This window comes from Devosia sp. 2618, from assembly GCF_040546815.1.
Taxonomy (GTDB): Bacteria; Pseudomonadota; Alphaproteobacteria; order Rhizobiales; family Devosiaceae; genus Devosia.
On the sequence record NZ_JBEPOO010000001.1, the window covers coordinates 623636 to 679377 of the forward strand.

The 55742-nt window shown below is 61.5% G+C and carries 56 protein-coding genes (2 of these 56 running past the window's edge); 16 read left to right on the plus strand and 40 right to left on the minus strand.

Features of this window, described 5'->3' with window-relative positions; all coding sequences use genetic code 11:
* A protein-coding gene (locus ABIE28_RS02950; protein WP_354059974.1) for an ABC transporter ATP-binding protein crosses the window boundary here: on the minus strand, window positions 1-34 show its beginning. 710 nt of this gene lie to the left of the window's left edge; the window shows 34 of its 744 coding nt (coding positions 1-34); the start codon lies at window positions 32-34; its stop codon lies beyond the left edge, outside the window.
* A gap of 240 nt (window positions 35-274) precedes the next feature.
* Here ABIE28_RS02950 and ABIE28_RS02955 point away from each other — a divergent pair, with 240 nt between their 5' ends.
* Window positions 275-1495 (plus strand): MFS transporter, encoded by a 1221-nt coding sequence (locus tag ABIE28_RS02955; protein WP_354059976.1) that lies wholly within the window; start codon window positions 275-277, stop codon window positions 1493-1495.
* 37 nt (window positions 1496-1532) lie between these two features.
* Here ABIE28_RS02955 and ABIE28_RS02960 read toward each other — a convergent pair whose 3' ends face one another.
* The gene (locus ABIE28_RS02960; protein WP_354059978.1) at window positions 1533-1970 is read right to left on the minus strand and encodes an organic hydroperoxide resistance protein; all 438 of its coding nucleotides are present in this window, start codon (window positions 1968-1970) and stop codon (window positions 1533-1535) included.
* A gap of 144 nt (window positions 1971-2114) precedes the next feature.
* On the opposite strand from ABIE28_RS02960, the gene ABIE28_RS02965 reads away from it, so the two are divergent.
* The gene (locus tag ABIE28_RS02965; RefSeq protein WP_502913423.1) at window positions 2115-2528 is read left to right on the plus strand and encodes a MarR family winged helix-turn-helix transcriptional regulator; all 414 of its coding nucleotides are present in this window, start codon (window positions 2115-2117) and stop codon (window positions 2526-2528) included.
* Here ABIE28_RS02965 and ABIE28_RS02970 read toward each other — a convergent pair.
* The gene (locus ABIE28_RS02970) at window positions 2525-3508 is read right to left on the minus strand and encodes a ribonuclease T2 family protein (protein ID WP_354059981.1); all 984 of its coding nucleotides are present in this window, start codon (window positions 3506-3508) and stop codon (window positions 2525-2527) included. The two genes, ABIE28_RS02965 and ABIE28_RS02970, sit on opposite strands and share 4 nt — an antisense overlap.
* 67 nt (window positions 3509-3575) lie before the next feature.
* Window positions 3576-5552: a bifunctional 2',3'-cyclic-nucleotide 2'-phosphodiesterase/3'-nucleotidase gene (locus ABIE28_RS02975; protein WP_354059983.1), complete on the minus strand. Its 1977-nt coding sequence runs from the start codon at window positions 5550-5552 to the stop codon at window positions 3576-3578.
* A gap of 784 nt (window positions 5553-6336) precedes the next feature.
* Here ABIE28_RS02975 and ypfJ point away from each other — a divergent pair.
* Entirely contained in the window at window positions 6337-7275 is a 939-nt protein-coding gene (ypfJ, locus tag ABIE28_RS02980) for a KPN_02809 family neutral zinc metallopeptidase (protein WP_354059984.1), read from the plus strand.
* A 139-nt stretch (window positions 7276-7414) separates the two neighbouring features.
* Here the strand turns inward: ypfJ and carA are convergent, their stop codons facing one another.
* On the minus strand, window positions 7415-8623 hold the full coding sequence (gene carA / locus ABIE28_RS02985; RefSeq protein ID WP_354059986.1) for a glutamine-hydrolyzing carbamoyl-phosphate synthase small subunit: 1209 nt from the start codon (window positions 8621-8623) through the stop codon (window positions 7415-7417).
* Between the two features lie 194 nt (window positions 8624-8817).
* Between carA and ABIE28_RS02990 the strand changes: the two genes are divergently transcribed.
* Window positions 8818-9270 carry a GatB/YqeY domain-containing protein gene (locus tag ABIE28_RS02990; RefSeq protein WP_354059988.1) on the plus strand — a complete coding sequence of 151 codons (453 nt, stop codon included), beginning with the start codon at window positions 8818-8820 and terminating at the stop codon, window positions 9268-9270.
* Here ABIE28_RS02990 and ABIE28_RS02995 read toward each other — a convergent pair whose 3' ends face one another.
* Both ABIE28_RS02995 and ABIE28_RS03000 read right to left on the minus strand, forming a co-directional pair.
* The gene (locus ABIE28_RS02995) at window positions 9271-10416 is read right to left on the minus strand and encodes a GGDEF domain-containing protein (RefSeq protein ID WP_354059990.1); all 1146 of its coding nucleotides are present in this window, start codon (window positions 10414-10416) and stop codon (window positions 9271-9273) included.
* Between the two features lie 125 nt (window positions 10417-10541).
* Entirely contained in the window at window positions 10542-11720 is a 1179-nt protein-coding gene (locus ABIE28_RS03000) for an MFS transporter (protein WP_354059992.1), read from the minus strand.
* Between the two features lie 184 nt (window positions 11721-11904).
* Between ABIE28_RS03000 and ABIE28_RS03005 the strand changes: the two genes are divergently transcribed.
* A complete protein-coding gene (locus ABIE28_RS03005) occupies window positions 11905-12468 on the plus strand; it encodes an HdeD family acid-resistance protein (protein ID WP_354059994.1) in 564 nt (187 codons plus the stop codon).
* Here the strand turns inward: ABIE28_RS03005 and ABIE28_RS03010 are convergent.
* On the minus strand, window positions 12465-13358 hold the full coding sequence (locus tag ABIE28_RS03010) for a YihY/virulence factor BrkB family protein (protein ID WP_354059996.1): 894 nt from the start codon (window positions 13356-13358) through the stop codon (window positions 12465-12467). The two genes, ABIE28_RS03005 and ABIE28_RS03010, sit on opposite strands and share 4 nt — an antisense overlap.
* Before the next feature lie 34 nt (window positions 13359-13392).
* Window positions 13393-13788 carry a hypothetical protein gene (locus tag ABIE28_RS03015; RefSeq protein ID WP_354059998.1) on the minus strand — a complete coding sequence of 132 codons (396 nt, stop codon included), beginning with the start codon at window positions 13786-13788 and terminating at the stop codon, window positions 13393-13395.
* 71 nt (window positions 13789-13859) lie between these two features.
* Here ABIE28_RS03015 and dnaG point away from each other — a divergent pair, with 71 nt between their 5' ends.
* From dnaG to ABIE28_RS03040, 5 genes are all read left to right on the plus strand, one after another.
* Window positions 13860-15794 carry a DNA primase gene (gene dnaG / locus ABIE28_RS03020; RefSeq protein WP_354060000.1) on the plus strand — a complete coding sequence of 645 codons (1935 nt, stop codon included), beginning with the start codon at window positions 13860-13862 and terminating at the stop codon, window positions 15792-15794.
* Between the two features lie 188 nt (window positions 15795-15982).
* Window positions 15983-18049: an RNA polymerase sigma factor RpoD gene (gene rpoD, locus ABIE28_RS03025; RefSeq protein WP_354060002.1), complete on the plus strand. Its 2067-nt coding sequence runs from the start codon at window positions 15983-15985 to the stop codon at window positions 18047-18049.
* 89 nt (window positions 18050-18138) lie between these two features.
* Entirely contained in the window at window positions 18139-18423 is a 285-nt protein-coding gene (locus ABIE28_RS03030) for a DUF2442 domain-containing protein (RefSeq protein WP_354060004.1), read from the plus strand.
* A gap of 24 nt (window positions 18424-18447) precedes the next feature.
* Complete coding sequence (locus ABIE28_RS03035; protein WP_354060006.1) at window positions 18448-18738, plus strand: HlyU family transcriptional regulator; 291 nt, start codon at window positions 18448-18450, stop codon at window positions 18736-18738.
* Window positions 18739-18821: 83 nt separating this feature from the next.
* A complete protein-coding gene (locus ABIE28_RS03040; protein WP_354060008.1) occupies window positions 18822-19043 on the plus strand; it encodes a hypothetical protein in 222 nt (73 codons plus the stop codon).
* A gap of 118 nt (window positions 19044-19161) precedes the next feature.
* Here ABIE28_RS03040 and ABIE28_RS03045 read toward each other — a convergent pair whose 3' ends face one another.
* The 5 genes from ABIE28_RS03045 to ABIE28_RS03065 form a co-directional block, all read right to left on the minus strand.
* Window positions 19162-20205, minus strand: coding sequence for an LLM class flavin-dependent oxidoreductase (locus ABIE28_RS03045; RefSeq protein WP_354060010.1), 1044 nt, complete (start codon window positions 20203-20205; stop codon window positions 19162-19164).
* Window positions 20206-20313: 108 nt separating this feature from the next.
* The gene (locus tag ABIE28_RS03050) at window positions 20314-21003 is read right to left on the minus strand and encodes a tellurite resistance TerB family protein (RefSeq protein ID WP_354060012.1); all 690 of its coding nucleotides are present in this window, start codon (window positions 21001-21003) and stop codon (window positions 20314-20316) included.
* A 140-nt stretch (window positions 21004-21143) separates the two neighbouring features.
* Window positions 21144-21506, minus strand: a complete 363-nt coding sequence (locus ABIE28_RS03055; RefSeq protein ID WP_354060014.1) for a hypothetical protein — start codon at window positions 21504-21506, stop codon at window positions 21144-21146.
* 169 nt (window positions 21507-21675) lie between these two features.
* Window positions 21676-22191 (minus strand): TIGR00645 family protein, encoded by a 516-nt coding sequence (locus ABIE28_RS03060; protein ID WP_354060016.1) that lies wholly within the window; start codon window positions 22189-22191, stop codon window positions 21676-21678.
* Window positions 22192-22325: 134 nt separating this feature from the next.
* A complete protein-coding gene (locus tag ABIE28_RS03065; RefSeq protein WP_354060018.1) occupies window positions 22326-24752 on the minus strand; it encodes an OmpA family protein in 2427 nt (808 codons plus the stop codon).
* 251 nt (window positions 24753-25003) lie between these two features.
* Here ABIE28_RS03065 and ABIE28_RS03070 point away from each other — a divergent pair, with 251 nt between their 5' ends.
* Both ABIE28_RS03070 and ABIE28_RS03075 read left to right on the plus strand, forming a co-directional pair.
* On the plus strand, window positions 25004-25426 hold the full coding sequence (locus tag ABIE28_RS03070) for a secondary thiamine-phosphate synthase enzyme YjbQ (protein ID WP_354066391.1): 423 nt from the start codon (window positions 25004-25006) through the stop codon (window positions 25424-25426).
* Window positions 25426-26256 carry a sulfite exporter TauE/SafE family protein gene (locus ABIE28_RS03075; protein WP_354060020.1) on the plus strand — a complete coding sequence of 277 codons (831 nt, stop codon included), beginning with the start codon at window positions 25426-25428 and terminating at the stop codon, window positions 26254-26256. Before ABIE28_RS03070 ends, ABIE28_RS03075 begins: the two co-directional genes overlap by 1 nt.
* A 117-nt stretch (window positions 26257-26373) precedes the next feature.
* On the opposite strand, the gene ABIE28_RS03080 is transcribed toward ABIE28_RS03075, so the two are convergent.
* Window positions 26374-27093: an SIMPL domain-containing protein gene (locus ABIE28_RS03080; protein WP_354060022.1), complete on the minus strand. Its 720-nt coding sequence runs from the start codon at window positions 27091-27093 to the stop codon at window positions 26374-26376.
* 182 nt (window positions 27094-27275) lie between these two features.
* Here ABIE28_RS03080 and ABIE28_RS03085 point away from each other — a divergent pair, with 182 nt between their 5' ends.
* Complete coding sequence (locus tag ABIE28_RS03085) at window positions 27276-28427, plus strand: fumarylacetoacetate hydrolase family protein (protein WP_354060024.1); 1152 nt, start codon at window positions 27276-27278, stop codon at window positions 28425-28427.
* A 25-nt stretch (window positions 28428-28452) separates the two neighbouring features.
* Complete coding sequence (locus ABIE28_RS03090) at window positions 28453-29892, plus strand: aldehyde dehydrogenase family protein (protein ID WP_354060026.1); 1440 nt, start codon at window positions 28453-28455, stop codon at window positions 29890-29892.
* Between the two features lie 61 nt (window positions 29893-29953).
* On the opposite strand, the gene ABIE28_RS03095 is transcribed toward ABIE28_RS03090, so the two are convergent.
* From ABIE28_RS03095 to ABIE28_RS03135, 9 genes are all read right to left on the minus strand, one after another.
* Window positions 29954-30376: a DMT family transporter gene (locus tag ABIE28_RS03095; RefSeq protein ID WP_354060028.1), complete on the minus strand. Its 423-nt coding sequence runs from the start codon at window positions 30374-30376 to the stop codon at window positions 29954-29956.
* Window positions 30373-30861, minus strand: coding sequence for a DMT family transporter (locus ABIE28_RS03100; RefSeq protein ID WP_354060030.1), 489 nt, complete (start codon window positions 30859-30861; stop codon window positions 30373-30375). The genes ABIE28_RS03095 and ABIE28_RS03100 overlap by 4 nt, the downstream gene beginning before the upstream one ends.
* Before the next feature lie 129 nt (window positions 30862-30990).
* Complete coding sequence (gene phoB, locus ABIE28_RS03105) at window positions 30991-31692, minus strand: phosphate regulon transcriptional regulator PhoB (protein ID WP_354060032.1); 702 nt, start codon at window positions 31690-31692, stop codon at window positions 30991-30993.
* Between the two features lie 161 nt (window positions 31693-31853).
* Window positions 31854-32564, minus strand: a complete 711-nt coding sequence (gene phoU, locus ABIE28_RS03110; RefSeq protein WP_354060034.1) for a phosphate signaling complex protein PhoU — start codon at window positions 32562-32564, stop codon at window positions 31854-31856.
* Between the two features lie 78 nt (window positions 32565-32642).
* Window positions 32643-33425 carry a phosphate ABC transporter ATP-binding protein PstB gene (gene pstB / locus ABIE28_RS03115; RefSeq protein WP_354066392.1) on the minus strand — a complete coding sequence of 261 codons (783 nt, stop codon included), beginning with the start codon at window positions 33423-33425 and terminating at the stop codon, window positions 32643-32645.
* A gap of 69 nt (window positions 33426-33494) precedes the next feature.
* Window positions 33495-34859, minus strand: a complete 1365-nt coding sequence (gene pstA, locus ABIE28_RS03120; RefSeq protein WP_354060036.1) for a phosphate ABC transporter permease PstA — start codon at window positions 34857-34859, stop codon at window positions 33495-33497.
* Window positions 34860-34861: 2 nt separating this feature from the next.
* On the minus strand, window positions 34862-36241 hold the full coding sequence (gene pstC, locus ABIE28_RS03125; protein WP_354060038.1) for a phosphate ABC transporter permease subunit PstC: 1380 nt from the start codon (window positions 36239-36241) through the stop codon (window positions 34862-34864).
* Window positions 36242-36304: 63 nt separating this feature from the next.
* Entirely contained in the window at window positions 36305-37318 is a 1014-nt protein-coding gene (locus ABIE28_RS03130; protein WP_354060040.1) for a substrate-binding domain-containing protein, read from the minus strand.
* 317 nt (window positions 37319-37635) lie between these two features.
* Entirely contained in the window at window positions 37636-38391 is a 756-nt protein-coding gene (locus ABIE28_RS03135; protein ID WP_354060042.1) for an IclR family transcriptional regulator domain-containing protein, read from the minus strand.
* Between the two features lie 134 nt (window positions 38392-38525).
* Here ABIE28_RS03135 and ABIE28_RS03140 point away from each other — a divergent pair, with 134 nt between their 5' ends.
* Window positions 38526-39131 (plus strand): zinc metalloprotease, encoded by a 606-nt coding sequence (locus ABIE28_RS03140; RefSeq protein ID WP_354060044.1) that lies wholly within the window; start codon window positions 38526-38528, stop codon window positions 39129-39131.
* Between the two features lies 1 nt (window position 39132).
* Here the strand turns inward: ABIE28_RS03140 and ABIE28_RS03145 are convergent, their stop codons facing one another.
* The 15 genes from ABIE28_RS03145 to ABIE28_RS03215 all read right to left on the minus strand — a co-directional run bounded on the left by ABIE28_RS03145 (window position 39133) and on the right by ABIE28_RS03215 (window position 54810).
* Window positions 39133-39954, minus strand: a complete 822-nt coding sequence (locus ABIE28_RS03145) for a substrate-binding periplasmic protein (RefSeq protein ID WP_354060046.1) — start codon at window positions 39952-39954, stop codon at window positions 39133-39135.
* Between the two features lie 58 nt (window positions 39955-40012).
* Complete coding sequence (locus ABIE28_RS03150) at window positions 40013-41773, minus strand: pyrroloquinoline quinone-dependent dehydrogenase (protein ID WP_354060048.1); 1761 nt, start codon at window positions 41771-41773, stop codon at window positions 40013-40015.
* 48 nt (window positions 41774-41821) lie between these two features.
* Window positions 41822-42448: a c-type cytochrome gene (locus ABIE28_RS03155; protein ID WP_354060049.1), complete on the minus strand. Its 627-nt coding sequence runs from the start codon at window positions 42446-42448 to the stop codon at window positions 41822-41824.
* A 198-nt stretch (window positions 42449-42646) separates the two neighbouring features.
* Window positions 42647-43456 carry a substrate-binding periplasmic protein gene (locus ABIE28_RS03160; RefSeq protein ID WP_354060051.1) on the minus strand — a complete coding sequence of 270 codons (810 nt, stop codon included), beginning with the start codon at window positions 43454-43456 and terminating at the stop codon, window positions 42647-42649.
* Window positions 43453-44265, minus strand: a complete 813-nt coding sequence (locus tag ABIE28_RS03165; RefSeq protein ID WP_354060053.1) for an ABC transporter permease — start codon at window positions 44263-44265, stop codon at window positions 43453-43455. Before ABIE28_RS03165 ends, ABIE28_RS03160 begins: the two co-directional genes overlap by 4 nt.
* The gene (locus ABIE28_RS03170; protein ID WP_354060054.1) at window positions 44262-45236 is read right to left on the minus strand and encodes an ABC transporter ATP-binding protein; all 975 of its coding nucleotides are present in this window, start codon (window positions 45234-45236) and stop codon (window positions 44262-44264) included. Before ABIE28_RS03170 ends, ABIE28_RS03165 begins: the two co-directional genes overlap by 4 nt.
* Before the next feature lie 323 nt (window positions 45237-45559).
* Entirely contained in the window at window positions 45560-46165 is a 606-nt protein-coding gene (locus ABIE28_RS03175; RefSeq protein WP_354060056.1) for an alkylhydroperoxidase domain protein, read from the minus strand.
* 10 nt (window positions 46166-46175) lie between these two features.
* The gene (locus ABIE28_RS03180; RefSeq protein ID WP_354060058.1) at window positions 46176-46832 is read right to left on the minus strand and encodes a CMD domain protein; all 657 of its coding nucleotides are present in this window, start codon (window positions 46830-46832) and stop codon (window positions 46176-46178) included.
* A 24-nt stretch (window positions 46833-46856) separates the two neighbouring features.
* Window positions 46857-47891: a putative FMN-dependent luciferase-like monooxygenase gene (locus tag ABIE28_RS03185; protein WP_354060060.1), complete on the minus strand. Its 1035-nt coding sequence runs from the start codon at window positions 47889-47891 to the stop codon at window positions 46857-46859.
* A complete protein-coding gene (locus tag ABIE28_RS03190; protein WP_354060062.1) occupies window positions 47888-49540 on the minus strand; it encodes a dipeptide ABC transporter ATP-binding protein in 1653 nt (550 codons plus the stop codon). The genes ABIE28_RS03185 and ABIE28_RS03190 overlap by 4 nt, the downstream gene beginning before the upstream one ends.
* A complete protein-coding gene (locus ABIE28_RS03195) occupies window positions 49537-50385 on the minus strand; it encodes an ABC transporter permease (RefSeq protein WP_354060064.1) in 849 nt (282 codons plus the stop codon). Before ABIE28_RS03195 ends, ABIE28_RS03190 begins: the two co-directional genes overlap by 4 nt.
* Window positions 50382-51326, minus strand: coding sequence for an ABC transporter permease (locus tag ABIE28_RS03200; protein WP_354060066.1), 945 nt, complete (start codon window positions 51324-51326; stop codon window positions 50382-50384). The genes ABIE28_RS03195 and ABIE28_RS03200 overlap by 4 nt, the downstream gene beginning before the upstream one ends.
* Window positions 51327-51399: 73 nt before the next feature.
* Entirely contained in the window at window positions 51400-53040 is a 1641-nt protein-coding gene (locus ABIE28_RS03205) for a TIGR04028 family ABC transporter substrate-binding protein (RefSeq protein ID WP_502913354.1), read from the minus strand.
* 253 nt (window positions 53041-53293) lie between these two features.
* On the minus strand, window positions 53294-54100 hold the full coding sequence (locus tag ABIE28_RS03210; RefSeq protein WP_354060067.1) for a pentapeptide repeat-containing protein: 807 nt from the start codon (window positions 54098-54100) through the stop codon (window positions 53294-53296).
* Window positions 54100-54810 carry a hypothetical protein gene (locus ABIE28_RS03215; RefSeq protein WP_354060069.1) on the minus strand — a complete coding sequence of 237 codons (711 nt, stop codon included), beginning with the start codon at window positions 54808-54810 and terminating at the stop codon, window positions 54100-54102. The genes ABIE28_RS03210 and ABIE28_RS03215 overlap by 1 nt, the downstream gene beginning before the upstream one ends.
* A gap of 56 nt (window positions 54811-54866) precedes the next feature.
* Here ABIE28_RS03215 and ABIE28_RS03220 point away from each other — a divergent pair, with 56 nt between their 5' ends.
* On the plus strand, window positions 54867-55382 hold the full coding sequence (locus tag ABIE28_RS03220) for a thermonuclease family protein (protein WP_354060071.1): 516 nt from the start codon (window positions 54867-54869) through the stop codon (window positions 55380-55382).
* A gap of 48 nt (window positions 55383-55430) precedes the next feature.
* Here the strand turns inward: ABIE28_RS03220 and ABIE28_RS03225 are convergent, their stop codons facing one another.
* On the minus strand, window positions 55431-55742 hold the 3' end of the coding sequence (locus tag ABIE28_RS03225; RefSeq protein ID WP_354060073.1) for a pyrroloquinoline quinone-dependent dehydrogenase. 1491 nt of this gene lie beyond the right edge of the window; the window shows 312 of its 1803 coding nt (coding positions 1492-1803); the start codon falls outside the window, past its right edge — the gene reads right to left on this strand; it ends in the stop codon at window positions 55431-55433.

Below are 55742 nucleotides of genomic sequence, written 5' to 3' on the forward strand. Positions count from 1 at the left end.
TCAGATTGGAAATGGCGAGGGCAGGGACGGTCATGCAGACGCTCCGGCAAATGGTCGTCGCACCCTACTGTAGCGGCCTTTCCCAGCGGTGAATCTGCAGCGTTAAGATTTTGGTATGACGCCATTTTTGCAGGTCGGCCCTGCATAAAGTGTGATTGCGGGCGAAGCGCTAACATTTTAGCTTATCGGGATACTTTCAATCTCGGGATTGTTGTCCCAACGCTGCGGCCGCCAATGTTCTGGCAGGAGCCGCGCGTGCGCCTTGGAGCCATCCATGACAGCCGCCAGTTTTCCTGTCCTCGGTCTGGGTGACCGAAACACCAAGCTCGCCGTTTTGGCGATGGCGATTGGCTCGTTTGGCATTGGCACCGGCGAGTTCGCCATCATGGGTCTGTTGCCCAATCTGGCCGCCGATATGGTCATTTCTGAGCCAGAAGCGGGCCATGTGATCAGCGCCTATGCGCTGGGCGTGGTCGTCGGCGCGCCGCTGTTTGCCGTGCTGTTTGCCAAGGCCCCGCGCAAGCCTTTGATGCTGTGGCTGATGGCCCTGTTCGCGCTGGGCAATTTCGGCAGCGCCGTTGCCCCTGACTACTTGTCGCTGATCGGCCTGCGCTTCCTCGCCGGCCTGCCGCATGGCGCCTATTTCGGCATTGCTGCGCTGATCGCCGCCTCGATGGTTGATGTCGGCTACCGCGCCCGCGCTGTTGGCCGGGTGATGCTGGGCCTTACCCTTGCCACCCTGATCGGCATGCCGCTGGCCACCTGGCTCGGCCAATATATGGGCTGGCGGCCGACTTTTGCCGGCGTTGGCCTGATCGGCGTTCTGGCGCTGCTGATGATCGTCCGTTTCGTGCCACAGATCCAGATTGCCGAGGGCGCGAGCCCGCTGCGCGAACTGGGTGCCCTCAAGCGCCCGCAGGTCTGGCTGACGTTGGGCATCGCGGCTGTGGGCTGCGGCGGCATGTTCTCGGTCTTCACCTATGTCGTGCCGCTGCTGACCGAAGTCGCGCAGGTGCCGATGGTCTGGGTGCCCCTGATCCTGGCGCTGTTTGGCGTCGGCATGACGCTGGGCAATATTCTGGGCGCAGCCATGGCCGACAAGGCGCTGATGCCGACCATTGGCGGCATGCTGGTGTTTAACGTCATCAGCCTTGCGGTCATTCCATGGACGGCGCAGTTCTGGCTGTCGGCCTCGATCAGCGTGCTGCTGGTTGGCTTCACCGTCGCCATCGGCACGGCTTTGCAGACCCGGCTGATGGATGTGGCGGAGGACGGCCAGACGCTGGCCGCGACGCTCAATCACGCCGCGTTCAATATCGGCAATGCGCTGGGTGCTTTGTTTGGTGGTTTGTCGATCGCGGCCGGTTTCGGCTGGGCGTCGACGGGTCCGGTGGGCGCTGTTCTGGCGCTTGGCGGCCTGATACTGTTCATCATCTCGGTGCTGCTCGACAAGCGCTGGCAGCCACTCGATATCGCTCCGCAGCCTGCGGAATAGAAAAGAGGCGGGCGCCGCAACGCCCGCCTTTTTTGCTTTAGGCGACAGTCAGCTTGACGTCGACATTGCCGCGTGTGGCGTTCGAGTAGGGGCAGACTTCGTGGGCCTTGTGCACCAGATCTTCGGCCTGCGCCTTTTCGAAGCCGGGCAGGTTCACCTTGAGCTCGACGGCGATATTGAAGCCCTTGGCGCCTTCATTGGCGTTTTCGCCGAATGAGACGGATGCGTCGATGCTGGCATCGTCTGGAATCTTGACCTTTTCGCCGCGGGCGACGGCCTTCAGCGCGCCCAGGAAGCAGGCCGAGTAACCGGCTGCGAACAGCTGCTCTGGATTGGTGCCTGCGCCGCCATTGCCGCCCATTTCCTTTGGCGTATCGAGCGTTACCGACAGGCGACCGTCATCGGTCGCGCTGGTGCCGGTGCGGCCGCCAGTGGTGTGGGCGTGAGCGGTATAAACTGCTGCTTTGATCGACATGGTAAGCTCCTTGGTTACGCAGGTTCGAGCGATTTAGTAGCGCGCAATTCAATTGCGCACAATTGAAAAATGAATCATAATCGGTTCAACGATTTTTCCCGGAGGCTCGCGGTGAGCAAGGCTGATCCTCTCAAGCTCGATTCCATGCTGTGCTTTGCCGTCTATGCGGCGGGGCATGCCTTTACGCGCTTTTACAAGCCGCGCCTCGACGCGCTGGGCCTGACCTATCCGCAATACCTAGCGTTTCTCGTGCTCTGGGAAGCGGACGGTCTTACGGTTAAGGCGCTGGGCGAGAAATTGTTCCTCGATTCCGGCACGATTACGCCCCTGATCAAACGCCTCGAAGCCCGCAGCCTGGTCCGCCGCCAGCGCGATGAGCAGGATGAACGGCTGGTGCGGATCTTTCTGACCGAGGAAGGTCAGGCCATGCGCGCCAAAGCGCTCGCCGTGCCCCTGGCTGTCGGGTCCGCCCTCGGCGTCGGCATGGATGAAGCAGCCGTCCTCCGCGAAAGCCTGCACCAGCTGCGCGAACGGCTGGATGCCAGCTCAGCGCTTTAGCGCAGCCCCACCGCATCAACCAGCCCCGAGCTACACCCGCTATTGACCGGATCAGCCGCCAGGATCAGCGCGTCGAAATCATCGGGGCTGCGAATATCCCCGGTAATGCCGATGCTCAGTTCCGTGATGATGATGCGGTTGCCGTCCGGCGCGCAGTCCATGCTGACGCGGTCGCCAGCGCCCCTGCCAAAACTGTCGTCAAACGCCTGCCGCACCTGACGCAGGGTGATCTTGCGACCGATATTGGAGGCGAACAGTTCTGCCACCCGCGAGTCGTTGAGCGCGGTCATCAGCAACATGGCGTCGGTATAATACGTTTCGGGCGAGGCGCTGTAGCAGGTGCCATGCTTGGTCCATTCGTGGCGGTCCAGCCCAGACAGGCTGCCAGGCATCACCATATCGACTTCGGCGCGCAATTCGCGGCTGAGGCCGAGATCAGGCAGGTCGAACCAGTTGCCGCCTTCGCTGGCCATGCGTTCACGCGCCGTCACGCCGCAGAACTGGTTGTTGCGCGGCTGCGGCCACAGGCCATGCAGGGTAAAATTGGTGGCTTCAAAGTCGTCGGCCTGCTGGTTGCGGCACTCGCGCTTGCGCGGGCTGAGTTCGCAAAAGGCCGGCTGCCAGTTGACTGCCAGAATATACTGCGTGCCGCGATAGGCCGGGGCAGGGGCGGGCTGTTTGGTGGGCGTGACCACCGCGCTGCCAGCGGTGTCGCGCCCGCAATCGACCGCCACCCAGCGCTGATCCGGGCTGGCGCCGGGAATGACCAGCTGGAAATGGGTCGGCTCGGCCTTGTTAGCCGCAATCAGCCGATAGCTCTCGCCCGGTTTGAGCGTCACATTGCCCGGATTGGTCTGGCGGTTGATCGACTGGAAGGCCGGGCACGCCTTGTCGGCAACAAAGCTGCTCGACATCGGCACCTGCGCGCTGGCGGGAACCGCCAAGAATGCCAGAACGAGCAAAGCCAGAAGGTGCCGCATGCCAGTCTCCCTACAAACAATAAGGGAGCCATAGCGGCCCCCTTATCAAATTGGAATGTCTCAGAGGTCAGAGCGTGATGCGATAGAGCCCAAAACCGTCCGCGTCGGTATCGCCGGTGGTTTCGATCTTGATGGCGGTCACATCGGCGACGTGCGCGGCGGCCTTTGGCCCGGTGGCGAACAGCACGGTGGTGTCGCCAATCGGGGCGAGCGACCAATTGCTGTCGGCCGTCGGGTTGATGGTGCCGTTTTCAACGATATAGCGCACGATGATGTCGCGGTTGGTGTCGGGGCCGATAAAGACAATGTGGTCCGCCCCGGTGCCGGGGAACGAGCCGCCGCCGCCAGCGCGATAGTTGTTGGAGGCGATGACAAACTTGGCCGCCGGATCGATCGGTGCGCCGTCATAGGCGAGATCGACGATGCGGTTGGCGTCGGGATTGGTCACTTCCTTGCCGTCGCTCGAAAACTTCGAGGGCTGGGTCAGGTCGATCTTGTAGGTCACCCCGTCGATGATGTCGAAATTGTAGGACGGGAAATCCAGATTGATCAGCGCGGCGTCGGTTGCGCCCTTTTCGATCTGGTTGAAAATGCCCGCCGAGCGTTCCAGCCAATCCTTGACCTCGGCTCCTGTTACCACCAGCGCCTGAATGGTGTTGGGATAGAGATAGAGATCGGCGACGTTCTTGATCGCCACAGGGCCGACCGGCACGTCGGTATAGTAGTCTGGACCGCCGCGGCCGCCGGACTTGAAGGGCGCTGCCGCCGACAGGATCGGCAGGGCTTCCCATTCGGTGCCCTTCATCATCTGCTCGATATACCAGGTCTGGGCCTGGCTCACGATCTGCACCGATGGGTCATCGGCGACGAGCGCAAAGTAGGAATAAAGCGGCGCCGAGGTTTCCCCGACCGGGCGGCGGATATAGTCGAGCGTTGCCTCGTGGTCGGCTTCGGCAGCGGCGGTGACTTCGGCGTCGCTCTCGACCAGTGCCGAGACCTTGCCATCGACGCGTTCCGAGATGGGGCGGGCTTCGGATGTGTGCGAAACAACGCTCCATTTGCCGTCCGCGTCCTGTTCCAGCAGCAGGTCGATCAGGCCCATATGGCTGCCCCAGAACCCTGCCATCACGGCAGGCTTGCCGGCCAGCGTGCCCGCGTCGATATCGGCGCCGGCGACGTCCTTATAGTCGGGGCCGGGGAAAACCAGATGCTGGTGGCCGGTGACGATCACGTCGATGCCGTCAACGCCCGCCAGCTGCAGCGAGGCGTTTTCGGCGCCCGTCGTCTGGTCGGCAGCAATGCCGGAATGGGAGAGGGCCAAAATGATATCAGCGCCCTCTTTGCGCATCTTGGGCACATAGGCATTGGCGGTTTCGACGATATCGCGGGTGTTGACCTTGCCGGTCAGGTGCGCGGCGTCCCAGGTCATGATCTGGGGCGGCAGGAAGCCGATAATGCCGATCTTGATGGTGCGGCTGGTGCCGGAACCGTCGGTCAGTTCCTTTTCGACGATCAGATAAGGCTGGATATAGGTCTCGTCGCTCAGCGGATCGGCGGCGAGATCGCCCTTGACCAGATTGGCCGAAACGAAGGGGAATTGCGCGCCATCGAGCGCCTTGTCGAGATAGTCGAGCCCGTAGTTGAACTCGTGATTGCCCAGCGTTGCCGCTTCATAGCCTAGCGTGTTCATCGCCGCGATAATGGGGTGAACGTTGCCATCGAGGCCCTTTTCATAGGCGATGTAGTCGCCCATCGGATTGCCCTGGATGATGTCGCCATTGTCGACCAGCATGGCATTGCCCGCTTCGGCGCGGATCGATTCAATGATCGAGGCGGTGCGGGCCAGCCCCATCGTGTCGTTTGGCGCGTCGGCATAGTAATCATAGGGGAAGACGGCGACGTGCAGATCCGTCGTTTCAATGATGCGCAGATGCGCCTGATTGGACTGCGCCAATGCAGCAAAGGGGTGCATGGCGGCCATGGCTCCAACACTCGCCGAACCGGCGAGAAAAGTCCGTCGAGAAATCTTGGGCAGAAAATTCATTGTCGTCTCCCAGAGGTGTTCATATCGCTGAACATTGGCTCGGGGGCGCCGCGCTCCCGGGCAGTGGGCCTCAATGGCCCCGCGAGGCGCTCAACCGAGCGCACATGCTCTTGCCGCCAGCAAATGACGCTGGGATGACGGCGGCGCGGTGAAGCTATGAACTTTTGACCGATCGGTCAAATTGGGGGCACGCCGGACGGGTCCCCTCTCCCCTGAGGGGAGAGGGTTAGGGTGAGGGGTTCAGCGGTGGTGCGAGCTCTCTGTGCCCAAGCCGACCATTGAACCCCTCACCCGGCGCTACGCGCCGACCTCTCCCCTCAGGGGCGAGGTGAAGAAAGAGCACCATCTCGCCCACGCACCGGCCAGATTCCTCCCCCTTTTCAGGGGGAGGCTAGGTGGGGGTATTCTTTCTTATGCCCCTCGCCAAAATCTGCTGCACAATCCCCCCCATCTCTCCGAGATACGAGCGGCGCTGCAGCGACCGGCGGTCGGAGGGACAGCCGGGGAAGGGGAGGTCGCGCTTCCTTTCGGGTTGAGCGGACGCGACAATCGGGCGGGGTGCTACGGCTATCCGCTGGGGTCCCGATCTCGCCTGCCGAGTAAAGTCCCGGCGCCCCGAGGCGGTCTGCGTCTCATTTTTCAAATTCTTAGAGGCGAAGCTCGCCTCGGGGCTCCGCTCGTTTTATGACAACCGCAGCACAGGCGGGGCTTTCGCATGTCTCGCGGAACCGATTGCATCGGTATGGCTTGTTGGTAGTCTGGGGCTAATCGGAGAATTGCATAGATGAAGTGGCGCGGGCGCGAGCAAAGCTCGAATATCGATGATCGGCGTGGCCAGAGCGGCGGGTCTCGCGGCGGTTTTGGCGGTAGTCCATTTGGGCGCGGCGGCGGTGGTATTCGTCTGCCCACCGGTGGCGGCGGTGGCTCGCGCGGCGGCATTGGTGGCCTGATCGGTATCGTCGTGGTGCTGGGCATCATCTGGGTTGCGACGGGCCAGAACCCGCTCGATATCCTGACCAATGGCGGCACGACCTCGACGCAGACCTCCAGCTCGTCGTCCAGCCAGGTGCCGACGACCGGCGATCAGGCCGATCTGCGCAGCTTTGTCGGCGTTGTGGTCAAGGAAACCGAAGACCTCTGGACCGAGGTGTTCGCCCAGCAGAACCAGGATTATCCCGAGCCAAAGGTCGTGCTGTTCACCAATGCGGTCAACACCGCCTGCGGCGCCGCAGATGCGAGCACTGGGCCATTCTACTGCCCCGGCGACCGCCAGGTTTACATCGACCTCAGCTTTTACGACCAGCTGCGCGACGAATTCGGCGCGCCCGGCGATTTCGCGCAGGCCTATGTGCTGGCCCACGAAATCGGCCACCACGTACAAAACATCACCGGCGTGCTGCCCGAGTTCAATCGCCGTCGCCAGTCGATGAGCACGGAACAGGCCAATGCCTATTCGGTGCGCGTCGAGCTACAGGCCGATTGCTATGCGGGTGTGTGGGCCAATTATGCCGGTCAGGAAGATCTGCTCGACAACGGCGATATCGAAGAAGCGCTGAACGCGGCCGAACAGATCGGCGACGATACGCTGCAAAAGCGCATGCAGGGCTTTGCCGTGCCAAAGACCTTCAATCACGGCACGTCCGCCCAGCGCAAAACCTGGTTCGAACGTGGCTACGCCAACGGCAACCCCGGCGACTGCGACACGTTCTCGGGCAATGTTTGAGTTTTCTCACCTCTCCCCACAAGCACAGTGCTGCCCTCGGACTTGATCCGAGGGCCTCTGTCAGGCTTGCGCATTTGGAGAGTGGTCCTCGGATCAAGTCCGAGGACAGCGTAGCGGGTGGGAACTATCCCAGAACCAATCAGGCCGCAGTCGGTGCGACGTATTCCGGCTTCTGCTCAAGGCCCTTCTGGGCGCGGACGTGGTTCATGAACCGCGTGAACAGGTAGTGGCTGTCGCGTGGGCCGGGGCTGGCTTCGGGGTGGTACTGCACCGAGAAGATCGGCTTGCCGTCAACGCTGAGGCCGGCATTGGAATTGTCGAACAGCGAGATGTGGGTCTCGGTGACGCCGGCAGGCAGGCTGGCCTTGTCCACGGCAAAGCCGTGGTTCATCGAGGTGATTTCCACCTTGCCGGTGGTCAGGTCCTTGACCGGATGGTTGGCGCCGTGATGGCCCTGATGCATCTTGGACGTGGTGCCGCCCAGCGCCAGGCCGAGCAACTGGTGACCAAGGCAGATGCCGAACACGGGCTTGCCGGTGTTCATCAGCTTCTGGATGGTCGGCACGGCATATTTGCCGGTCGCGGCTGGATCGCCGGGGCCGTTGGAGAGGAAAATGCCGTCCGGATTGTGCGACAGCACATCTTCAGCGGTCGCCGTTGCCGGAACCACGGTCACCTTGGCGCCCTGATCGGCGAGGCACCGCAGGATGTTGCGCTTGGCGCCGTAGTCGATTGCGACGATGTGGAATTCTGGCTTGTCGAGCGTGCCGTAGCCTTCGTTCCACACCCAGCCGGTCTGGTCCCAGTGGTAGGTCTGGGCAGTGGTGACTTCCTTGGCGAGGTCGAGACCCTCAAGGCCGGGGAAGGCATTGAGTTCGGCCTTGATCGAGGCTTCGTCGAACTGGCCGGTTGGCTCATGGGCGACGACGCCGTTGGGCATGCCGTTCTCGCGGATCAGCGCGGTCAGGGCGCGGGTGTCAACGCCGGCAATGCCGACAATGTTGCGCTTCTTGAGCCAGGCGTCGAGCTTCTCGATCGAGCGATAGTTCGATGGGTTGGTGATGTCGGCCTTGAGCACGACGCCGCGCACGCCAGACAGAGCGGCCATGTTGACCGTCTCGATGTCTTCGTCATTGGCGCCGACATTGCCGATATGGGGGAAGGTGAAGGTGATGATCTGGCCCGCATAGGAGGGGTCGGTCAGCACTTCCTGGTAGCCGGTCATGGCGGTGTTGAAGCACACTTCGCCAGCGGCATGACCCACTGCGCCGATACCGCGGCCTTCCAGGCGCGTACCGTCTGCCAGAATCAGAACTGCGGTCGCGGGGGATTGCTGCCAGCCGGTCACGGTGGGCCTCCAAAGTTGGTTTCAGGTGCTCGCGCGGTCAGACCGGCAAAGTCTTGCAACTTTTCCTCGGGCTTCTCGCTGCGATGTCGATTGAGGCCTCTCCTTAGAAGCCTGAGCGTGGCAGCGCAAGTGGCGCGAGCCGCTTATTGCGCCTATATGGGGCCAAGAAAACGCATAGCAAGAGGACAAAACCCATGCGCGAACAGTTTAGCGAAGAGCTCAAAACGGCTCTCAAAGCCCGCGATCAGCGGCGTACTGCGACGCTGCGTGCCATTACCGCGGCCGTCAAAGACAAGGATATCGCGATCCGTCAGGAGAATCGCGGGCCAGCGACCAATGAGGAAATCCTCGCCATCGTGCAGAAGATGGTCAAGCAGCGCGAAGAGAGCTTTGCCATCTATGCGCAGGCCGGTCGCGCCGACCTCGCCACGGTGGAAAAGGAAGAAATCGACATCCTCAACGAGTTCCTGCCCAAGGGATTGTCGGACGAAGAAGTCGATGCCGCGATTGCTGCCGCCATCGTTTCGAGCGGTGCCGAAGGCCCCAAGGACATGGGCAAGGTCATTGCCCAGCTCAAGATCGACTACCCGGGCCGGATCGATTTCGGCAAGGCAAGCGGCAAGGTGCGCGCGGCGCTGGCCGGTTGATCAGGCGATAAGACGCATGGGGGTAGCGGCAACGCGATTGCGGCCGCTGCCCTTGGCCTTGTAGAGGCCATCATCGGCGCGATTGAGCACCGATGAGAACGACTCACCAGCGCCGCTGGTGGCGACGCCCACGCTGACGGTGGCCAGAATGATCTGCGATGCGGTGACGGCCGGGGATGCCTCAAGATCGGCGCGTACGCTTTCGGCGACCGATTTGGCATAGTCGATATTGGCCGCTGGCAGGATGGCGCAGAACTCCTCGCCGCCGATACGGGCAACGATATCCTCAGGGCGCAGATTCTGCAGTAGGATCAGGGCGAAATGACGGATCACAGCGTCACCGCCGGCGTGGCCCTGACGGTCGTTGATCTGCTTAAAGTGATCGATATCAAACATCAGCACGGCAATACCCGAAGATAACTCGTTGCCATCGAAGCGATCGAACAAGGCGCGGCGGTTCAGCAGGCCGGTCATGGAATCGGTCAGGGCTTCATCGCGGTGGCGACGGGTAGCGCGCGATTGGCCCATCGTAATGGAGAGGGCGCCTAGACAGGTGACGCCGATAATGGCCATGATGGAATTGACCTGCTCGGCCCAGTTGCTGGGTGGCTCGGTCAAAACGAGGTGCCCCTCGATCAATAGGACAATGCAGCAGGCGAAAAAGGACAGGCTGGTAAGCACGAAAATGGCAGAGCCGAGAATAAGCGGCAGCGGCGCTTCTTTACGCCCCAGCCAGTACTCGCGGCCCGACAGCAGCATGAAGATGCCGCACCACAGGTTCAGCGTCATCGTGCCGATGCCGGAATAGCCAAAGATCAGCGGAATGGCGACGCTGGCCACTGACGCTGTGCCAAGGCCCAAAGACCAGCCAGTCGAAATTATGCCGGTGCGGAACTGGCAGGTGCCGACGTAAATCAGCGCCATGCCGGCGACCAGCATGCTGAATGTGGAGAGTTGAACGATTGTATCGTAGCGGTCGCCCAGCATGCCGAAGGCAGCCAGATAGACGATGACGAGGGCCATGCCGGCGGCCCAGCTGCGCAGATAGCTATCCTGACGCGCGTTTAGCCAGCTGATGAACAGCGTAAGCATCATCGCGGCCGTGGCGAATGCCAGAGCAAAAACCAAGGATGCGTTGTCGATCATTGCCCAGCCCGCTTCATCCCGCTTTTGCCAGTAGTTTGCAGCAAAACTCGAAAAGAAAAGTTTCCTAGCGGTAATGAGACCCTGAAAGGTGACTAAACGGTTAGTTTTGGCGCTTGTACCACGCGCTATTGTGCAGGACGCGGCAGCGGCGCGGGCGAGCGCAGCTCCTGCCAATAGGACCAGATCGCGACGAAAACCGCGATAATCAGCGCGGCGGTGCCGATGAGGGGCAGTTCGCGGTAGCCGAAGCCGTTCTCAAGCAGGTTGGCGCCCAACACAGCGCCGATGGCGATGCCGACGTTAAAGCCTGTGGGTATCAAAGCCGAGGCCAGATTGGGCGCATCGCCCGCCCATGCCAGCACACGTGATTGTACCGGAGAACCGAAAGCGAAGTTCACGCCGCCCCAGAAGACGACAACCACGGCCATAATCATGGGGTATGGGCTGGCCAGATAGAGGAGGGCGAAGGCGACGGCCTGCGTCGTCAGAATGACGATCAGCGACGGCATCAGCTTCCAGTCGGCGAGGCGGCCGCCGATGAAGACACCGATGGTGGAGCCGACGCCGTAGAGCAGCAGCACCCACGGCACGATATTGGTATCGAGCAGGGTCACTTCACGCAGCAGGGGGGCGATATAGGTAAAGAGGCTGTACTGCCCGATCATCACCAGAATGACGATGATCAGGGAGGTCACGATCTGCTGGCGGCCGAGCGCCTTGAATTCGCGCAGGAAGCTGCCGCCCGTGCTGGATTGCCCCGTCTTGGCCGGCAGAAACAAAGCGATTGCGAGCGTCGCGACCAGACCCAATGCGCCGACGGCCCAGAAGGTGGCGCGCCAGCCAAAGGCATTGCCGATAGCAGTGCCGCCGGGAACGCCCAGAATATTGGAGACGGTAAGGCCGGAAAGGATCAGCGCTACAGCAAAGCCGCGCTTGTCGGCGGGAACGAGGTTGACCGCAACGATAGCCGCAATGCCGAAATAGGTGCCGTGCACCACCGACACTAGCACACGGGCCCACATCAACAGCTCAAAGCTTGGTGCCAGTGCGCACAGTGCCTGTCCGAAGGTAAAGACGCCGCCCAGCAGCAGGATCAGCGTCTTGCGCGTCAGCTTCTTGGTCGCCACCGCCAAAAGGGGACCACCAATCGCGATGCCGATGGCATAGCCCGTGATCAGGTAACCCGCGACGGGGATGGTCACGCCGAGGCCGTCAGCGACCTCGGGCAGCACGCCGGCAATGACAAATTCAGCTGTGCCAAAAGCAAAGGCAGCAAGGAACAAAGCGAGCAGGGGGAGCGACATGAAACAAACCGCAGACGCGGGCCTCGATTAAAGCGGTCTCAAACCACGTGCCCGGCTCGACCGCAACCAACAAAATAACCAGCCGATATAGATAAACTGAACCCAAGTTGCCGCTTGGCAGTTTCGTCGCCTGCGCTAATGTATCCGAATAGACCGGCGGGTCTTGCCGCCCTGGAGAGTGAACATGACTGTATCTGCTGAGACGAAGCAACGCGTTGCGCTGGCCACGGCGTTGCGTGGGGTGCTGATGCTGCTGGCCGGGATCTACGCGATCATCTGGCCGGCCGAGGCGCTCACCGTTCTGGTGCTGGCCGGTGGCATCCTGCTGATCGTCGACGGTGCACTGGGCCTGTGGAGTCTGACCTTTGGCGGCGGCAAGAGCGGCAATTACTGGTTCGACGTTGTCTCCAACGCGCTGTCGCTGATTCTGGGCATTCTAATCCTGATCAGCCCGTTACTCGCGACCATCTTCACCGTCGCCTTCATGGCCAGCCTTGTCGGTATCGCGGCGCTGGTTGTCGGTGTGATGCAAATCGTGGTGATCACTCGCGAGCGTGAGCACTATGCCCGAATCTGGCCGGTGGTGCTGTCGGGCGTCTCCTACATCCTGCTCGGTCTCGTCTTCCTGTTCTTCCCACTGCTCAGCGCCACCATCGCCGTAATCATGGGCGGCGTGCTGCTGGTGTTCTTCTCGTTCGGCCTGTTCGGCTGGGCCTGGCGTCTCTATCAGCGCAGCAAGGTCGCTTAAGCGGCTGCGGCGCGTTCAGCCAGGGTCTCGCGTTCCAGCTCGGCGTTGATCGTGGCGCCGAGCACGACAATCAGCGCAGAGTTGTACATCCAGAGCAGCAGCACGATGGCAGTGGCCAGCGAGCCGAAGGTGGCTTCGAAATTGCCCAAGCTCTCGACGTAAAACGAAAAGATGGCGCAGGTGGCGAGCCAGAGCAGGCTTGCCACCATGGCGCCGGGCCAGATCCAACGGGCGCGCTTGGCCTTGCGGTCTGGCGCGAAGCGATAAAAGGCGGCGATGCCGAGCACGCCAAGGATCAGCAGCAGCGGCCAGCGCAGCAGCAGGATCGGGACCTGGCTGGCGCCCAGCCAGGGTAGGCTGGCAAAATAGGCTGGGATCAAAGCCACCAGGGTCAGCACCACGATCATGCCGAGGCCCGCAACCAGCGTCGTGACGATGGATACGCCGACAGCGGCGACAATGCCGCGTTTCTCCGGCTCGGCACGGGTCTGGGAGGTGGCGAAGATCAGCGCCGCCACGCCGCGCGATCCGCTCCAGACCGCGATGACAAAGGACAACAGCAGACCAAAACCCAGCCCGGCGCGGGGCTGGTTGATCAGAGCCGACATCTGCCCGGCCAACAATTCAAGCGCCGGCTGTGGGATCAGGCCTTCAAGGCGGTCGACGATATCGGCGAGAAACCCCGCATTGGCGAACAGGCCAAACAGCAGCACGATGGTCGCGACGGCCGGGAACAGCGACAGAAAGCCAAAATAAGCGACCCCGGCGCAGCGCATGGACGTATCCATCCGGGCCATCGCCTTGGTGGTGCGCCAGACGACACGCCGCCAACGCCGACGAAGGCTTCGTGGCGATGACTGGGTGAGGGGCGGCGCTAAAGTATCGGTCATGTTGGTCAACGTCGCTGACGCGGTCGAGTTGCCGCTAGTGATAGATCACGTTGATTCCCGCCACGCTGTCGTCCTTGCGATAGACGGTACCCTCTGCTGGCGCCTGCAATTCGATATTGCCGAAGCCGTCCCAGCGCGGGTCAAGGTCCGCAGCGACGCCGACCGAGAAAAAGCTCGTGGCATCGTCTGGCAGCTCGTCGCGGGCCGGAACGAGGGCGGCCTGGGTGTTGGCGCCGGTGGTTGCGCCGCAATCGCGGGAAAAGACTACAAGGTCGAACTTATCATCGAGCGAGGTCAGTCGGCTATGCTGTTCTGTGACACAAGGCGGGATCAGGCTGCCGAGATACCAGAGGCCGCCGCCGATCAGCAGGGCGGGGACGGCGGTGAACAGGACAAACAGGCGGAGTGAAAATCTGGCTCTGTTTGTCACCGGTAAAAACCCCGCTGTGGAAAAACTGGCGGCTCGTGACTCGGACGCCGATAGTGCATACTTAGCATCTCATGCGCTTTTCAGATCAGTTTCTCGACGAGATCCGTCAACGCCTGCCGATAACGCAGGTGGTGGGCGAGCACGTGCTTTGGGACAAGCGCAAGAGCCAGCCTGCCAAGGGCGACATGTGGGCCTGCTGCCCGTTTCACGGCGAGAAGAGCCCGAGCTTTCACGCCGATGACCGGCGCGGCATCTATCACTGCTTTGGCTGTGGTGTGTCCGGCGATCACTTCCGGTTTTTGACAGAAAAGGCAGGGATGAGCTTTCCCGAGGCCGTCGAAAAACTGGCCGGCATGGCTGGGGTGCCGATGCCGGCACGCGACGAGCGGCAGGAAAAGCGCGAGGCCGAACGCAAGAGCCTGATCGACGTCATGGAACTGGCGACGAAGTATTTCGAGGCAGCCCTGCAGCACAATATCGGGGCGCGGGCGCGCGGCTATCTGCTCGAGCGCGGCGTGTCCTCGCAGAGCCAGACGCGATTCCGCATCGGCTTTGCTCCCGATAGCCGCAATGGGCTCAAGGAGCATCTGGCGCAAAACGGCGTGTCGGCGCAGGACATGATCGACACAGGTCTGGTCGCGAGCCGCGAAGGGGATGCGCTGACCTATGATCGGTTCCGCAACCGCGTGATGTTCCCGATCACCGATTTCCGTGGCCGGGTCATCGCCTTTGGCGGCCGGGCTATGTCTGCAGACGTGCCGGCGAAATATCTCAACTCGCCCGAGACTGAACTCTTTCACAAACGGCAGACGCTCTATAATGGCCAGACCGCCCGGCAGGCTGCGCGCGATGGCAGCACTGTCGTCGTGGTGGAAGGCTATCTCGACGTGATCGCTGCGGTCAGCGCTGGCTTTGAGGGTACGGTTGCGCCGCTGGGCACGGCACTGACCGAGGAACATCTGCAGCTGCTGTGGCGCATGTCGCCGGACCCGGTGCTATGCTTTGACGGCGACAAGGCCGGGATCAAGGCGGCTGAGCGGACAGCGGACATCGTAATGCCGCACCTCAAGCCCGGCTTTACGGTGCGGATCGCGACCCTGCCCGAGGGGCAGGACCCTGACGATCTGATCAAGGCGCAGGGCAGGGGCGCCTTTGCCGATGTCATCGACCGGGCGCGCAGTTTGTCGGATGTGATCTGGAGCATGGAAACCGGCGGATTGGTGCCGGAAACGCCGGAAGCGCGTGCGGCTTTGCAGGCGCGGCTCCGCGAGCGGGCCAATTCGATCCAGGATAGCTCGGTGCGATTCCACTATTCGCAGGCGTTCGACGAAAAGCTGCGGGCATTCCTTGCGCCCGTGCGACAGAATCGCTTCGAGCCACGCGGCGGACAGCCGCGCTATGGCCAGAGCGGGGCCTATGGCTATCCCTCTCGGGGCACTCCACGTCTCGTCGTTTCCGACACGTTGCGCAATTCGCGGCTGTTGAAGCCGGGCACGATGGCGGACGCTACCCCGCGTGAGGCGACGATCATCACCAGCTTGGTGAATCACCCGGCGCTGGTTGACGACAAGTTCGAGTTGTTGGCCGCTCTGGACTTTGAAACGCCAGCGGCGCAAAAAGTGATGAGCGAAATTTTGAGCCTTGTCGTGCGCCATCACGACATCTCTGCCAATGACCTCAAATCGGCTCTGGGCATCCGCGGACACGGGCCTGCGCTGGAGCGGATGAGTGATTTGCTCAACCGTCAGGGCGTCTGGCAGATCGGCGCCGAGATCGCCCTTGTTGATGCCGAGACCGGATTGAGTCACGCGCTGGCCTTGCATAACAAGAAAGTTCAGCTAAATAAGGAACTCAAGGCAGCCGAAGCGGCGCTGGGCGAAGACCCGAGCGAAGAAACCTTTGAAAGGCTGCGGGACATCAAGAACCAGATTACCACTGTCGATGGCACCGAGGCATTGATCGAAGGATTTGGTTCGTTATCTGGACGCGCGACTCGCAGTTTTTAGGGATTTTTCCCTAAGGTCTGTGCGTACGCGCGATTTTGCGTATGACGATATGCGAAACTTTCCAGCCGACGAACCGATAGCAGCTTCAGGCGTTAACACCTGAGTTACCGTTCCTTTACCTTGCTTTGAGGTGTCACCACTTAAAGCCTTATTCGGGCCCGGGCGCACGGGAACCGACGGAGTACCAGATGGCCACCAAGGCAGCTGCAAAGACCAATACCAAGGATAACGAGAAGCCGGAAGCCGGCGCCCCCGAGGCGACGAACGATAGCCCGCTTCTCGATATCAACGATGCCGCCGTAAAAAAGCTCATCAAAGTCGCCAAGAAGCGCGGCTATGTCACCTATGAAGAGCTGAATGCGGTTATGCCGTCGGACGAAGTTTCGTCCGAGCAGATCGAAGATTTCATGTCCATGTTCTCGGACATGGGCATCAATGTCGTCGACGAAGACGAGGTCGAAGAGACCGAAGTCGAGAAAGACGAAGAAGATCAGGGCCAGGAAGTAGCCACTTCCTCCTCGAGCACGGCTGTATCGACCACCTCCAATACCAAGGCCGGTTCAGACCGTACCGACGATCCGGTGCGCATGTACCTGCGCGAAATGGGCTCGGTCGAGCTACTCAGCCGCGAGGGCGAAATCGCCATCGCCAAGCGTATCGAGGCTGGTCGCGAGACCATGATCGAGGGCCTGTGCGAATCGCCATTGACGTTCCAGGCCATCATCATCTGGCGCGACCAGCTCGCGCAGGGTGAAATTCTGCTGCGCGACATTATCGATCTGGAAGCGACCTATGCTGGCCCCGATGCCAAGCAGGCAGCGCCGGACATGTCGCAGGCCTATCAGGCGCCTAAGGCTGAAGCCCCGTCCGAAAAGCCAAAGGCTGCACCGGCAAAGCGGGCATCGGGCGGCGAAGACGACGACTACGTACCCGAGGAGCCACAGGCTCCGCAGGACCCGGCGCCCGATGAGGACGACGACGAGTACGAAAACGCCCTGTCGCTATCGGCGATGGAAGCGGAACTGAAGCCACAGGTCGTTGAAACCTTTGACCGCATCGCCGAAGCCTATGGCAAGATGCGCGAAATTCAGGATCGTAACGCCGAAGACCTCGGCGCCGCCGTCAGCGATGCCGATCGCAGGAAGATTGAAAGTTTCCGCGTTGAAGTGATTGCCGACGTCAAGTCGCTCTCACTCAACAACGGGCGTATCGAAAATCTGGTCGAGCAGCTTTACGACATCAACAAGCGCCTGGTGAAACTCGAGGGTCGCCTGCTGCGGCTGGCCGAAAGCTATGGCGTAAAGCGCGAGAAGTTCCTCGAAAGCTATTACGGCCAGGAAGTGAACCCTGCCTGGGAAGCGGACTTTGGTTCGTTCGAAGGCAAGGGCTGGTCCGAGTTCGCCAAGCGCGAAGTCGACACCGTGCGTGAAATTCGCGGCGATGTCGCAACCCTGGCGACCGAAGCAGGCTTGCATATCGGTGAATATCGCCGGATCGTGCATAAGGTGCAAAAGGGTGAGCGCGAAGCGGCCATCGCCAAGAAGGAAATGGTGGAAGCCAACCTTCGCCTCGTGATCTCGATCGCCAAGAAGTACACCAATCGCGGCCTGCAGTTCCTCGATCTGATCCAGGAAGGCAATATCGGCTTGATGAAGGCCGTCGATAAGTTTGAATATCGTCGCGGCTACAAGTTCTCGACCTATGCCACCTGGTGGATTCGTCAGGCGATCACCCGTTCGATCGCCGATCAGGCCCGCACCATCCGTATTCCGGTGCATATGATCGAAACGATCAACAAGATCGTCCGCACGTCGCGCCAGATGCTGCACGAAATCGGTCGCGAGCCGACGCCGGAAGAACTGTCCGAAAAGCTGCAAATGCCTTTGGACAAGGTCCGCAAGGTGCTCAAGATCGCCAAGGAGCCGATCTCGCTCGAAACGCCGATCGGCGACGAGGAAGATTCCAACCTGGGCGACTTCATCCAGGACGTGAACGCGATCCAGCCGATCGATGCGGCTATCCAGAGCAATCTGCGCGAAACCACGACCCGTGTGCTGGCCTCGCTCACCCCGCGCGAAGAACGCGTGCTGCGCATGCGTTTCGGCATCGGCATGAACACCGATCATACGCTGGAAGAAGTCGGCCAGCAGTTCTCGGTGACGCGCGAGCGTATCCGTCAGATCGAGGCCAAGGCACTACGCAAGCTCAAGCATCCAAGCAGGAGCCGCAAGCTGCGGAGCTTCCTCGACAACTAAATGTTGGTAGGCCCTATCCCGCGCATGTCGAGGGGTAGGGCCGGCCACAGTGCCACGACCTCGTGGCGGCTCACCATGAGGTCTAGCGAATGGAACGGCTGAAAGTCACCACCATAAGGGCCATCGTCCCGTTCAAGCTGGCGGTGACATTCTCCGATGGATCGTCCGGCACCTTCAATGCGGCGCCGATGATAGGGGAACGTGGCGAGGGTACCGAGCCGTTGCGAGACCGGCGTTTCTTTGGCACGGTCGAATTGGCCAACGGCGTGCCGACCTGGCCAAACCACTTCGATCTCTCGCCGGGTTGGCTGCGCGAGGAAATGGAAAAACGCGGCGAACTGATATTGCCGCTGCCGGTGCGCAAGAGGCGCTGACCGCAAGCAAAGAGGAGACGAACCATGTCGTTTTGGAAGAACCTGTTCGGTGGTGGTTCGTCGAGCAATGAGCCCGTTGGCGACAAGGTGCTGGGCGAAGAGGGCTATAAGGGCTTTCTGATCAAGGCCATCGAGATGAAGGCGGGCAGCGAATTGCAGCTTGCCGGAATCATCGAAAAGGATGTCGCTGGCGACCTCAAGACCTATCGCTTCGTCCGCGCCGACCGCATGACCTCACGCGACGACCTGACCGCCCTGGCACTGAGCAAGGGCCGGCAAATCATCGACGAGCAGGGCGAAGCGATCTTCCGCTAGTCGCCGCTAAACGTATTTTGGCAAAGCCAGCGCCTGCGGACCAGAGGTCTGCGGGGCTGGCTTGTCGCACAGGAGTAAGAAACATGGCCAAAAAGCCAACCGCCCGCAATGAATTCGTGATGTTCGACATCGTCTATGAAGACGGCAGCCAGCGCTCCAACCGCAAGGTCGACGCCAACCTGCTGGGTGGCCTCGACGGTGACGAGCCCGCTCGCTCTGCCATCATGGAGCAGGACCGCGCCATCTCCGAAAAGTCCGGTCTGCCTCCGCTGCAGATCAAGACCATCCGCCGTTCCGGCAAGTAATGCTCCGGGCGCTTAGGCCAAAGTCGGATTCGATTGAGGCTTTCGCTTTGCCAGAAAAAAGATAATGTGTAGATGCACTTCTAAATGAAAAGGGCCCGCGAGGGCCCTTTTTGTTGTCTTACTGTCCGGCCAAGGCCTTATCGACGGCCGGTTTGACCACTGTGCCGTAGAGCTCGATGGCCTTCATGACCTTGTCGTGCGGCAGTGTGCCGACGCTTAATTGCAGGCCGAAGCGGTCATGCTTGAACCATTCATGCTGCATCAGGATCTTGTCGATGATCTCTTGCGGCGAACCCATGAAGTAGGCGCCGTTTGGCGTTGCTCCGGCGTCGAACTGGGCGCGCGTGGTGGGTGACCAGCCGCGTTCCTTGCCGATGCGGCTCATGGCGGCGCTGTGGGCCGGGAAGGCGATGTCGCGGGCGTCCTGGCTGTCGGCGGCAATAAAGCCGTGCGAGGAAATGCCGACGGGCAGCTTGGCGGGATCGCGGCCGACCTTGGTGGCGGTTTCGCGATAGAACTCGACCAGTGGCGCGAACTGCTGGGGCTGACCACCGATGATGGCGATCATCAGCGGCAGGCCGTAATAGGCGGCGCGGGCGACCGAGTTTGGCGTGCCACCGACAGCAATCCACAGCGGTAGCGGATCCTGGATCGGCTTTGGTAAAATCTCGATGCCAGGGATTGGCTTGGTGTGCGTGCTGCCGGGCCAGGTGACCTTGCCGCCCTCGCGGATCTTGAGCAGCATTTCGAGCTTTTCCTCGAACAGCGCGTCGTAATCGTTGAGGTCGAGCCCAAACAGCGGGAAGCTTTCGATGAAGGAGCCGCGACCGGCCATGATTTCGGCGCGGCCATTGCTCAGCAGGTCGAGCGTCGCGAATTGCTGGTAGGTGCGGATCGGGTCTTCCGAGCTTAAGACCGTCACGGCCGTGGACAGCCGGATATTCTTGGTGCGCGCGGCGGCGGCAGCCAGAATGGTTACAGGCGCCGAGGCGGTGTAGTCGGGCCGGTGATGCTCGCCGAGGCCATAAAATGACAGGCCGAGCTGGTCGGCCAGTTCGATTTCCTCGAGCAGGTCCTTTAGGCGATCAGCCGGGCTCTGCAGGCGGTCGCCATTGAGCGGGTCGGGGGTATTTTCAGCGAAAGAATAGAGGCCAAGTTCCATCTGGATAGCTCCTGTTTGGATCACAGATGGCTTGCCGGGCAGATTGGATCAAGAACGCACATGAGTGTAACCGCGCGCCAGAGGCCGGCGCGCGGAAGCGTGGTCGTGTCAGACGTTGCTGCCCGACGGCGTGTACGCATAGGGGGAGGCGGGCGCAGCGGCTGGCTCAGGAGCCTTCTCACCCGCTGACTTATGAATTTCGGTGACCAGCTCGGGGGCGAGTTTGAGCTTGCTGGCTAGGGCATCGAGGTAAGCGCGTTCCGACGCCGTGTCAGCAGTGATGGCGACGAGTGAGGCGGCGTAGATCTCGGCGGCGTGCGCGGAGGTATCGGCGCGGGCGACAACGGCATTGATGTCGAGCGGCGAGGACAGCTCGTCAAACACCCAAGCCTTTTCTTCGGAGGAAAGCTGCATGGTTTCGAGCTTGCCGAAGATGGCTTCCTTTTCGTCGGCGTCGATGCGGCCATCGGCCTTGGCGGCGGCGATCATGGCGCGTACCAAAGTCTTGCCGAGTTCTTCCTGGGCGTGACTGTCGCTGGCCGCTGGGATGAACGCGTCCTGCGCGGGAGCCTGTGGTGCGGCGCCGGACTGGTTGTTCTGATAATTCTGCCAGGCATTGTAGGCGAGGCCACCGACGGCAGCCACGGCACCAATCTTGACCGCATTGCCGGCAAGCTTGCCCAATCCGCCGCCGCTCAGCAGCATGCCAGCGGCAAGGCCTGCAGCGCCGGTGATGGCGGTGCGTTTGGTATTGGGGTCGTTCTGTAGGGCTTTGACGATCTGGTCGATATTGAACATTGGGTTCCCTCTATGGTCGTCAGCGGAGATGGGGAACGAATTGGGCCAACGCAAGGCGGCCACCATAGGTAAAGGCCCCGGCTGGGGCGAGCCGGGGCCTTTATGCCATCAGAGGGAGGACTGATGGATGGGAAGATTATTTACTGAGCAGCAGGTGCTGCTGGGGTCACGGGAGCTGGCGTTGCTGCTGGAGCTTCAGTAGTTGGAGCCACAACCGCAGGGGCTTCAGTCAGTGGGGCTGCGTCCATTGCAGGCGCTGCCGGAGCTTCAGTCATTGGAGCCGGGGTCGCCATTGGCGCAGCCGGGGCTTCAATCGCTGGGGCGCCAGTGCTGACAGCAGGTGTCGTCGGGCCCGAGTTTGCAGAGAATACAAGATAGCCGATGGCCAGCAGGGCCAGGGCAACAATGATACCGACGAACCAGCCCGTGCCGCTGCTTTCGCGCGTGTACACAGTGCGGTTGGCATCGTTCGTATAAACGGTATCGCGTTCTGGGGTAGCCATGATTTCGCTCCTTTGTTTCACCGTATGGCTAAGAAACGCGGGCTTTTTGATTTCGTTCCCAAAGGCGTGATCACGCTATGCGCGAAAAATCGGCAGAGTTTCTTATTGTGCTGTTTCAGGCGCTTGGAAGCCCCGCCGAAGCCTCAAATTTCGGCGGTTTCGATCACATCTAGAGATCGGGGCTCTTTTCCTTACCCGGTTTTTTCGAAATTTTGTCGATCAGGGCCAAGAACAGCGCCGACAGGATGAAGGTCAGGTGGAGCAGAGTGTACCACATGATCTGGTTGTCGGTGTATTTCGGCACGTTGAGGAAAATCTGCAGCAGGTGGATCGAGGAGATCGCAACGATGGTCGAGGCGACCTTGATCTTGAGCGAGCCGGCGTCGATCTGCCCGAGCCAGTGCACATCGTCATCATTGTCAAAGCGCGACACGAAGTTTTCGTAGCCGGAGATGATGACCATGACGACAAGGCTGGCAATCAGCGCGGCGTCGATTAGGGCAAGGATCTTGAGGATGGTTTCGGTCTCGTCGAGATCGAACAGGTGGGAGCCAAAGTCGAACAGCTTGATGCCGAAGGTGATGGCGTAGAGCGCCAGGGCAATGCCGAGGCCGATATAGAAGGCGACCAGCAGCCAGCGCGACGCCAGGATGATTTTTTCGACGAAGATTTCCAGCCGCTTCATGGCGTGCTCCAGGGATTTAGAGCAGCACGGATAGCAAGTTCCATGCATCTGGCAAGATGGCTTGCGCGCGGGGCTGGTGCGACAAAACAAAAGGCCGGGCGCTGGGCCCGGCCTTTCCTGTTCTGGATCGGCGATTAGCCGTTGGCGACTGTGATCAGCGGCGTGATGCGGCGGATCGTGACGCGACGGTTCTCGCGCTCCGCAGCCTCGGTGCGGATCTTGAGGTAGCGCTCGCCATAGCCCTGGGTGGCCAGGTTTTCTGGTGGCACGCCATAGAAGTCGGTCAGGATGCGAGCAACGGTTGCGGCGCGCAGATCCGACAGGCGGAGGTTGGCGATATCGGAGCCAACAGCGTCGGTGTGGCCTTCGATGAGGAAGGTTTCACGCGGGTTGGTGGCCAGCAGAGCCAACATGGCGTTGGCAACACCCGAGAGGGCTCCGACCTGGTCACGACCAATGGTGGCCGCGCCGCTGTCGAAGGTCAGGCCGCCGACTTCGAGCTTACGCACGCTGTCACGCACGCGAGCCGAACGCTTCACTTCGTCGATCGAGTAGAGACGGGCAACCTGTTCGACCGGTGGCTGGGCGAAAAAGGTCTGGACCTGTGTCTGGTTGGCGTAACGAGCGTCCAGCACGTAATCCTGCACTGGGATGTTCAGGCGCAGCGGAGGCAAGTCGAGCGCCGGGTCACGCCATGCAACGAGCTGGGTGTCATAGCGGTCGTCGAAGTAGGCCAGCACGTATTCACGGCCATCTGGCTCGATGCGCGAGCGGCGGAGGATGTCGCCATTGCGGTTGCGCACGGTGACGATCTGGCTGCCATCCGGACGAGTGATGGTTTCACGCGTACGACCGTCGGCCAGGTTCTCGTAATAGATCTCGTCCTGCTGCGGATTATAGAAACGATCGGTGTCCTGGCCGATCGAGTTCACGATCAGCTGGGTGCCAACCTGCAGAATGACCTGGGTGATGAAATCGCCCTGGCTGACCGGCTGGACAACAGCCTGCTCGACAACCGTCACATTGTTCTGCTGGACGTTGTTCTGCTGGCCAATGTTGTTGACGGTGTTGTTCTGGGTGTTGTTGGTCGTATTGTTCGTGACGTTGGTATTGTTCGTCGTGTTGTTGATGTTGGTGATATTGGTGATGTAGTTGTTCACCACGGTCTGATTGACCGTATTGTTCTGGGTGGCCTCTACGACCGTACCCTGCTCAGCGATAGCGGGCTGAACCTCGGCCGCGAAGGCGCGCATGGCGTCGGACTGGGCAGCTTCGTCGCTGACCGGTGCGGCCTTGATGGGTTCATCCGATACGATGCCTTCGATGACCGCAGCTGCAGCTGGATTGGCGTCGAAGTCCTTGGCGCTATCGAGCACGGGAGCGATCTGCTCCTGCGTGATGCCGGCTGGCAGGTTTTCGATGACTTCAGTCTGTTCGACTGGCAGCGTTGCAGGATCGACCACTGGCTGCTGCTCGGTTGGGAGCGGCTGCGGAGTTGGCTGAACGACTGGCACCTGAGCGGCTGGCAGGTTTGGTACGGCCGGTAAGGTCAGGCCGTACTGGGACAAGCAGGCATTAATGTCAGTGAAGCCTGCGGTGGAGCACAGACCGGCAATGGTGGACTGAGCATTAGCAATCTGGGCCTGAGCGGCCGCGACGTCGCCGCCCGACATCATGTCAGCGACAGCGCCGTTATAGATGTCGACCTGAGCCTGAAGCTGGGCGGAGATATCAACAGCGGTTGCTGCTGGTGGCTGAGCGGCGGTTGCAGCAACCGCGGCAGCTGCAGCGGCGGCCGCCGCCTGAGCTTCGGCGTCAGCGGCAGCCTGTGCATTGGCAGCAGCCTGAGCATCAGCTTCCGCCTGAGCGGCCTGTGCTGCAGCAGCGGCTTGCGCATCGGCAGCGGCCTGGGCAGCCTGCGCGTCGGTTGCAGCCTGAGCCTGTGCATCTGCGGCGGCCTTGGCGTCGGCCGCAGCCTGAGCGTCAGCGGCAGCCTGTGCTGCCTGAACGTCGGCTTCTGCCTGTGATGCGGCAGCGGCCTGAGCGGCTTGCGCGTCAGCTTCTGCCTGGGCAGCAGCGGCGGCCTGAGCGGCCTGTGCATCGGCTTCTGCCTGAGCAGCAGCGGCAGCCTGAGCGGCCTGTGCATCGGCTTCTGCCTGGGCAGCAGCGGCGGCCTGAGCGGCTTGCGCGTCAGCTTCTGCCTGAGCAGCAGCGGCAGCCTGAGCGGCCTGTGCGTCAGCTTCAGCCTGGGCAGCAGCAGCGGCCTGAGCGGCCTGTGCGTCGGCTTCTGCCTGGGCAGCAGCGGCAGCTTGGGCGGCCTGTGCATCAGCTTCTGCCTGAGCGGCCGCCTGCGCTTCAGCAGCTGCCTTGGCGTCATTGGCAGCAGCGTTTGGATCAGCCGACTGTGCGGCTATGCAATCTTCGAAATTGGTGAAGCCGCCGTCGATGCAAGCTTGTGGCAATTCGACAGGCGGCGATGCGTCCTGCGCAAAAGCTCCGAAGGGAGCCATTGTCAGCAAGGTCAGGCTCGATCCGGTGAGGAGCCAGTTTCTAAGGCGCATTGTTTCTTCCTTTTATGTCGTTTGACACTTAAGCCGAGCATCACTGATTCAGTCTGAACACAAACTGAATAAAACCTGGGTCGCCGATGCGATGCTACTCCCCGCAATGCCCGAACGTCTGGACCTTGCGATGGTTCCCGGCGCGAGCATTGACCTTGTGTGCTGTTGAACATGGCGCCATTGCGGCGAACTGGACGGTTCCGGCCCGTGGTGCGCTGGCTGAGGCAGGCCGATCATGGTACGGCCAAAGCATGGAACAGGCTGTCGACAAGCTGATAATTGCAACGCAGGGGCAGGGCTTTTACGAGTTTACCCGGGCGGCGCGCACGTTTGTTGATGGCACCGGGATCGGCACCGGATTGCTGACGGTCTATGTGCGGCACACCTCGTGCTCGCTGCTGATCCAGGAAAACGCGGACGCGGATGTGCAGAGCGATCTCAGTGGCTTTTTCAGGCGCCTCGTGCCTGAGGGGCTCGATTGGCTGGAGCATACGGTGGAAGGACCAGACGATATGCCGGCCCATATCAAGGCTGCCCTGACGCAAACCTCCATCGGCATACCGGTAGTAGATGGCGTTCCGGTGTTTGGCACCTGGCAGGGTATTTATCTTTTCGAGCACCGCCACCGGCCACATCGCCGGGAAGTGGTGCTGCATCTTATTGGAGATCGTTGATGGATTGGACGACGCTGATCGGCTACTGGCCGTTTGTCGTAGGCCTGATGGTGACTGGCGTTGTGTCGGGGATTGCGGCCGGCTTGCTGGGGATCGGTGGCGGGGCGATCATCGTGCCGGCGCTCAGCACGGCGCTGCTGTTTTTGGGCTATGATTCCGACGTGGTGCAGCATGTGGCCGTCGGCACGTCGCTGGCGATCATCATCCCCACCGGCATCATGAGCGCGCGGGCGCATTACAAGCGCGGGGCGCTTGATCTCAATGTACTGAAACTTTGGACGCCGTTCATCGTGGCCGGAACGTTCATCGGTGGCTTAATGGCCGGCATGTTCTCGGGCGACGTGCTGCGCATTGTCTTTGCGGTGATGGCCTTTGTCATTGCGGCCAATATCATCTTTGCCTTCCAGACCAAGTTGATGGGGCACCTCAAGGGATCGTCGCTGACGCACCGGATTTCGGCGTTCATCGTCGGCTATCTGTCGTCGCTGATGGGGATTGGCGGTGGGTCTCTGACCGTGCCGACGCTGGTGGCGTTCGGGGCGACGATGCACGCGGCGGTCGGAACGTCGGCGGCAATCGGTGTCGCCATCGCGGTTTCGGGAACACTGGGCTTTATCATTTCTGGCTGGGGTTCTGCCGGCTTGCCGCCGCTCAGCCTCGGTTACATCAACCTTGTCGCGCTCGTGCTGGTGGCGGTGCTGGCGGCGGTGTTTGCGCCGGTGGGCGCTGCGCTGGCGCATCGGTTGGACCAGAAGACGCTCAAATATGTGTTTGCGGCGTTCCTCGTCGTGGTCGGGCTCAACATGCTGTGGAACGTGATCAGCGGCTAAGCTGCCGACAAACAAAAATCCCCGCTTGCGCGGGGGTTTTCGTCAATAAGGTTGGTGGAGACGGATTGACTACGGAGGACCGTCTCCACCGCCCAAGCCCCCGAAAGGGGATGGGGATTATTTGCTCGCGGTATCGAGTTCCCAGCTGACAGTCACGTTGATCGCGAAGGTGAGTTCGCCGGCTTCAACTGGAACTGCAGCGCTCATCGCGGTGTCTGCTCGCGCATACATGGCGGTTGGAGCGGGACCATTAAAGGTCTGGCCTTCAGAAATCGACTCGATTTCGTCAAGCTTTCCACCGGCAGCTGTTGCATAGAGCTCAGCCTTGGAGCGTGCGTCGGCGAAAGCGGCCTTGCGCGCGTCGTTGTAAAGCTGGGACGGATCGGCAACCGAGAAGGTGACGCCATTGATGGTGTTGGCGCCGACAGTCACCGACTTGTCGAGGATGGTGCCGAGGTTCTTGATGTCACGGACGATGACGGTGACGGTGTTGCTGACCTGGTAGCCCTGGATGCGGGGTGGGAGGCTGTAACCGTTTTCGTCACGCTCGTCGGAATAGACGTAGTTTGGATTGACCGAGAAGTTCGAGGTCTGGATATCGCGGGCTTCGATGCCGGCTGCCTTGAGGTCGGCGATGAGCTCGGCCATTGCAGCGGTGTTGCCGTCAAGCGCTTCGCGCGCCGTTGCGCCCTGGGTCGAAACACCAGAATTGATCTGCGCCATGTCAGGGGATGCCGTGACTTCGCCGCGACCTTCGATGGTGATGCTGCCAGCAAGAGCAGGCAGAGACAGGCCAGCGAGGAGAGCGAAAGGAACGACAAAAGCGAGGCGACGCATGGGAAACACTCCATAAGTTGTAGAGGGGACTACTCCCCATCCATTGCGTCAGTATTACGGCGCAGATGAATGGAACTTGAACGAGCTGTGAACATCCATTCATCTTTAAAAGTGTGACTTTTGGAGGGTTGCGCCGAACACAATCGGTGGAGTACTCACAACTAACATTTTAGGGGACGGACATGGACAGCAGGCATTATCCCGAAGGCGTATTGGTTGGTCGGGCTCTTGTGCCGGGCCATGCGCATCCGCGCGTGGTGACTGTGCGCGACGGGAACCTGGTCGACATCACCGCCAAGGGGTTTGCAACTGTCCGCGACATCGCCGAAAACGGCAATGCGGCTGACTACGTGCGCAATGCTGCGGGCTCGGTGGTGGGCAATGCCGATGCCGTGCTGGCCAACTCGGCGTCGACCACTCCGGACGCGACTATCGCGACGCTTTTGTCGCCAATCGACCTACAGGCAATCAAGGCGTCGGGCGTCACTTTCGTCGTTTCGCTGCTTGAGAGAGTAATCGAAGAACAGGCCCGCGGGGATAAGTCTCGTGCGGACGCGCTGCGCGGCGAGATTTTGGGTCTGATCGGCACCGATCTCAGCGAACTGGTTCCTGGCTCCGAGACGGCGATGAAGGTCAAGGCAGCGCTGATCGCAAAGAATGTGTGGAGCCAGTATCTCGAAGTGGGGATCGGGCCGGACGCAGAGATTTTCACCAAAGGTCAGCCGATGAGCTCGGTGGGCTATGGCGCCGAAGTTGGCCTGCATCCGATTTCGAGCTGGAACAATCCCGAGCCGGAAGTGGCGCTGCTGGTGACCAGCAAGGGCGAGATCATCGGCGCGACGCTGGGCAATGACGTCAACCTGCGCGACGTTGAAGGCCGTTCGGCCCTGCTGCTGGGCAAGGCCAAGGACAACAATGCCTCGGCATCGCTTGGTCCATTCGTGCGGTTGTTCGATGGTGAATTCACGCTTGAAACGGTCAAGAATTCCGAGATTTCGTTGCGCGTTGCGGGCGAGGATGGTTTCGTACTCGACGGTCATTCCTCGATGAACCAGATTTCGCGCACGCCGGAATCGCTGGTGGCTGCGACTATTGGAGGGCATCACCAATACCCCGATGGTCTGGTACTTTATCTCGGCACCATGTTTGCACCGGTGAAGGATCGTGATGGCGTGGGCAAGGGCTTTACGCACAAGCTGGGTGATGTGGTCTCGATATCGACATCTGAGCTGGGCACACTATCTAACACCGTGAACCTATCCACCAAATGTCCACCCTGGACCTATGGCTCCAGCCACCTGCTGCGTGACCTGGCCAAGGCCGAACTTCTTTAGATTATTGCTCCGAAAGGCATCCCAAATGGCTGAACTGCATAAGAACCTCATCGATGGGGAATGGGTGGGCTCGGACGGCGCTGAGAACATCAACCCATCCAATACGGCTGAAGTTGTGGGACTTTATGCCCGCGCGACGGCTGAAGAAACCAAGCAGGCTATTGCTGCTGCCAAGGCTGCGTTCCCAGCGTGGTCACGCTCCGGCATTCTTGAGCGTCATGCCATCCTCTCCAAGACGTCGCAGGAAATCCTGGCGCGCAAGGCTGAGCTTGGCGAGTTGCTGAGCCGCGAAGAGGGCAAGACGCTGCCAGAGGGCATCGGCGAAGTGACCCGCGCGGCGCAGATTTTCGACTTCTTTGCTGGCGAAGTGCTGCGCCTTGCGGGCGAAGTTCTGCCGTCGGTTCGTCCCGGTGTTGGCGTTGAGATTACCCGCGAGCCAATCGGCGTCATCGGCATCATTACGCCATGGAACTTCCCGATCGCGATCCCGACCTGGAAGATCGCTCCGGCGCTCGCCTACGGCAATACCGTGGTGATCAAGCCAGCTGATCTGGTACCGGGTTCGACCTGGGCGATCGTTGACATTCTTGTGCGCAACGGCCTGCCAAAGGGCGTGCTGAACCTGGTGATGGGCAAGGGTTCGGTCGTTGGCCAGACCATGCTCGACAGCAAGGACGTGACCGCCATCAGCTTCACCGGTTCGGTGGGTACGGGCAAGCGTGTTGCGGCCGCTTCGATTGAACACAACCGCAAGTTCCAGCTGGAAATGGGCGGCAAGAACCCGACCATCGTGCTCGATGACGCCGACCTCAAGGTTGCTGTCGAGAGCGTGGCGCAGTCGGCATTCTTCTCGACCGGCCAGCGTTGCACTGCTTCGTCGCGCGTGATCGTGACGGCTGGCATCCACGACAAGTTTGTCGAAGCGCTGGCTGAGCGGACGCGCAACCTGCGGGTTGGCGACGCGCTGGACAAGAACACTGAGATCGGCCCCGTGGTCGATCCAAGCCAGCTCAAGCAGGACACCGACTATATCGCTATCGGTAAGGCCGAAGGCGCAAAGCTGGTTGCCGGTGGCGAGCTGGTGAAGGCCGCGACTGAAGGGTATTTCCTGCAGCCAACACTGTTTACCGAAGCGACCAACGACATGCGCATCAGCCGCGAAGAGATCTTCGGGCCGGTGGCATCGGTCATTCGCGTCAAGGATTACGAAGAAGCGCTGGCCATGTCGAACGACACCGAATTTGGTCTGTCGGCCGGTATCGTCACCACCTCGCTCAAGTATGCGACGCACTTCAAGCGCAATGCCGAGGCTGGCATGGTGATGGTCAACGTGCCGACCGCCGGTGTGGATTTCCACGTGCCGTTTGGTGGTCGCAAGGGGTCGAGCTATGGCCCACGCGAGCAGGGCAAGTATGCAGCCGAGTTCTTCACCGTGGTGAAGACGGCTTACACCGCAGCTGGCTAAGCAGCGCGTTATCACAGTGTAACAAACGGGGCCTTCGGGCCCCGTTTTCGTTAACACATTGTTACCCCCGACGCTGTGTCAGGAACACTCCGGTGACAATCAGCGCGACACCAAGTGCGCTGGCCCAAAGGGTTAGCGGGGCACTGCGGACGATATCGAGAACAACGCCGGAGACCATCTGGCCGCCGATGACCATCAGGGCCGTGTTGACGGCGCCGATGCGGGCGATGAGCCATGAGCCCGAGGCAACAAAGATCACGCCGACCGGGCCTCCGAGAAAGGCCCACCACGGCGTTTCGGCGGCGCCGGGGGTGATGAGCCCACCCACGACCAGACCGATCACCGTGAGCAGCGCGAAGCCGACGATGTGGTTCCACAAGGACGCAACAAGCGGGCTGGTGGAGAGGGCAAGCCGACCATTGAGCTGACGGCTGAGGCCGACCAGAATACCGGCGAGAACGGCATAGAGGATAAAAATGGTCATGCCGCGCCACCCAGGCCAAAGAGGATGATCAGCAGGCTACCCGAGGCGATCAGCACGACGGCAGCGAGCTGGCGGAGGCCAAGGCGGCGTTTGGGCAGGCCGAAAAAGCCCCATTGATCGGCGGCGAGGCCGAAGACGACTTGCCCGGCAAGACCCAGCGCCAGCGTTCCGGCGAGGGCGAGTGGTGTGTTGACGGTTGTGGAGGTCAGGATGACGGTGAGGGCGCCCGATGCGCCGCCGAGATAAGCCCACAGAGGCGCTTTGGAGCGTTCCGTTGTTTGCGGCGTGCGGCGCGGCCAGAGGATGGCAAGAAAGATCAGTGCCGCCACGGTGCCGGTGCCATGGGCGAGCCAGGACGAAAACAGGGCGCCGCCATGCTTGCCGGCTTCGCCATTGAACAGAACCATCAGGGTCAGAAGGCCGCCGCTGGCGAAGGCCGCGAGCAGATAGAGCGGGTTATTTTTGTGGGGGACGGCTGGGGGCATGGATCGACTCGAACGGGGAGACCCCGATGCTAGCATGAGGGGCGTTGGCTGGGCGATGGAGGGCAGGGCGCTGACCAGAAACGAAAATCCCCGCTTTCGCGGGGATTTTGTGGGGGGCGTGTTTTGGGCTCAAGCCAGTTGGGCGAAGCGTTCGTCGAAGGCGTAGCCGGCGCCGCGGACGGTGCGGATCGGATCGCTTTCGCGGCCACGATTGATGGCACGGCGGAGGCGGCCGATATGCACGTCGACGGTGCGCTCATCGACATAGACGTCATTGCCCCAGACGCCATCGAGCAGCTGCTCGCGCGAATAGACGCGGCCTGGGTGGCGCATCAGATATTCGAGCAGGCGGTATTCGGTGGGGCCGAGATGGACATCGCGGGCGGCGCGGCGAACGCGGTGGGTGGTGCGATCGAGTTCGAGATCACCGACCTTGAGGGCGGCGGTGACGAGGTTTGGATTGGCGCGGCGCAGCAAGGCGTGGATGCGGGCGACCAGTTCAGGCACCGAGAAGGGCTTGACCACATAGTCGTCGGCGCCGGTGGCGAGGCCACGCACGCGTTCTTCTTCCTCACCGCGAGCGGTCAGCATGATGATCGGTACGCGGGCGGTTTCTTCGCGGGCGCGGAGGCGACGGCAGAGCTCAATGCCGGAAATTTCAGGCAGCATCCAGTCGAGCAGGATCAGGTCGGGCAGCTTGTCCTGAATGGCGTGCTGGGCTTCGTCGCCGGTTTCAGCGGTGACGACGCGGAAACCCTCGGCTTCGAGGTTGTAGCGGAGCAGGATGGCGATATCGCCTTCGTCTTCGACCACAAGGATAGTGGCGGGCATGGGGTGGCTCCCGTTGGGGCTGCCTGGTTTGGGCGCCGGAGTTTCAAGACCTCATGGTGAGCTTGGCGAACCACGAGGTCTAGCGAGTGGAGGCTGGTGTGCGACGACCTCGTGGTTCGACAAGCTCACCATGAGGTCTACTGGGGCGAGGGACTGGTATCTCAGGCCTTGATCTGGGTGCGCTGCAGGTCCTGGACGTCGCTGGTGAGCTGCTTGCCGGTCTGGAGGTAATAGGCGCGTTCGGCGATGTTGGTCGCGTGGTCGCCGATGCGCTCAAGGTTTTTGGCGCAAAACAGCAGATGCGTGCAGGGCGTGATGTTGCGCGGATCTTCCATCATGTAGGTGAGGAGTTCGCGGAACAGAGAGGTGTGCATGGCGTCGACTTCGTCGTCGCGGTTACACACTTCGATGGCGGCAGCTGCATCGCGGTTCGAGTAGGCGTCGAGCGCCTCCTTGATCTGGCGGAGCACCAGCGCCGTCATGTTCTTGACGCCGTTGTAAAAGGTTGGCTGCAGGCTCATGCCTTCGAGCTTGAGCGAGCGGCGGGCCAGCTGCTTGGCCATGTCGCCAACGCGTTCGAGATCGGCCGCGACGTGGATCGAGGTGATGATGGCGCGCAGGTCCGAAGCCATTGGCTGGCGACGGGCGATCATGGAAACGGCCATGTCGTCGATCTTGCGCTGCATGTCGTCGATATGCTGGTCGGCGATGATGGTGACGTCTGCCAGCTCGCGGTCGAGCTTGAGCAGGGCCTTGGTGCCGTTCTCGATGGCGACTTCGACCTGACCGCCCATTTCGGCGATCGACTGGGCGAGGGCGACAAGTTCATCGCTGTAGGCGGTGACGATATGGTCTTTGCCGATATTTGCCATTGCGTGGTCCTCTTGGTGTGCCTGGCCGCGCCGTTGAGGCGCAGGCCGGCGACCAGTGTTGCTGTAAGCGCTTCGGCCTTAGCCGATGCGGCCCATGATGTAGTCCTGGGTCTGCTTGTTGACCGGGTTGGTGAAGATGTCTTCGGTGACACCTTCCTCGACCAGATTGCCCAGGTGGAAGAATGCGGTCTTCTGCGAAACGCGCGCGGCCTGCTGCATCGAGTGGGTCACGATGACGATGGTGTAGTTCTCGCGCAGCTCGTCGATAAGCTCCTCGATGATTGCGGTCGCAATCGGGTCGAGAGCCGAGCAGGGCTCGTCCATCAGGATGACTTCAGGGCCGACCGCGATGGCGCGGGCAATGCACAGGCGCTGCTGCTGGCCACCGGAGAGACCGGTGCCGGGTTCGTTGAGGCGATCCTTCACCTCTTCGAACAGGCCTGCCTTGCGGAGCGAGGAGACGACGATTTCGTCCAGATCGGTCTTGTTACGCGCCAGACCATGGATTTTTGGGCCATAGGCGACGTTGTCGTAGATCGACTTGGGGAAGGGATTTGGCTTCTGGAACACCATGCCGATACGGGCGCGGAGTTCGACCACGTCCAGGTTCGGATCATAGATGTCTTCGCCATCAAGCTTGATCGTGCCGCCGACCTTGGCGCCTTCGATAGTGTCGTTCATGCGATTGATGCAGCGCAGGAAGGTGGACTTGCCGCAGCCCGAAGGTCCGATGAAGGAAGTGACGGCGCGATCGGGAATATCGATCGAAATGCCGTGCAGGGCCTGCTTGGCGCCGTAGTGGACGGTGACGTCCCGGGCAGTCAGGCGGATGGTACGTTCGAGAGCTTCAGTCGGATTCATGGCGGTGTTCACGGTTTGCTGGGTCATCTTAACCTTGCCGGCAAGCATATCCATTTTAGCGAGATCCTTCTATGCGCGCTTTTCGAGGCGCGTCCGCAGGAAGATGGCGATGGCGTTCAGGGCGATCATGAAGGCCAGCAGCACGATGATTGCAGCCGAGGTGCGAGCCTCAAAGAAGTTGCGGTTTTCGTTGCCCTGCCAGAGGAAAATCTGGACGGGAAGAGCGGTTGCCTGATCGAGCGGGGTTGCCGGGACCGAGGCGACGAAGGCGTTCATGCCAATCAGCAGGAGCGGCGCGGTTTCACCCATTGCCTGCGCCACGCCAATGATGGTCGCGGTCAGGATCGAGGGGAGGGTCACCGGCAGCACATGGTGGAACACCATCTGCGTCTTGGAGGCACCCATGCCGAGCGCGGCCTGGCGCAGAGCCGGGGAGACGCCCTGCAGCGCGCCACGGGTTGCGATGATGATGGTGGGCAGTGTCATGAGGGTCAGGACCAGACCACCGACCAGCGGCGCCGACAGGGGCAGATGGAGGTAGTTGATGAACACTGCCGCGCCGAGCAGACCGAACACGATGGATGGCACCGCGGCGAGGTTGTTGATGTTGACTTCGATCAGGTCGGTGAGGCGCGACTTGGGGGCGAACTCTTCGAGGTAGATGGCGGATGCCACGCCGATTGGCACGGCCAGCAGGATCACGACCAGCATCATATAGAGCGAGCCCATGAAGGCACCGGCGAGACCGGCAGCGGCAGGGGCGGCACGGCTATCGACATTGGTGAAGATCGACCAGGCAAAGCCCGAGGTGATGGTGCCGTTGGCTTCGTAGGTGTCGATTAGGGCGCGAGCTGCAGGAGCGAGCTGCTGCTGGGTATCGCCCAGATCGCGGTCGATATTGCCCTTGACCCAGTTGTCGGCATTGGCCGAGGCCAGCACGTCGACTTCGATGGTTTTGCCAAGCAGGGATGGATCGGCAACGAACAGGTCGCGGATCTGGTGGCGGGCATTGGTTTCGGCAATCGTCAGGATCTGGCGGCTGTCGATGTCGTAACCGGCAGGCGCAGCGGCGCGGAGCGAGGCTTCGACGACCTTGTTCCAGTTCAGCAGGGCAACATCGCGCTGCCACTTGAGATTGGCGGCGCGGAAGTCGGCGTCGGACTGACCGGCAGCGCGTACTGGCGCTGGATCAACGCCGATGACCGCTGGGTCATAGGTGACGCTGAGATGGAGGTTGGACTGGGTAAAGGCTGGGATGCCCTTGCTCAGAACGTCGGTGAACAGCAGCGTCACAAAGCCGAGGGCCACGATGATGGCACCCAGACCGAAGCCCTTGAAAATGGCTTCGGTGAGGTGGCGCTTGCGGAGGCCGGCGCGGATGCGCTTGGTGCGTTCGGCGGATGCGGCGGCTGTGGTTGAGAGCGTGTCGGTCATGATTATTCGTACTGCTCCCGGAAGCGGCGAACGATGTAGAGGGCGACGACGTTGAGCAGCAGGGTCATCACGAAGAGGGTGAGGCCAAGCGCAAAACCGACGAGGGACTGGGGGCCGGCGAAATCAGTATCGCCGGTGAGCTGATTGACGATCGAGACGGTAATGGTCGAGACCGGCTCAAGTGGCGTGCCGCGCAGAACCGGGCTGTTACCGGCTGCGAGCACCACGATCATGGTTTCGCCAATGGCGCGGCTGACGGCCAGCAGGAAGGCGCCGACGATGCCGGGCAGAGCGGCTGGCAGCAGCACGTTGCGGATGGTTTCGGACTGGGTGGCGCCCAGGCCATAGGCACCGTCGCGCAGGGTGCGTGGCACCTGGTTGAGGATGTCATCGCTCAGCGAGGAGATGAAGGGGATGATCATGATCCCCATGACGATACCGGCGGTGAGCGCACTGGTGGCGCTGATGTTGAGGCCGATGGCGGCACCCGTGTCGCGCAGGAATGGACCAACCGTGATCAGGGCGAAAAAGCCATAGACGATGGTGGGGATGCCGGCGAGGATTTCGATGATCGGCTTGGCAACAGCGCGCAGCTGACGCGGTGCATACTGGCTGAGATAGATGGCGGCCATTAGGCCGACCGGCACGGCAACCAGCATGGCGATGGCGGCAACCATCAGCGTGCCCGAGAGCAGCGGCAGCAGGCCGTACTGGCCGTAGTCACCCTCGACGGTCGAGGAGAACTTCGGGTTCCAGACGGTGCCGAAGAAGAAGTCGAGCGGGTTGATGAAGGTAAAGAACCGGTAGGCTTCGGTGACGAGCGACGCCACGATGCCCAGAGTGGTCAGGATCGCGACGGCCGAGCAGGCCAGCAGGGCCAGATTGACGACGCGCTCAACGGTGTTGCGGGCGCGGAGGCGGGCGGTGATGCGGCTGCGGGCAAACAGCAGTGCTGCAATGCCAGCGCCGATGGCGACCAGAGCGACGACGACCGAAGTCATCAGCTGGAAGGAGCGGAGCGATTCACCGGCTGCCTGTTCGTAGGGAGCCAGTTCGCCTGTGACGCCGAAGCCCGAGGCAATCGACTGCAGACGCAGGAAGGCGTTGTTGAGCCCCATCTGGTCGAGCGACTGAACGGTGGCGGCCGGAATTTGCGAGAGGGCAAAGGAGCGGGTGAGGTCGGGACCGAAATAACCCCAGAGCGCCAGAATGACGAGCGCGGGGATCATGGTCCAGATCGCGACCAGCGAGCCGTGATACTGCGGGCGGGAGTGAACCTTTACCCCGTTCGGGGTCGCCAGGCTGCGGCTGCGGGACCAGCCCGTCTGATAGGCGAGACCCAGAAGGCCAAGCAACAGTGCCGCAATAATGAAGGAATTCATCGTGTGTCGTTCGCCCCCGGGGAAAGGAGAAGGACCGCGCCGAAGCGCGGTCCCATTTGGTCTTTACTGAGCTGCACCAGCTTCGAAAGCGGCGAGAACTTCAGCAGTCTTTTCTGGAGCCTGTGGGATCAGGCCAGCGGCTTCGAGGGTGCCGCCATTGCCGGCGATGCCTTCGGACAGGAAGAACTGAACGTATTCTTCGATGCCAGGAATGGTGCCGATGTGCTGGCCCTTGACGTAGAAGAACAGTGGGCGGGACACAGGGTATTCACCAGCGATAACCGACTCGTTGGAAGGAACGACGCCGTTGATGGTGGCAACCTTGAGGGTGTCCTTGTTCTGCTCGTAGAAGGACAGACCGAACACGCCAACGGTGTCCTTGTTCGAGGTCAGGCGAGCGAGAGTTTCGGTGTAGTCGCCAGCGATTTCGATGACGACGTCCTGACGGAGCGCGGTGCAAGCGTCTTCTGGGTGATCAGCTGGCAGAGCGGCTTCTTCACAACCTGCAGTGACGACCTTCTCCTGGAAGACTTCACGGGTGCCGTGGTTCGAGCCTGGGATGGCCAGAGCGATGGTCTGGTCTGGGAGCGAAGCGTCGACCTCGTTCCACTTTTTGTAGGGGTTTGGCACGAGAGCGCCGTCTACGTAGACGTTGGCAGCGATGGCCTTGTAAACCTGCAGTGGGGTCAGAGCGAAGTCTGGGCCCGACGCGGCCGATGCGAAGACGATGCCATCGTAGCCGAACTGGATTTCGCGGACGTCGGTGACGCCAGCGGCGGTGCAAGCTTCACGCTCGGCCGTCTTGATTGGGCGCGATGCGTTGGCAATGTCGATGGTCTCGGCGCCAACACCAGCGCAGAACTGCTTGAGACCGCCGCCGGTGCCGCCCGAGCCGACGACTGGCGTCTTGAACTCTGGGAAGGAAGCGCCGAATTCTTCAGCCACGATCGAAGCGAATGGCAGAACGGTGGACGAGCCGGCGATCTGGATGGTGTCACGCGACTGAGCAAAAGCAGCGGTGGTGCCGAAGCCGGCAAGCGCGATAACAGCGGCACTGGCGAAAAGTGCGGTCTTCATGGGATTTTCCCTTTCGGAATTCAGTTCAAACCTGGCTGGCCGATCCGGCAGTTTATCCCCGGTGCCGCCCTTTGACGTGGCAGACCATATGTGGGGTACGCGACAGTTTTATTGCCGTTGCGTGACGCGTTTATGACAGCGTAAGACTATGAAATTGAACGGGAAAATCTTGAACAACGCGCTATGTGACGGCTTCTGTGTCAGTTCTTTGTGACATCTCAAAGCGAGTCTGGGCGGAATTCACCATGGGGCGTCCGGGCGTTTATGGAGCCCAGATTAGGCTGGGTTTGTGACAGCTGTACCATCCCCGGAGAGGTTTAACGGAGCAGCGGGCGGACCTCGGCCTGCACCTTGCGCATCATGGGCAGGAAGTTGGCGATCATGTGCGAGGTGGAGGCACGGGCTGATTGCGCGCCGATATTGAGCGCGGCGACGGTGTGGCCCTGCGCGTTGAACAGGGGCACGGCGATGGAGCAGAGGCCGAGTTCAAGTTCCTCGTCGATCACGGCAAAACCCTGTGCCGCAACGACGGCGAGTTCGGTGGTGATGGTCTCGAGGTCGGCCTTGGTCTTTTTGGTATAGGCGACGAGTTCGGAGCGGTTGAGCACGTCGCGGGCGGCGGCGGGTGGCATGGCGGCCAGCAGGATACGGCCCATCGAGGTGCAATAGGCGGGCAGGCGGGCGCCGGCGCCGAGATTGATCGACATAACGCGGCGATAGGAGGCGCGGGCAATGTAGAGGATTTCGGTATTGTCGAGAACGGCGGCCGACGAGCTCTCGTTGATCTGGGCGGAGAGTTCTTCGAGGAACGGCTGGATCAGCCGGGGCAGCGGCGTGGCGGCAAGATAGGAATGGCCCAGATTGAGCACGCGCGGGGTGAGGCGGAAGAACTTGCCATCATAGGTGGCATAGCCGAGATGGGTGAGGGTCAGCAGGCACCGGCGGGCAGTGGCGCGTTCGAGGCCGGTGCGGTTGGCAACGTCGGTGATCGACTGGCTGGCATGTTCCTCGTCAAAGCACTCGATAACAGAGAGGCCTTTGACCAGACCATTGATGATGTCGCCTTCGCGCATGCCGCCTCCGGGCGCTTTCCGAACGTATGGTTGTTATTCGCACAAATTTGACGGCGGGGCGAGCATGCGCTGTCCATTGCAATACCGGTGCATGGGGCGGTATGTGCAGGCTCAATCTTACGGAGACGCCGGACGTGAATCTGCTCAGGGAACTCAGCATGGGCGAGATCGTGTCGCGGATCGCGGCCGTCCTGATCTATGCGGGGCTACAGGGCTTCGTGCTGGCGGGGCTGGCGCGACTGCTGGGTGATCGGCGTCCAAACTATGATGGGCGGCTGACGCCCAATCCGTTTATCCATCTGTCGGTGTGGGGCGCGATGATGGCGGCGCTGTTCAGCATGAGCTGGATCCGCACCATCTGGTATGACGGCAAAACCAATCGGCTCGGGCGCTGGGGCATCGTGGTTGTGGTGCTGGTCGGACTGGCCGCCATGGTGGCGCTGGTGCCGCTGCTCGATCTGGTGCGACCGCTGGCGCTGATGCTGCCGCGCACGGGCGGTTATGCGGTGCTCTATGTGATCGGGCAGTTGCAGGTGATCGCGCTGGCGTCGGCGCTGCTGAACCTGTTGCCGATACCGGGGCTGGTTGGGGGCGGGGTGCTGCAGGCGATCTGGCCGGAGCAGGAGCGACGTCTGCGGCGGATGGAGCCGTTCGGGCTGGCTCTGATCATCGTGGCGATTGTCGCCGGCTGGTTGCCCAACCTGGCGACAATGCTGATGCCCTACGTGCAACTGCGCTAAACTATTCGCCAGCGCGGCCGGAATAGCCGTGTTTTTCCATCAGGGCGGCGATGGAGCCGTCGGCAACCAGAGCGTCGATGGCCTGATCGGCCTGGCTGCGGAGGAATGCGTTGCGGCTTGAGACCAGGGCGCCGACATGCACCTCGGCTTCCGGGATCGGATCGTTTTCAATGACACGGAGTGCGGCGAGGTCGGGTCGTTCGTCGAGGAGGCGGGCAAGGGCAGGCTGCCACAGGATCATGCCGGCAATGGTGCCATCGAGCACGCGGGTCGCCATCTTGTTGAAGTCGGCATAGGGGAAGCGCACCCAGCGTTCGGCCTCGGGCTGCTGCTGGGCCCAGGTGATGTAGTTCATCTCGCCCAGGCTCGCGAGGGCGGTGCCGAGGCGACGTTCCTTGGGAATGTCGCTGAGATTTTGCCAATCGGGATCGGCGACCACCAGAACGAAGGGAATGGTGGCATAGGGACGGGTCAGCGAGAAGGCGTCCGAGACAGGGGAATTGGTCGAGACCGAAACGCCCATGAACATGTCGCAGGTATTGTTCATGGCCAGCGTCAGCTCGTCGATGAAACCATCGCCATTGAGCGGAAAGCCGCCGAAGCCTTCGATGGCGTTGACCTTCAAAAACAGGGCGTCACCGATGGCGTTGGCCACGTCCTCATCGAAGGATCGGCCGAGGCTGGTAACGTCAAAGCACACATTGATGGAGTCGCCGGCCAGTCGGCGGGTGTTGGTCATTTCTTCGGGCGGAATGCCGGAAGACTGCGCATAGGCGGCGCTAGCGCACAACATGGTCAGGCCCAGCACGAAAAAGCGGAACATGAGGTCCTCCTGAAAAAGCGAAAGGGGCCGAAGCCCCTTTCTTTTTATATCGCGTGGCTTAGTTGGACTTTGGCAGCTTGAACACGAAGATCGAGTTGCCCGAGCCAGTTGGCAACGCGATTTCCGGGAAGGCGGAGGAAATCGAGCTGGCCGAGTTGGAATAGCCAGTCGGGATGGCGAGGTACTGTTCGCCGTCGATTTCGTAGGTCATCGGGTAACCGCCAATCGGGGCGTTCAGACGCTGGGTCCAGACCACGTCGCCAGTTTCCTGATCCCATGCCTTGACTTCACGGGCTGCGTCGCCGCCGAACACCAGACCGCCACCAGTGGCCAGAACCGAGCTGGTGAAGGATGGGCGCTCACGCACCTGCCACTTCGAGTTGGCCTGGGTCGGGTTGATGTCGAGAGCCTGGAGCAGACCGGCATCGGTGATGCCTTCTGGCAGAACGCGTGGGCCGAACTTGACTGCACCAACGGCGTTGCCGGCGGTGAATTCAGTCTGGGTTGGCGCAACGGTGTTGCAGGCTTCGGTAAGTGGAACGAAGTAAGCGTTGGTCAGTGGGCTATAGGCGCCCGTCTGCCACAGCTTGCCACCGGAAACCGAAGCGCAAACCAGATGCTCTTCGCCAACGGCGGACGAGATCAGGTCTTCGTTGATGTGAACGGTGCCGTCGGCGTCGATGCCGGTGACGACGTTCTGAACGACGGTTTCCTTGGACCAGAGATACTTGCCGGTGTCGCGATCAAGACCGAACGCAATGCCGTTCTTGCCGGGGACGGAGACGAGCAGCTTGTGCGTCACGCCATCGATTTCCTGATCGACGAGGATACGCTCGAACGGGCTGTCCAGATCCCAGTTATCGCGGGGCAGGTGCTGGTAGTACCACTTGAGCTTGCCGGTCTCGACATCGAGAGCGAGCGTCGAGTTGGTGTAGAGCACGGTGCCGTCACCCGAGCCACGGATCAGCTCGGAGTAAGGACCGGGCATGCCGATGCCCCAGAACGTGGTCTTGGTTTCCGGATCGTATGCGCCGGTGGTCCAAGGCGTGCCGCCCCAACGGTTTTCCGCTGGAACTTCGCCCCAGCTTGCCTGCTGGGCTGGGTTGTTCTCGTCGTCGATGGTGTTGAAGCGCCAGAGTTCGTCGCCGGTGTTCACATCATGGGCGAAGATATAGCAGCCACCAGCAGTGCCAGCGATCGAGCAGCCGGAAATGGCCGAGATGATCTTGCCGTCAGCGATCAGTGGACCAACGGTGTAGCTGTAGCCGAGGTTATAATCGATAACCTGCTTTTCCCAGACGACCTTGCCGTCCGAAGCGTTCAGCACGACGATCTTGGCGTCAGCCGTGGTCAGGATCACCTTGTCGTTGTAGAGGGCGATCGAGTTCTTCTGGCGACGGGCCTGGTTGGCCTGATAGCTCCACGATGCTGGAATTTCAGCCAGAACGTGGCGGTACTGCCAGATCAGATCACCGGTCTTGGCATCGAGTGCTTCGACGATGTTGTTGTTGGTCTGCAGGAACATGACGCCGTCATGCACCAGTGGCGCGGTTTCCTGGATACCGGCTTCAGCCATTGGCCAGGCCCAGGCGAGCTGCAGCTTGCCAACGGTGTCCTTGTTGATCAGGTCGAGCGGGCTATAGCCCTGGTTGTTGTATGCACCGCGATACATCAGCCATTCTTCGGCCGGTGGGTTGGCGAGCATCTCGTCGGTCACGGGCTTGTAGTCGGCCTTGACGTTCTGCGCATAGGCAGTGCCGGACAGGGCGACGATTGCAGTGGTTGCCACCAGTAGGGATTTGACTAGATCGATTCTCATCGACTTCTCCTGGGAACGGCGCGCTGGGCACGCCCTCATTAAATTTTATTAGTTGCCGACGGTTGGGATCTTGGTGCCCCAGGTGAAAGCCTGAGGAACGGTCGAAGCCGGAGCGGGGGTCGCCGGCGCCATGGTCGTCGGAGCTGGGCCGCCCGGCAGCTGCTTGCCCCAGGTGTAGGCCTGTGGGACGGCTGTCGTTGCGGCAGGAGCGGTGCTCGTTGCTGCTCCACCGGCATCAGCGGCTGCTGCGGCCATGCTTGCTGCGCCAGCGGCCGTTTCGGCTGCAAGCGAGACAAGGTAGTCGCGGTCTGACGTCAGTGGTGTGTCGCCCGGGGTCGCCCCGTTGAACTGCATGATATAGGCGATGATGTTGACGTAGGTGTCTTCACCAAGCTGGCCCGGTGCCGATGGCGGCATGGCGACCGAGATGAAGTCATAAAGACCACCCACGGTGTCCCAGTTCTGCATGACGTCAGAACCTGCCAGACCCGGCGCTTCCGGACCTTCAAGCTGACGGCCATGGCACTGGGCGCATTGGGAATTGTACGATGTTTGGCCCGCTGCCGACTGTTCAGCAGTAAAGCTTGCTGCGGTCGCAGACCCAACGCCGAGGGCGCCGGTGAGGAGGGTAACAAACGCGACGGGGGCAATGAGGCGTTTAGTAGTGAAAGGCATTAAGGCCTCCCTATGAGTTGCCAATTGGCGATAAAATGCGTTCACCTTCAACAGGTTAACGCGGGTAGTGGACTAACATTTTACGTGCATCATATGCGCCTACGTGACGCAATGACAATCACGATATCCGTGCGGTAACACGCGGTAAGCTACATCAATTTCACGTCACTGGCGTGTCGTCCTGCTCCGATGGAGCGCTTAGAGGATATTTCCGTCAAGTCCGTAACGGTGGCGGAGCGCTTCAGTCACCCCGGAATTGGCGAGGGTCGTTAACGCATTTGCTACCGCACGCTTGAGCGTCTGATCTCCTTTCCAGAGACCAAGCGCCATGCGGTAGTGCGGAAAAACGGATTCGTCGAGCCAGAAGATTGGATTTAGATTGGTATCTATCGAAAGGCTCGATGCAACGAAGCGTTCGGTGATGCCGGCAGCGATGGTTCCGGCCGCCAGAGCGCGGCCGAGCTCATCGGCACTGGTCATCAACTGCGCCCGCAGACCCTGCTGACGGAGCCAGCTTGAGAGGGCCAGACGATCGAGCCCCGAGGTGCCGGGCAGGACGCCGACGACGCTGCCCGATGGCGGCATGGCGCCGGTGGGCGAGATGCCAACCCAGCCGGTTTCCGCATCGGTGGGGAGGGTTTGGAGGAACCCCTGGGTCTGGATCGTGTCAGCAACGCCACCCGCAACAATGTCGCATTGGGCGCGGGTGAGGAACCAGTTGCGCGGATTGAAGTCCTTGCCAATGGACGGCAGCACATTGAGCGAGAGGCTGAGGCCGAGCTGATCGGCGACGGCCTTGACCAGTTCGGCGTCATAGCCGGGTTCGGCCGGATTGCCGGTGATCAGGGGCGGATAGGATGCGGGAACGCAGACCTTGAGCACGCCCGAGCGTTGGCGGTCGGCCAGCGAGGTATCGGGCGGCAAAAAGCTGATCGCGGTCAGTAAGGCCGCGACCAGGGCGATATTGAACCCCGCCTGTAACCAGCGATGCGGACGAGGGCGGGTCATGAGCGGCTGAAATCAATCAGTGCCATGACGAAAAATACCACGGCCATCGTGAAAATGACCGCCGGTCCATAGATGGGCGGAAACTGGTTGAAGCCGATGACCACGCCACGCAGCGCATCGACCGCATAGGTGATCGGATTGATCTGGACCATGAAGACCAGCCATTCGGGATAGGCGGTGGCGGTCTGGGTGCGGGTGAGGGCGGGATCGAGCGGGAACACCGAGGACGAGGTGAAATAGAGCGGCAGAATGATAGTGTTGGAGAAGACGCCAAAGCCCTCAAAACTGCGCACGCGCGACGCGAGCACCACGCCAAAGCAGGTCAGCCCAAAGGCCAGTACGAACATCAGCCCGAGCGCCATAGCCATCTGTTCGATGCTGAGCGTGACATCGGCAAAGCGGGCGAGGATCAGCACCAGCCCGCCATGGATCATGGCGACGGTGCTGCCGCCGAGCACTTTGCCGAGCAGGATCATGGCGCGCGGCGTAGGCGACACCAGAACCTCGCGCAGGAAGCCGAATTCGCGATCCCAGATCACCGACACCGCGAACTGGATCGAGGTGTACATGATGTTGAGCACGATGACGGCGGGGAACAGGAACTGCAGGTAAGTGTAGGGGATGACGTAGCGCACCTCGCCATAAACCTCGCCGCGGAAATACGGATTGAGGCCGACGCCGAGGATCAGCAGCCAGATCAGCGGGCGGCTGATGCCGCCGATCATCTGGCCACGGTCGCGGGTGGCGCGCATGATTTCGCGCAGCCAGACGCCATAGACGCCGCGCAGTAGAATGATTGGGCTGGTCATCGGCGACCTCCGCGTTTGCCGGCGGCGCGTTCGGCATCGCGCTGGCCATCGGCGCGGTCGCGCAACTCGCGACCGGTGAGGGAGAGGAAGACGCTTTCAAGCGTTGGGGCCTGAAAGCGAATTTCGGAAAGGCTGTCGCGGAACTCAGCGATGAACGCGTCCGTGACGGCATCGTCATCGGCGGGCAGAGCGAGGCTATGGCTGCCGAGGGGCTGGGCATTGGGGAAGCGGGCCAGAATGGCGGCGCCGGCCAGATCGTCCTTGGGCAGGATATGGAGCCAGCGATTGCCGTGGCGTTGCTTGAGCTCTTCCGGTGCGCCCTGCGCAATGATCTTGCCCTGATCGATGATGCAGACCATGTCGGCGCTTTCGACCTCCTCGATGTAATGCGTGGTGGTCAAGACGGTCAGGTCGCGCTCGCGGCGGAGCTGGTCGAGATAGCGCCAGATGCGCTGGCGGGTCTGGGCATCGAGTCCAACGGTGGGTTCATCGAGGAACAGGATTTGCGGATTGTGCAGCAGGGCGCGGGCGATTTCGAGCCGCCGCCGCATGCCGCCGGAAAAGCTGCGCACGATCTCGTCGCGCCACTCTTCAAGCTCTACGAGCGCTAGCACCTCAGCGCTGCGGGCGCGGCGCACCTTTGGCGCGAGGCCATAGACGAGGCCGTGGAAATCGAGGTTTTCCCAAGCGCTCAACCGGTCATCAAGGCTTGAGTCCTGAAACACCACGCCGATCGATTGGCGGGCGCGGGTCGGCTGGGCGACCACGTCGTGACCGGCCACGGATGCCCTGCCGCTATCGGGGCGGCGCAGGGTGCAGAGAATATTGAGCAGCGTGGTTTTGCCCGCGCCATTGGGGCCGAGCAGGGCAAAGCTGGCGCCGCGCTCGATGGTCAGATTCACATGGTCGAGCACCGTCTTGCTGCCATAGGCGGCGGTCACATCGTCGACCGAAATGGCGACAGAAGTCATGGCAGGCACTTTCGCGGTTGGGGCATGCCCGCTCTGGTTGCCCCAAGCGGCGCGGCGCATCAAGACTTAAGTTTGTGCGGCAGGTCGGTGTTCACCTTAAGTGGATGCTCTGCTTGGACCGGCAGGGGAATGGGTGGATAGCCCACGGGTAGGAGAGTGTTTGGCCCTCTGGAGCCAAAAAGGCTGATGATCGAGCCGCGTGAGGCATCAACTGCAATCGTCAATGGCGAGAGCTTTGGTCTTGGATTGCCCGCGTTAGATCTTTTCAGACCGGGTATTGGCGCGAAGCGGGTTGCTTCGCGCCGTTTTTGTTTTAGTCGGACCTACTTGGCCTTGGCGGGGACGGGTTCGCCGAGGGATAGCATCAGGCGGTTGGCCCAGTTGAAGAAGGAGGCGGTGGAGATCACGTCGGTGATCTCGAAATCGTCGAGGCCGGCGGCGCGGAGGTTGGCGATTTCGGTCTGGCCGAAATTGGAGGGCGTGTCGGTCAGCGCGACGGCGGCTTCCTTGACCGCGTTCCAGCGCTCGCCCAGATCGGCATCGAGGCCGTCGTCGAGCAGGCGCTGGACATCGTCGCGGCGCTTGGAATGGGTCGAGGCAAAGCGCGAATGGACCGAGGCGCAGAAGATGCAGCCATTGTGGCGCGAGGTTGCCGTAGCCGACAGTTCGCGCTCGGCGCGCGGCAGGCCACCATTGGGATTGTAGAAGATGTCCTTGTCGGCCTTGGTGCGGGCCTCGAGCACTTCGGGATCATGCGCGAGCAGCATGAAATAGTCGGACTTGGAGCGCGAGGCATCGACAAGGCCGGCCCAGTGGCGGTCGGTCAGTTCGGCCTCGGTCAGCGGCTGCAGCCATGGAATCCAGCCCAGTTCATCTTGGGTGAAAGCGACGGGCGGCACATTGTCTGGATGGGCGATGGTGGTGGTCATGATCGATCTTTCAAGAATGGGCAGCGGCCGCTAGGGGCGCGGCGACGTTTGAATTGACGGCCTGCTCGCTGCTGGCGGCAACTGCGGCGAGGCCTTCGACAATGCGGACCTGGAAGGCGAGGTAGGAAACCAGTTGCGACAGGGTCACGATGCCGGACGTGCTCCAGCCAGCGTCGAGCAAAACCTGTAGGGCTTCCCGGCTTGAGTCGCGGAGACGGAAGACCAGCAGATGAGCGTGCTCAAGGGCGGCGACGAGTCGGCTGCCGAGTATGTCGCGATGTTCGGCTTTAACGGTGTAGTGCGGGCCGGACTTGTTTTCGGACGACAGGGGGCCTTCGGGATAATTGCCGTACGGACCATGGGTCTTGCCGCGTTCGATCTCGGCGGTGAGGACCGACGACAGGCCCGTGCTGCCATCGGCGACGGACAGCTTGTGGGCGTAGTGATCGGCCAGGACGAGTTGGCCATGCACGCCTGCGACGAAGCTGGCGACGACAAGGCGCTCAAGCGGGGTGACCTGGCTGGCATCGCGTGGCTCGAACAGAGCGAGATAGGCGCGCTGGATATTGTCCCGCGCCACTTCGCGATGGCGGCGCAAGCCGTCTAGGCGCGAGCCGGGGCTGATGGAGAGAACCTGGTCGATAAGATCGGCGGATTGGGCGCTCATGAGACGCTCCTGTTTTTGGAGAAATTAGCGGGCGATGGCGATGCGGGGCGTGGGACAGTGATCACGCCAGCCCAAAGCGGGCGCGACCTGTTGGGCGGTGAGTTCGAGCGAGCGCAGGATCAGCTCGTGCGGGGGATCGACCGAGTGGACCTGGAACGAGATGTCGGTGACCCGGCCGAGCGTGGTGTCTTCGGCAAGGGTTGCGATGACGTCCTGCGGTTCCCCGACATGGGTATCGAGCGTGCGGATCAGGTCTTCGAGCCGATCACTGGTCAGCAGGTGGCCGGTGCTGGCGAACTTGCTGGCGACACGGCGTAGGCCGATTTCGGCCCATTTGAGGGCGGTTGCGCGATCATCGGCTACGAACAGCGTGCGGGAGGCGAGAATGCGCGGCTCGACACCCGATGGGAGCGCCGCCAGATAGGCGTCGATGATCGGGTTCTGCAGTTCAGCAAGGCTGGCATCTGGATTGTCGGGACTGCGTGGCTGGGTGCGCGACAGCATTAGGCCATCACCGGCGAGACCGGCGCGGCGACCGCCATCGACCGAAAAGGTTGCCTGCCAGATGCGGTTGAGGAGGCTTTTCCCCTCTGGGTAGAGGTGATTGCCGCCACCGACATCGGCGCCGGCAAAGGCATTGCGGACGATATTGAGATTGGCGCCATGGATGGCGCCGCGCTGGGAATTGTCGAGGCCAAAGGCGGTGAACGAGGATGGCGTGCCGCCGCTGCCGACGCCAAGCTCAAACCGGCCGTTGCTCAGCAGGTCAAACACCACGGCGTCTTCGGCAACCCGGAGCGGGGCTTCGAGCGGCAGGGTGACGATGCCGGTGCCGAGGCGAATGCGCGACGTGCGCGCGGCGACATGGCTGAGGAAAACGAATGGTGAGGGCAGACCGCCTTCATCGTGGTTGAAATGGTGCTGCGCTACCCAGGCGGCATCAAAGCCCTGTTCCTCGGCTTTGACGATCTGCTCGGTGGCCAGACGGTAACGCTCGGCCGGCGTCGCATCGTCGAGAAGGCGGGTAAAAAAGCCCAGACGCTTGGGGTTGGTGGTCATTCGGCGGCTCCTGCATATTGGAGGACATTGGCGGCGCTGGGGAGGCGCTGTCCGGGGATCGCGGCGATGAGGTCGCGCGAATATTGGGCTTTTGGCTGGGTGAAAACGTCGTTGACGGTGCCGGTTTCAACAACGCGACCGGCCTGCATGACCGTGACGGTGTGGGCCAGCTGGCGGACAACGGCGAGATCGTGCGTGACGAACAGATAGGTGATGCCGAGCTGCTGCTGCAGGTCGTTGAGGAGGCGCAGGATTTGCGCCTGCACGGTAACGTCGAGCGCAGACACGGCTTCGTCGAGTACCAGAACGCGCGGCTCAAGGATGAGGGCGCGGGCGATGGCAACACGCTGGCGCTGACCACCGGAGAGGGCGCGGGCGGCACGGTCGAGCGTATCGGAGGGCAGGCCGACCTTACCGAGGATCGAGCGGACGCGGTCGTCGCGCTCATTCTTGCCGAGGCGCTCGAAATTGCGCAGCGGTTCGCCAATGATCTGGCCGACGCTCTGGCGTGGGTCGAGCGAGGCGAAGGGGTTCTGGTAGACGAACTGCACGTTGCGGCGGAACTGGCGCAGCGTTTCGCCAGACAGGGCCGAAATCTCGGTGCCCTCGACGGTGACGGTGCCAGAGGTTGGGCGCTGGAAGCCCACGACGCTGCGCGCAGTGGTGGTTTTGCCCGAACCGGATTCGCCGACCAGCGCATGGGTGGTGCCGGCCGCGACGCTGAACGACACGTCATCGACCGCGCGGAACGGTTTGCCGGTGACGGTGAAGTCCTGCAGCAGATTGCTGACCGTAATGGCGGGTTTGGTTTGCGTGGGCAGCAAGCGCAGGGTGAGCGGCGCCAGCGCGGGCACGTCGGACAAAAGCTGTCTGGTGTAATCGCTGCTCGGATTGCTCAGCACGGTTTCGGCCAGGCCTTGTTCCTGGATGCGACCGCTTTTGAGCACGACGATGCGGTCGGCTCGGTCGGAGGCGACGCCCAGATCATGCGTTACCAAAAGCACCGAGGTGCCGAACTCGGCGCGCAGTTCGTCGATCAGATCGAGAATGCGGCGTTGCACGGTCACATCGAGCGCGGACGTCGGCTCGTCGGCGATGATCAAGGCGGGGCGCAGCGCGACGGCGATGGCGATCAGCACGCGCTGCTTCATGCCGCCGGACAGCTCATGCGGATATTGGTCATAGCGCAGGGCGGGATCGCTGAGGCCGACGCGGGTGAGCAATTCGAGGACACGTTCCTTGCGGGCCTTGCCGTTGCGCTCGCCATGGAGGCGCAGGATTTCGCCGACCTGGGTGCCTATGGTCAGCACCGGATTGAGCGAGGAGCCCGGGTCCTGCGGGACCAAGCTGATTGCCTTGCCGCGGATGGCGTCGAGGCGTCGACCGGACCACAGGGAAATGTCGGTGCCATTGAGTTTGATGCTGCCGCTTTCGCGACGGCCGTTGTCGGGCAAGAGCCCAATGACGGCCTGGGCGGTCGTTGTCTTGCCCGAGCCGGACTCGCCGACCAGCGCCACCACTTCACCGGCGCCGACAGTGAAGGAGACATCCTCAACCACGCGGCGCCAACCGTCGGCTTGCTGGTAAGCCAACATCAGGCCCTCGACGGCGAGGACGGGAACGGGCGGCGTCGGGAACGGGATGGTCATGACTTTCTCCGCAGCGATTGGCTAATCCGGTTGGTGGCGAGCACGACGAGAATGACGGCGAGGCCGGGATAGGCCGTGAGCCACCAGGCGGCGGTCAGATACTTGCGGCCTTCGGCGATCAGCTGGCCCCATTCGGGCGTTGGCGGTGGCGCGCCATAGCCGAGAAAACCAAGGGTCGAAATGGCGAGGATGGCGCTGCCAAATTGCAGCGCGGCATAGGCGATGATGGTGCCCAGAGAATTGGGCAGCACGTGGCGCCACAGCACGGCGGCAAAGCGTCCGCCGCTGCCGAAAGCGGCTTCTACATAGTCGGCGCGGCGCACGCGGATAACTTCGGAGCGCATCAGCCGGGCAAAGCTGGCGACGGTGGTGACGCCGACGGCGATGGCGACGTTCACCGTGCCAAAGCCCAGGATAATGATGATCGACAGCTGCAGCAGCAGGCCCGGAACCGAGAGCAGTACATCGACGATGCGCATGATGAACGCGTCGGTGCGGCCGCCGGTGGCGCCGGCAATCAGGCCGAGTGCCGTGCCGGTGACGAGCCCGACGGCCACGGCGACCACGGCGCCAGCCAATGAATTGCCTGCGCCAAAAATGATGCGGGCCAAAACGTCACGGCCGATTTCGTCGGTGCCCAGCCAATGGACGGCGTCGGGCGCACGCAACTGCTCGCCGGCTACGCCAACCGTTCCGCTAAAAGAGGTGAAGAAGCCCGGCGCGACGGCCCAGGCGATGGCGATAAAGATGATCAGCCAGGACAGCGCCAGCGTGATGTTGAGCTGTCGCAGGCGACCCATGCCGAGATTGGCGCGGCGGGGTGAGGCGAGATCGAGACTGCTCATGCGCTGGCTCCGATCGTGGTTTTTAGGCGGGGATCGATCAGCGGCGCGACGAGGTCGACCAAGAGGTTGATGATGACAAAGCCGAGCGCGGCGAGAATGACGATGGCCTGCAATACGGCGGTATCCTGATTGCTGACGGCCTGCTCGGTGATACGGCCCAAGCCATTGATGCCGAACACGGTTTCGGTGACGACGGCGCCGGCCAACAGTTCGCCGAACAGCACGCCGGCAAGGGTCAGAACCGGCAGCAGCGCGTTGCGCAGGACATGGCGCCACAGCACCCAGGAACGGCTGGCGCCCTTGGCGCGCGCAACGCTGACAAAGGATTGCGTCTGCACCTCATCAAGACTGCGCAGCAGGATTTGCGCCAGTGGGGCGGCAATCGGCACCGAGAGCGCGATGACCGGAAGGATCAGCGCCTGAAACTCGGATGGATTGATGATCGGCACCAGCCGCAGCCGGAACGAAAAGATCTGGATGAGCATGATGCCGAGCCAGAACACCGGCACCGAAATCATCAGCGCCGGCAGCGATGCGAGCAGGTTTCGCAGCCAGGTAAACGGCGCCAAGGTGGCGGCAAAGGCGATGACGCCAGCGAGGAATACGGCGAGCACCAGAGCGAGGCTGGCAAGGCGCAGCGTTGGCGGGAGATTGGTCGCGAGCAGCGTGCTGACGGGCACGCCGGCCTGTACGGAATAGCCAAAGCTGCCCTGCAGGAAGTTCCACAGCGTATTGCCATACTGCACCCAGATGGGGGCGTCGGCGCCGTAGAGAATGCGGATTTCCGCGATCTGTTCGGGGGTCAGACCCATTTCCGGGTTCTGGTACTTGATCAGGATAGCGTCGCCGGGCAGCGCCTGCAGCAGCAAAAAGGAGGCTGTGAACGCCAAAAGCAGCACAATGGCCGCCTGTCCAACTCGGCTCGCAAGTATCCGTGTCATACGCTGTTCCAGCCTTCAAAAAGAGATGCTGCCCGGCAGATTGTGTGCCGGGCAGCTTGGTTCATCCCGGCGCTTAGCGGGGCGATAGCCACGTGTTGTAGAAGCTAGGGCGAGCGACTGCGTCGAAGGTGATGCCGTGCACGTAAGGCGCTGCGGCAAAGACCTGAGGCTCTTCAAAGATCGGGATCACATAGGCCTGATCGAGAATGTAGCCCTGCACTTCGCCGGTCAGTTCCAGCCGCTTGGCGGAGTCTGGCTCGGAAGCGATCGAGAGCAGCAGCGCGTTCAATTTTGGATCTTCCCAAGTCGCGTTTGGATTGCTGCCACCCTTTTGCAGCAGCGAGTCACGGTTGGTCGGGAAGAAGTTGGACTTGATCACGTCAGGATCGGCACGGCCCACCATGGCAGGGCGCAGCGGGGTTTTCAGCGGATCAAGATTGTCCGTGGCAGCGCTGCCAGAATCGCCGGCCAGAACGTTGAGCTTCACGCCGGCCAGAGCCCATTGCTGGCTCAGCAGTTGCAGCGTGGCGCGGTTTTGTGGCTGGGGCAGGGACTCATAGACATTGAGTTCGAGCTTCTTGCCGTCCTTTTCGCGGATACCATCGGCACCAACCACCCAGCCGTCCTGATCGAGCAGGGACTTTGCCTTGTCGAGGTCAAAGGTCAGCTTGTCGGACAGATCGACATAGCCCGACGCCGTCGATGCGATGACAGAGGTGGCCTTGGGATAGTGCGAGGAGAACAAGGTCGAGACGATTTCGGCGCTATTGGTGGCGGCCGTCAGGGCCTGACGCACTGCAAGATCCTGAACCAGCGGATTTTCGGGACGGAAGGCGACGTTGTTGTTCACGCCACGGGTCGGTGCGGACAGGATTTCGTAGTTCTGCGCTTCGACCTGGCCTTCGTCATAGGCCTGAATCTGGCGGATGACGTCGGCCTGTCCTGCCAGCAAAGCGCCGATGCGCACGCTGTCTTCCGGCGTGACGATGAACTGGATGGCGTCGAGATAAGCGCGACCCTGAAGGGCAAGGCTTGCCGGACCCCAGTCATAGTCCTCGCGGACTTTGAGGTTCAGGCTCTGACCGAGCACTTCGCTTTCAACGACGAAGGCGCCCGAGCCAATGATCTTGGTGGCATCGCCGAGTTCGGCATAAGGAAGGTCAAGCGTTGCGGGGGTCACCAGACCCGAGCCGATCACCGAGGTTGCTTGCAGGAAGCCCGGAGCAGGTGCCTTGAACACAAACTTGATCGTCTGCGGATCGATGACTTCGCTGTGGTCGTAATTGTTGATGGCTTCAGCCACCGGATAGCCGAGCTCTTTATTGCCCAGGCCGTAGGTGTCGAAATTCTTGGCGACGGCCGCCGCATCGAGCGGGGTGCCGTCCGAGAAGGTCACGCCGGGGCGCAGCTTGAACACATATTCGGTAGCGTCGGCATTGATCTCCCAGCTCTCGGCAATCCATGGCTCGTTCTTGAGCGTCTCTGGATTTTGCCAGGTCAGCTTGTCGGTGATCTGGTTGAGAATGCCGCTATTGGGATAAAAGCCGCCGGCCGGTGGATAGAGGTTGGTGTGCGGCTGCTGCTCGAGGTAAACCAGCGTTCCGCCCTGAATGGGCTGATCCTGCGCCACCACGGCAGCGGCAGATACGCCAGCCAGCAGCAGGGCGGCCAGGGTCGACTTTGCGATGCGCCGCAGCGCCTTTTGTGAAGACACGTCAATTCCTCTTGGTAGGGATCGCGCTCGGGATCCAGCAATCCCAAGAGCGTACTCCCGGCCGAGTTTTATTCAACAATGTCTAGTAGATTGGTCGTCTATTAGAGCGCAGTGCCCGCGGACGATATTTCCATGGAAGTTCGTTTGGTCGGAAATTTGTGCAGCGAGCGGGCAAAGGTGACGGTCGCTGCGAGCATTTTTTGCCCGCAGCGACCGTCAGGATTTCCGGTGCCCTTGCACTACGGTGGGCAACCTAGTCGTGCCAGGACGCATCTGGCATGAGGGCGCCGGTGAAGTTGGCGCCTTCGAGGTTAGTGTCTCGCAGGTTGGCGGCGAGGAGTCTGGTGCCGCTGAGATCGGCGTTGGAGAGGTCTGACTTTACCAAGTCGGCGCGCAGCATGTCGGCGCCTTTGAAGATCGTGCCGGCGAAATTGCTGTTGCGGGCGTTGACCTGAGAGAGATCGCCGCCTTCGACGCTACCGCCTTCCAGATTGAAGCGCTGCATGGTCACGCCGTGGAAGGTTGCGCCTTTGAGATCAGCGCCGGCGGCGTTGACGTTGCTGAGGCGGGCGTTTTCATACTGGCTAAAGGGCAGGCTGGCGTTTTTGAGCGTGGCGCCGGTCATTACGGCGCGACGGAAAACGGTGCCCAACCCTGACGCACCATCGAGCACGGCGTTTGAAAGTTTGGATCGGAAGAAGATGGCCTGATCGACGGTGGTGTCCTGCAGGTTGGCGCTACTGAGATTGGCGTCGGTGAAATCGGCATGGGTCAGGTCGGCACCTTGCAGGTTCACGCGCTGCAGGCTGGCCCGGTAGAAACCGGAATTGGAGAGGTTGTGCCCGCTCAGGTCCAGCCCGTCAAAGATGGAATCCGTGAAGTCGCCTTCGGACAGGCTGACCTTGCTCAGATCGGCGCCGGTGAAATCACAGGCGACGCAGCGGGTGGTTGTGCCGGCGAGAAAGTCCTGCAGTGGATCGGCGTGTGCGGTGGTGATGCTCGCGCTCAGGAGGATGAAGGCGGCGATGGCGCTGCTGGCTGTGCGGTTCATCTGCGCCATTAATCGTTCTCTCTTGCCGCGAGATAGGACGCGTCCCACGCTTCCCATCTGGTGGAGCTTTCGAACTGGCCGGGCAGGAAATGGCCGGCGATGTCGACGCCTGTCTGGCCGGGTTTGCGGAAGGCATGGCCTTCGACACGAATGAATTTGCCATCGACGGTCTTGGTGCAGATCTCATCGACGTAGTTTGAGCCGACAGGGGTGCGGCCAAAGCGAGGTTCAAAGCTATCGCAATTCCATTCCTCAGGACCATAGTGGGAGAACACGCGGAAGCGCAGCAGGTATGCCCGGTTGCGGTCGCGCATTTCGGCGCGCGAGTCCGTTACGGCACGGAAGCCGCGCGATACGCCTTCATCGTCAAACAGCAGCGACAGCACGACCGGGAAGTTGGCGAGGCGCGTGCCGCCGAACGGCTGCAGCCAAAGCTCTTCGTTATATTGCTCGTGGAACAGTTGGGACATGCGTTCGGTGCTGTTGCCAAATTCGACGACAACCTCATGCAGCCCGTTTTCATCGGGCTTGCATTTTGCGTATTCAGACCAATTAGATAGCGCCTGGAGTGGTAGATTGCCATTGTCGCCGCAGGCGAAGCGATCATAACCCTCGGTGGTAATATCGGCCGCATTCTGGCCGATGCCGAGAGTACGGAAGTCGTGGGGGAAGGCGGCTGGTTCTTGAGATTGAACAATGCTCGTGGCGACGCAGGACAAGATTATTGCTGACGCAACGCGAACAAAAATACTTTTAGAAATTGCGGAGGATAAAAATGAAACGCGTGGCATGTCTGACTTTTCTATGTTCGTTGCTCGCGGGCACAGCGCATGGACAGGGGATACTGAGCGCGCCGCTGAGAACCGAAGTGGGGCCGGCGGTTGTGGTGGAGGCTGATCATCTGGCCATCAACAAGACGGTGTTCGCGCTCTATGGTGTCGATGCCCCGATCAGAATTCAATGGTGCATGAAGGACGGCCAGCCGTTTGGCTGTGGCGTAGAGGCGATGGCGGCGCTGCAAGCGCTTGTCGAGAACCAGACCGTGACCTGCGAGCAGGTTCGGGACCCGCATCTGCGACGTCGGGTTCTGCGTTTTGGTCGGTGCACGATTGGCGATCTCGACCTCGCTGCTGAGCTGGTGCGTCAAGGTATGGCCATGGCGTTCAGGCCGCAATCCGAAGACTATGTGGCCCTTGAAGAGGAGGCCCAGGCAGGCCGGGTAGGCCTGTGGGCCGCGGATGAATTCACCCCGCCCTGGGAGTGGGAAGAAACCCATCTCAACGAGCAGTGAATCCCGAAATAGAAAAGGTGGGCGCCAGAGACGCCCACCCTCATTTTCTTAGTTGATCGCGAAAACGTACAGCTGATCGGTCGGTACGAAGAACGCCGACGGTGGGTAGGACGTACGGTCAGCGGCAGACGGTGCGGCACCGGCGAGCACTGCAATGTACTGCTTGCCATCGACTGCGTAGCTCATTGGAGGGCCAGCGAGGGACGTGCCCACGTTGAACTTCCAGACCACTTCGAGCGACTTGGCATTGTAGGCGGTGATGAAACCGTCCGAGCCCGAGCCGAACACGAGGTCGCCACCAGTCGTCAGCATGCCGTTCAGACGACGTGGCATGGTTGCCTTGCTGACGGTTTCGCCGCT

Excerpts from the sequence above, each read along its gene's own strand:
- ABIE28_RS02955 (WP_354059976.1), top strand. The coding sequence starts at position 275 with ATGACAGCCGCCAGTTTTCCTGTCCTCGGTCTGGGTGACCGAAACACC.
- ABIE28_RS02960 (WP_354059978.1), bottom strand. The coding sequence starts at position 1,970 with ATGTCGATCAAAGCAGCAGTTTATACCGCTCACGCCCACACCACTGGC.
- ABIE28_RS02965 (WP_502913423.1), top strand. The coding sequence starts at position 2,115 with ATGCTGTGCTTTGCCGTCTATGCGGCGGGGCATGCCTTTACGCGCTTT.
- ABIE28_RS02970 (WP_354059981.1), bottom strand. The coding sequence starts at position 3,508 with ATGCGGCACCTTCTGGCTTTGCTCGTTCTGGCATTCTTGGCGGTTCCC.
- ABIE28_RS02975 (WP_354059983.1), bottom strand. The coding sequence starts at position 5,552 with ATGAATTTTCTGCCCAAGATTTCTCGACGGACTTTTCTCGCCGGTTCG.
- ypfJ (WP_354059984.1), top strand. The coding sequence starts at position 6,337 with ATGAAGTGGCGCGGGCGCGAGCAAAGCTCGAATATCGATGATCGGCGT.
- ABIE28_RS02990 (WP_354059988.1), top strand. The coding sequence starts at position 8,818 with ATGCGCGAACAGTTTAGCGAAGAGCTCAAAACGGCTCTCAAAGCCCGC.
- ABIE28_RS02995 (WP_354059990.1), bottom strand. The coding sequence starts at position 10,416 with ATGATCGACAACGCATCCTTGGTTTTTGCTCTGGCATTCGCCACGGCC.
- ABIE28_RS03000 (WP_354059992.1), bottom strand. The coding sequence starts at position 11,720 with ATGTCGCTCCCCCTGCTCGCTTTGTTCCTTGCTGCCTTTGCTTTTGGC.
- ABIE28_RS03005 (WP_354059994.1), top strand. The coding sequence starts at position 11,905 with ATGACTGTATCTGCTGAGACGAAGCAACGCGTTGCGCTGGCCACGGCG.
- ABIE28_RS03010 (WP_354059996.1), bottom strand. The coding sequence starts at position 13,358 with ATGACCGATACTTTAGCGCCGCCCCTCACCCAGTCATCGCCACGAAGC.
- dnaG (WP_354060000.1), top strand. The coding sequence starts at position 13,860 with ATGCGCTTTTCAGATCAGTTTCTCGACGAGATCCGTCAACGCCTGCCG.
- rpoD (WP_354060002.1), top strand. The coding sequence starts at position 15,983 with ATGGCCACCAAGGCAGCTGCAAAGACCAATACCAAGGATAACGAGAAG.
- ABIE28_RS03030 (WP_354060004.1), top strand. The coding sequence starts at position 18,139 with ATGGAACGGCTGAAAGTCACCACCATAAGGGCCATCGTCCCGTTCAAG.
- ABIE28_RS03035 (WP_354060006.1), top strand. The coding sequence starts at position 18,448 with ATGTCGTTTTGGAAGAACCTGTTCGGTGGTGGTTCGTCGAGCAATGAG.
- ABIE28_RS03040 (WP_354060008.1), top strand. The coding sequence starts at position 18,822 with ATGGCCAAAAAGCCAACCGCCCGCAATGAATTCGTGATGTTCGACATC.
- ABIE28_RS03045 (WP_354060010.1), bottom strand. The coding sequence starts at position 20,205 with ATGGAACTTGGCCTCTATTCTTTCGCTGAAAATACCCCCGACCCGCTC.
- ABIE28_RS03050 (WP_354060012.1), bottom strand. The coding sequence starts at position 21,003 with ATGTTCAATATCGACCAGATCGTCAAAGCCCTACAGAACGACCCCAAT.
- ABIE28_RS03055 (WP_354060014.1), bottom strand. The coding sequence starts at position 21,506 with ATGGCTACCCCAGAACGCGATACCGTTTATACGAACGATGCCAACCGC.
- ABIE28_RS03060 (WP_354060016.1), bottom strand. The coding sequence starts at position 22,191 with ATGAAGCGGCTGGAAATCTTCGTCGAAAAAATCATCCTGGCGTCGCGC.
- ABIE28_RS03065 (WP_354060018.1), bottom strand. The coding sequence starts at position 24,752 with ATGCGCCTTAGAAACTGGCTCCTCACCGGATCGAGCCTGACCTTGCTG.
- ABIE28_RS03070 (WP_354066391.1), top strand. The coding sequence starts at position 25,004 with ATGGAACAGGCTGTCGACAAGCTGATAATTGCAACGCAGGGGCAGGGC.
- ABIE28_RS03075 (WP_354060020.1), top strand. The coding sequence starts at position 25,426 with ATGGATTGGACGACGCTGATCGGCTACTGGCCGTTTGTCGTAGGCCTG.
- ABIE28_RS03080 (WP_354060022.1), bottom strand. The coding sequence starts at position 27,093 with ATGCGTCGCCTCGCTTTTGTCGTTCCTTTCGCTCTCCTCGCTGGCCTG.
- ABIE28_RS03085 (WP_354060024.1), top strand. The coding sequence starts at position 27,276 with ATGGACAGCAGGCATTATCCCGAAGGCGTATTGGTTGGTCGGGCTCTT.
- ABIE28_RS03090 (WP_354060026.1), top strand. The coding sequence starts at position 28,453 with ATGGCTGAACTGCATAAGAACCTCATCGATGGGGAATGGGTGGGCTCG.
- ABIE28_RS03095 (WP_354060028.1), bottom strand. The coding sequence starts at position 30,376 with ATGACCATTTTTATCCTCTATGCCGTTCTCGCCGGTATTCTGGTCGGC.
- ABIE28_RS03100 (WP_354060030.1), bottom strand. The coding sequence starts at position 30,861 with ATGCCCCCAGCCGTCCCCCACAAAAATAACCCGCTCTATCTGCTCGCG.
- phoB (WP_354060032.1), bottom strand. The coding sequence starts at position 31,692 with ATGCCCGCCACTATCCTTGTGGTCGAAGACGAAGGCGATATCGCCATC.
- phoU (WP_354060034.1), bottom strand. The coding sequence starts at position 32,564 with ATGGCAAATATCGGCAAAGACCATATCGTCACCGCCTACAGCGATGAA.
- pstB (WP_354066392.1), bottom strand. The coding sequence starts at position 33,425 with ATGAATCCGACTGAAGCTCTCGAACGTACCATCCGCCTGACTGCCCGG.
- pstA (WP_354060036.1), bottom strand. The coding sequence starts at position 34,859 with ATGACCGACACGCTCTCAACCACAGCCGCCGCATCCGCCGAACGCACC.
- pstC (WP_354060038.1), bottom strand. The coding sequence starts at position 36,241 with ATGAATTCCTTCATTATTGCGGCACTGTTGCTTGGCCTTCTGGGTCTC.
- ABIE28_RS03130 (WP_354060040.1), bottom strand. The coding sequence starts at position 37,318 with ATGAAGACCGCACTTTTCGCCAGTGCCGCTGTTATCGCGCTTGCCGGC.
- ABIE28_RS03135 (WP_354060042.1), bottom strand. The coding sequence starts at position 38,391 with ATGCGCGAAGGCGACATCATCAATGGTCTGGTCAAAGGCCTCTCTGTT.
- ABIE28_RS03145 (WP_354060046.1), bottom strand. The coding sequence starts at position 39,954 with ATGTTCCGCTTTTTCGTGCTGGGCCTGACCATGTTGTGCGCTAGCGCC.
- ABIE28_RS03150 (WP_354060048.1), bottom strand. The coding sequence starts at position 41,773 with ATGAGAATCGATCTAGTCAAATCCCTACTGGTGGCAACCACTGCAATC.
- ABIE28_RS03155 (WP_354060049.1), bottom strand. The coding sequence starts at position 42,448 with ATGCCTTTCACTACTAAACGCCTCATTGCCCCCGTCGCGTTTGTTACC.
- ABIE28_RS03160 (WP_354060051.1), bottom strand. The coding sequence starts at position 43,456 with ATGACCCGCCCTCGTCCGCATCGCTGGTTACAGGCGGGGTTCAATATC.
- ABIE28_RS03165 (WP_354060053.1), bottom strand. The coding sequence starts at position 44,265 with ATGACCAGCCCAATCATTCTACTGCGCGGCGTCTATGGCGTCTGGCTG.
- ABIE28_RS03170 (WP_354060054.1), bottom strand. The coding sequence starts at position 45,236 with ATGACTTCTGTCGCCATTTCGGTCGACGATGTGACCGCCGCCTATGGC.
- ABIE28_RS03175 (WP_354060056.1), bottom strand. The coding sequence starts at position 46,165 with ATGACCACCACCATCGCCCATCCAGACAATGTGCCGCCCGTCGCTTTC.
- ABIE28_RS03180 (WP_354060058.1), bottom strand. The coding sequence starts at position 46,832 with ATGAGCGCCCAATCCGCCGATCTTATCGACCAGGTTCTCTCCATCAGC.
- ABIE28_RS03185 (WP_354060060.1), bottom strand. The coding sequence starts at position 47,891 with ATGACCACCAACCCCAAGCGTCTGGGCTTTTTTACCCGCCTTCTCGAC.
- ABIE28_RS03190 (WP_354060062.1), bottom strand. The coding sequence starts at position 49,540 with ATGACCATCCCGTTCCCGACGCCGCCCGTTCCCGTCCTCGCCGTCGAG.
- ABIE28_RS03195 (WP_354060064.1), bottom strand. The coding sequence starts at position 50,385 with ATGAGCAGTCTCGATCTCGCCTCACCCCGCCGCGCCAATCTCGGCATG.
- ABIE28_RS03200 (WP_354060066.1), bottom strand. The coding sequence starts at position 51,326 with ATGACACGGATACTTGCGAGCCGAGTTGGACAGGCGGCCATTGTGCTG.
- ABIE28_RS03210 (WP_354060067.1), bottom strand. The coding sequence starts at position 54,100 with ATGGCGCAGATGAACCGCACAGCCAGCAGCGCCATCGCCGCCTTCATC.
- ABIE28_RS03220 (WP_354060071.1), top strand. The coding sequence starts at position 54,867 with ATGAAACGCGTGGCATGTCTGACTTTTCTATGTTCGTTGCTCGCGGGC.